A 55,175-nucleotide genomic window follows, 5' to 3' on the forward strand; every position below is an offset into this window, starting at 1 on the left:
TCCACGATACGGCCCGCCCGCTGCACGGGGCCCCTGGGGCTCCGCCCCAGACCCCGCGCCTCAATCGCCGGCGGGGCTGGATTTGGCTCCTGCCGCCCGCCAGGTGCGGCTGGATTGCCCCCTGGGCAAGTCCAGCTCCACCGGCGGGGCACATCCGGCCCCGCCGGCGTTTGAGGCACCGGGGCCGGGGCGGGCCCCGTGCAGGCGGCCCGAGGGCTACTTCTCTGTGACTCCTGCGGAGTCGAACGTGGCGACCTCGTGCATCGCGCGGGCCGCGCTCTGGACCAGCGGGAGGGCCAGCAGGGCGCCGGTGCCCTCGCCGAGGCGGAGGTCCAGGTCGACCAGGGGGCGCAGGCCGAGCTTGTTCAGGGCCGCCACGTGGCCGGGCTCGGCGCTGCGGTGGCCCGCGATGCACGCGGAGAGGGCCTCGGGGGCGATGGCCCGGGCCACCAGGGCGGCCGCGCCCGCGCTCACGCCGTCCAGGATGACGGGGGTGCGCAGGGAGGCTCCGCCGAGGAGGAGGCCGACGATCGCCGCGTGCTCCAGGCCGCCGATGGCCGCCAGGACGCCGATCGGGTCCGCCGGGTCCGGCTGGTGGAGGTCGAGGGCGCGGCGTACGACGTCGACCTTGCGGGCGTGCGTCTCGTCGTTGATGCCCGTGCCGCGGCCGGTCACCTCGGCCGGGTCGACCCCGGTGAAGACCGAGATGAGGGCCGCGGAAACCGTGGTGTTCGCGATGCCCATCTCGCCGGTGAGCAGCGCCTTGTTGCCCGCCGCGACCAGGTCGCGGGCGGTCTCGATGCCGACCTCGATGGCCGCGACGGCTTCCTCGCGGGTCATCGCCGGGCCGGTGGAGAGGTCGGCCGTGCCCGGGCGGACCTTGCGCGGGAGCAGGCCGGGGGTGGAAGGCAGGTCGCCCGCGACACCCACGTCGATCACGCAGACCTCGGCGCCGACCTGGTTTGCGAAGGCGTTGCAGACCGCTCCGCCGCCCAGGAAGTTGGCGACCATCTGGGTGGTGACCTCCTGCGGCCACGGGGTGACGCCCTGGGCGTGCACGCCGTGGTCACCGGCGAAGATCGCGACGGCTGCGGGCTCCGGGATCGGCGGAGGGCAGACCCGGGAGAGGCCGGAGAGCTGGGCCGAGATGATCTCCAGCATGCCCAGGGCCCCGGCGGGCTTGGTCATGCGCTTCTGCCGCTCCCACGCCTCGCCGAGCGCCTTCGCGTCGAGCGGGCGGATGCTGGCGACGGTCTCGGAGAGCAGGTCGTGCGGCTCTTCGCCGGGCAGCGCGCGGCGCCCGTACGTCTCCTCGTGGACGACCCAGGACAGCGGGCGGCGCTGGGACCAGCCGGCCTGCGCGAGCTCGGGCTCCTCGGGGAACTCGTCGACGTAGCCGACGCACAGGTAGGCGACGACCTCCAGGTGCTCCGGCAGGCCGAGCGCGCGGACCATCTCGCGCTCGTCGAAGAAGCTGACCCAGCCGACGCCGAGGCCTTCGGCGCGCGCGGCGAGCCAGAGGTTCTCGACGGCGAGGGCCGAGGAGTACGGGGCCATCTGCGGCTGGGTGTGCCGGCCGAGGGTGTGGCGGCCGCCGCGGGTGGGGTCGGCGGTGACGACGATGTTCACCGGGGTGTCGAGGATGGCCTCGATCTTGAGTTCCTTGAACTGCTTCGCCCGGGCCTTGGGCAGCGAGTTCGCGTAGGCCTCGCGCTGGCGCTGGGCGAGCTCGTGCATCGTCCGGCGGGTTTCGGCGGAGCGGATGACGACGAAGTCCCAGGGCTGGGAGTGGCCGACGCTGGGCGCGGTGTGGGCCGCTTCCAGGACGCGGAGCAGCACCTCGTGCGGGATCGGGTCGGTGCGGAAGCCCTTGCGGATGTCGCGGCGCTCGCGCATGACGCGCAGGACCGCCTCGCGCTCGGCGTCGTCGTAGGCGGGAGCCGGGTCGCCTGCGGCGGGCTCGACGGCCTCGACGGACTCGACGGCTTCGGCGGGCAGGAACTCGGGCTGCGCTTCGGCCTCGGCTTCGGGGGCCGTCGGCTCGGTTTCCGCCGGCAGGGCCTGTGCGTGCACGGGCTCCGGGGCGGGCGCGGGCTCCACCGGGGCGGGGGCCACGGCGACGGGCTCGGCCGGGGCGGGCTCCGCGGCGGCGGGCAGCGGCTCCGCGGCCGCCGGCTCGGGCTGGGCCGGTACGGGGGCGGGCGTCACGAGTACGCCGGGCTCGGCGGCGGCCTGCTCGGCCCGGCCGGCCTCGACGGGCGCCTGCTCGGCGAGGGGCTGGGCGTGCTCGGGGGCCTGAACCACCGTTTCTGCGGGGGCGGCCACCGCTACGAATTCCGGCTCGGGCTGCGGCTCCGGAGCGACGGCCTCGGCCAGGACGGGGGCCGGGGCCGGTACGGGCTCCGGTTCGGGTTCGGCGACGGGCGCGGGCAGCGGCTCCGCGGCCTCCGGCTCCGGCACGGCCGCGAGGACCGGCTCGGGCTCCGGCACGCCCGCCAGGACCGGCTCGGGCTCCGGCACGTGCGCCGCGACGGGCTCGGGCCCGGCGATGACGGGCTCGGGCGCGAGGGCGGGCTCGGGGGCGGCCGCGAGGGCCGGCTCGGGCGCGGCGGCCGCGATCGGCTCGGGCGCCGGTACGACGGCCGGCTCGGGCTGCGGCTGGGGCTCGGGCAGGGCTTCGGGCTCGGCGGCTGCCGCGGGGGCCGCCACGGCCACCGGGGCCGGGGCCGGGGCCGGCTCCGGGGTCCAGGGGGCGCCGGCCTGCGGCGGGATGTCGCTCAGCTGCGGCGCGGGGGCCGCCGGGATGTCGAGGTACTCGGGACCCGTGGCCGGCGGGCCGGACCGGCGCAGCGGGGCGGGCGCCGCGGCGGGACCGCGGTCCGCGAGGGACCGTACGACTCCGCCGGTGGCCTCGGGCACGGGCGGGCCCATGTGCAGCGGGCGCCGGACCGGAGCGGCCGGGGCGACGGCCTGCGGCGGGGCGACGGGCTGGGGGTACTCCCGGACGGAGTCCGGGGAGGGGGCGACGAGCCCGCCGAGGTCGAGCGCACCGGAGTCGCGGCCGCCGGTCTCGTGGGCGCCGGCTCCGTAGGACGGGAACTCGGGGTAGGCGGCCGGCTCGTTGTAGACCGGGGCCTCCTGGTACGAGGGCTCGGCTCCGTACGGCGCGTCCGCGTACAGCGGGGGCTCGACGGGGAAGGCGGGGGCCGGCGGGACCACCTGCGGGTCGCTCCAGGCGCCCTGGCCGCTGGGCATCAGCAGCAGTTCCTCGTCCTCCGGCCCGGCCGGGTCGTCCACGAGGTCCTGGAAGGCGTAGCCGGCGGGAAGCGGCGGCGGGAGCTGGACCGGAGCGGGGATGCCCTGCTGATCCACCATGCCCGCGTTGTCCGGGTGACCCTCGCCCGGGACCTGGCCGGTGTCAGTCATGCGTACCCCTCGCCCATCGGTTTTGCCTCTTCGATCGCCCGGTCGCCCACGAGGCCGCCCCAACGGATGTCCCGTGCGGGGTTGCCCTGCGGCGCCCTTGCCGCACGTGCGCCTGCGCGACAACCACTAAGCATTGTCGCGCCCGTTCGCCACCGCGGCGGCCATAACCGCCGCGGTCCGCTGTGGACTGCGCCACGTCGCGCGTCGTCCGGTGCCGCGATGCCCGAAACGTCCGGGGCAGTACGACGATCGGCCAGCCTACCCCGGCCCTGCCCTCAGCGGGTCCTGGGGCGCTCGGCAGCCAGTAGGAAGACGACGGAGCGCTCCTGTTCGGCCCACGTGCGGGTGTCCAGGCCCACGGACTGGAGCAGCGCGCACTCGACGGCGTACCCGTGTTCGGTGAGGGCCCGGCCGATGGCCTCGGCCTCGTCGCGGGTGGAGGCGTGGCTGACGATCCGTTCGGGGCGGCGGTCGGCGACGGCCGCGACGACCGCGGCTCCCCCGCCGCCGACGCGTACGACGTCGGGCTCGGGCAGGTTCTCCAGTACGTGGGGGGCGCGCCCGGTGACGACCTGGAGCTGCACTCCGCGCGTGCGGGCCGCGGCGGTTACCCGGGCGCAGGCCTCCGGGTCGGCGTCGACGGCGATGACGGCGGCGCCGAGTACCGCGGCGTCCACGGCGACGGCGCCGGTGCCCGCTCCGATGTCCCAGACGAGGTCGCCGGTGCGCGGGCCGAGCCGGGCGAGCTGCGCCGCCCGGAGCTGTGCGGACTCCCCTTCCCCGGTGTCCGGCTGGGGGCGGGCCCAGCCGCGGTCGCCGGAGCGGAGCCGGTCCGGGCTCTGGCCGAGCAGCCAGCCGGGTTCGGCGGCCAGGGCCTGTCCGGTGCCCCCGCCGCCGATGACGATGACGACGTTCGGGTCGCGCCAGGTGTGGTCGGCGGCCTTGTCGGAGGTGAGGACGCTCACCTGCTCCCGCTCGGTGCCCAGTTCCTCGCAGATGACGAAGGTGCGGTGGACTCCGTCGAGGAGCAGGGCGAGTTCGGCGGGGCCGGCGCCGGGCGAGGTGAGGACGGCGACCTTGCCGTGGGCGCGGATGACGTTGACGGCGCGGCGCAGGGTGCGGGGGTGGGCGACGACGACCTGGGCGTCGTCCCAGGGCATCCCGGCTCGGGCGAAGGCGGCGGCGACGGAGGAGACGGCGGGGACGACCTCGACCTCCAGGCCGTGCTCCGGGGCGCGCAGGGTGCGTACGACGCCGAAGAAGCCGGGGTCGCCGTCGGCGAAGACCACGGCGGTGCCTCGGTGGCCGGCGATGCGGCGGGCGGCGAGGCCGAGGCTGCCGAGGCGGACGCGCTCCGCGGTGGGCGGGACCTCGGGGAGCGCGAGGTGGTGGGCTGCGCCGGCCACCAGGGTCGCGGCGGAGAGCGCGGACCGGGCGGCCGAGGTCAGGGGCGAGCCGTCCCAGCCGATCACCGTGACCCGGTCGGCCATCGTCGTCTGTCTCCTGTGTGGGAGGGGCCCCCGGGCGGGTGGCCGGGGTGGGCGAAGCTTCGTCGAGGGGGTCGGGCACGGTGAGACTACCTGGTCATCGGGTCAGTTCCCGGTCGGCGCCGTCGGCTCTGTCGACGGAGTAGGCGTCGTACCCGTCATAGCCGTCGTAGTCGCCGTAGTCGTCCGCGTCGTCGAGGTCCTCGGGGACGAGGCTCCAGACGATGAGGTCGGTGCGGGTGTCGGTCCAGCTGCCGTCGGCCGACTGGGTACGCACTATCCAGGCGTTGCGCAGGACCCCCTCGCTGATGCAGCCGATCTTCTGGGCCACCTGCTGGGAGGCGGTGTTGTCGGCGGGGGTGCGCAGTTCGAGGCGTTCGAAGCCCTGGTCGCGGAAGAGCCAGCGGGTCACGGCCAGTACGGATTCGCTGGCGTAGCCCTCGCCGCGGGCCCAGGGGGCGGTGACGTAGCCGACCTCGGTGGAGCGGGTGCGCCAGTTGGTGTTCTGGAGGTGGACGATGCCGACGAGGCGCTGGGTGAGGAACTCGGTGACGGCGAAGACGATCCCGCGGCCCTCGGTGCGTTCGGCGTGCGAGAGGCGGGTGGCCCAGCCGTGGGCGTCGGCCCGGGTGTAGGGGTGCGGTACCGAGGTCCAGGCGGTGACGCCCTCGTCGTTCATCATCTCGGTGAGCGCGGTGACGTCCTCCTCCTCGAAGGGGCGCAGCACCAGCCGGTCCGTGCTGATGGTGACGTCCGGGAAGGTGGTAGTCATGCGCAGCTCCATGCCTGAGACCGTGGTGCGGGACCGTTTGTGCGGGTCGTAGGCCACAGCATGCAGCATGGGCCCGGGGAAGTGCAGGGCCGGGGTTGCCCGGAAGCGGGCAGAGCTCGGCCCCGCGCGCCGACAGGAGCGTGCGGGGCCGAAATGCCTGACCGTCAGGCTCAGGAGGCGGGGGTGCCGAAGGCCGGGACGACCGAGCCCTGGTACTTCTCCTCGATGAACTTCTTGACGTCGTCGGAGTTCAGGAGCTTGGCGAGCTTCTGGATCCGGGGGTCGTTCTGGTTGCCGTCCTTGACCGCGAGGAAGTTGGCGTAGGGGTTGCCCTCGGCCTTCTCCAGGACCAGCGCGTCCTTGGCGGGCGACAGGTTGGCCTCGATGGCGTAGTTGCCGTTGATGACGGCGGCGTCCACGTCGTTCAGGGCGCGCGGGACCGTGGCGGCCTCCAGCTCCTTGAACTCCAGGCCCTTCTTGTCGGTGATGTCGGACAGCTTGGCGCCTGTGCCGACACCCTCCTTGAGGGTGATCAGGTTGTTCGCGGCGAGCAGCTGGAGCGCGCGGCCCTCGTTGGTGGTGTCGTTGGGGACGGCGATGGTCTGGCCGGCCTTGATGTCCGCGAGGGTCTTGACCTTCTTGGAGTAGAGGCCGAGGGGCTCCAGGTGCACGTTCACGACGGGCACGATGGTCGTGTTGTTCTTCTTGTTGAAGTCGTCGAGGTACGGCTTGTGCTGGAAGTAGTTGCCGTCGACCTGGCCCTGCTGGGTGGCGGTGTTCGGCAGGACGTAGTCCGTGAACTCCTTGACCTCCAGCTTGAGGCCCTCCTTCGCCGCGAGCTTGTCCTTGACGAAGTTCAGGATGTCGGCGTGGGGGCTCGGGGAGGCCGCGATGACCAGCGGCTTGCTCTCGTCGGTCTTGCCGCCGTCGGCCTTGGTGGAGGACGGGTCCGAGGAGCTGCCGCAGGCGGTGAGGCCGAGGGCGAGCGCGGTGGCGGTGGCGGCGAGGGCGGTGAGCTTGATGTTCTTACGCACGAAGAGTGCCTTTCTTGCATTTCGGGGTGGTGGCCCAAGCACGACAAGTGCGGGCTTTCTGGGGTGGGAGGTCTTGTCAGCCCGGGTTGTTCAGGCTGTCCGGCCGCGGCGGGCCAGGAGGCGGACCACGCCGTCGCCGATGAGCTGGATCACCGTGACGATGGCGATCAGGACGACGACGGTGGCGACCATGAATCCGGTCTCGAAGCGCTGGAAGCCGTAGGTGATGGCCTTGGATCCGAGGCCTTCGCCGCCGACGGCGCCGGCCATGGCGGAGTAGCCGACCAGGGTGATCACGGTGGTGGTGACACCGGCGACCAGGGAGGGCAGGGCCTGCGGCAGGAGCACCTTGCCGACGAGGGTCGGAATGCCGCCGCCCATGGACTCGACGGCCTCGATCAGGCCGTGGTCCACCTCGCGGACGGCGGTCTCGACGAGCCGGGCGAAGAAGGGGATGGCGCCGATGGCGAGCGGGACGATCATGGCGGTGGGGCCGATGAAGGTGCCCACGACCGCGGTGGTGACCGGGATCAGGAAGATCAGCAGGATGATGAACGGCAGCGAGCGGCCTATGTTCACGATCACGCCGAGCACCTTGTTGAGCGGCTGGTTCTGCAGCAGGCCGCCCTTGTCGGTGAGGACGAGCAGGATGCCGATGGGCAGGCCGCCCAGGACGGTCACCAGGGTCGACCACAGCACCATGTAGAGGGTGTCGTAGGTGCCCTGGGTGAGCAGGGGCTGCATCTCGGACCAGGTCACTTCGCACCATCCTTGACCAGCGCGGCCAGTTCGTTGTCGATCGCGTCGGCCTTGCCGCCGGTGTCTTCCCCGTCGACGACGTCGACCTGGAGGCCCTGCTCGCGCAGGAAGCCGACGGGTACGACGTTGTCCTCGAAGCGGCCGGGCAGTTCGATGCGCATCCGGCCGATCTGGCGGCCGGCGACGGTGTCCATCGCGGCGCCGAGGATCGAGATGTCGATGTTGTAGGTGCGCGAGAGCTGCGAGATGACCGGCTGGGCGGCGGCTTCGCCGTGGAAGGTGACGTCGACGACCGTGCGGTCGGGGCCGGTGGCGGCGCCGGTGACGGGGAAGAGTTCGCCCGCGAGTTCGGAGCCGGGGGTGGAGAGCAGCTCGGCGACGGTGCCGGACTCGACGATCTTGCCGCGCTTCATCAGGGCGGCCGAGTCGCAGACGGACTTGACCACGTCCATCTCGTGCGTGATGAGCAGCACGGTGAGGCCGAGCTGCTGGTTGAGGTCGCGCAGCAGCTGGAGGATGGAGCGGGTGGTCTCGGGGTCCAGGGCGCTGGTGGCCTCGTCGGACAGCAGCACCTTGGGGTCGCCGGCCAGGGCGCGGGCGATGCCGACGCGCTGCTTCTGGCCGCCGGAGAGCTGGGTGGGGTAGGCCTTGGCCTTGTCGGCGAGGCCGACCAGGTCGAGGAGTTCCAGGGCCTTGCGGGAGCGCTCGCGGCCGGAGACGCCGAGGATCTCCAGGGGCAGCTCGATGTTGCCCTGGACGGTGCGCGAGGACAGCAGGTTGAAGTGCTGGAAGACCATGCCGATGCGGCTGCGGGCCTCGCGCAGTTCCTTGCCGGCGCGGCGGCCGCGGCCGGCGAGCGCGGTGAGGTCGACGCCGCCGACGCTCACGGTGCCGGTCGTGGGGCGCTCGAGCAGGTTCACGCAGCGGATCAGGGAGGACTTGCCGGCGCCGCTCTGGCCGATGACGCCGTAGACCTCGCCCTCGCGGACGTGGAGGTCCACGCCGTCCAGGGCGGTGACCTCGCGGCCACGGGACTGGTAGACCTTCGTGAGGCCCGATGTGGTGATCACAGGATTTCCGTCGCTGTCGAGTGCACGGCGCTGCGGGTGCCGGGCACGGGGCAAACATCTGGGGACGCGATACGGGTCGAACCGTGGGAAAAAGGATGGTGTCGACGCGTGCGCGGGGCAGGAGCGGTCCGGGGATGCACGGACGGGCTCGGCCGGTCTCGCTTCGGGGCGCGAGGCGTGCGGAAGGGGCCCTCAGAAGGCGCGCATTCGACACATACAACGAGCACCGGGCGTCATCGTCGCCTCGGTCGCAAGGGTGCGGCTGCTCGTCGTGGTCATGGGCCCCAGTAAACCAGACATGCCCCTTCACCGATCAACGATGTCCGCATAGCGGACGGAAAGCGGCCGCATACCGGACAAGACCGGTCTCCCTCAGCCATCCGTCCCGATGGTCAGACCCCCGTCGCTGACCTGCACCGACACGGCCGAAAGGTCCCGTACGACCACGTCCGCGTCGAGTTCGGCGGCGGTGTGCGTTGTGGTCAAGGCCACGGTCCGCATGCCGGCCGCGCGACCCGCCGCGAGCCCGGCCGGAGCGTCCTCGAAGACCACGCAGCGGGCCGGGTCCACGCCGAGGCGTCGGGCGGCGAGCAGGAAGGGCTCGGGGTCGGGCTTGCCGCGGGTGATGTCCTCGGCGGCCACCATCTCGGGGAAGTCGATGCCGGCCTCGCGCAGCCGGGCCTCGGCCAGCTGGGGGCACCTCCCAGCGGTAGCTGGGGGAGGGTGGCGGAGGTGACCACGGCCCAGCGGCCGGCGGGCAGCGCGGAGAGCAGCTCCTTGGTGCCGGGGAGCAGCACCACCCCGCCCGCCACGTCCTCGACCTCCAGGGTCTCGATCCGGGCGAGGGCCTCGGCGCGCACCGCGGCGGGCAGCAGCTCGGCGATGATCTCCGCGGCGGGCCGGCCGTGCAGCTCCACGCGGGCGAAGTCCTCCTCGCATATCGCGTACTCGCGGGCCCACCGGGTCCAGCAGCGGTGCACCGATTCCATGGAGGACACGAGCGTGCCGTCGTTGTCGAACAGCAGGGCTTCGGCGTGCAGGTTCATGCTTCCAGCAAAGCGCCCGCCCAGGGGTGAGCGCATCGGGTCTTTCGGCCCGTAATACCCTCGCTGCATGCTCGACGCCCTGACGGTCGCCATCGGTGTGGCCGCACTCGCCCTCGCCGCCTGGTGCGGCCACGCCGCATGGCGGGACCAGCCGACCAAGGACTGGCACTTCATCGGCATGGCCGTGGTGACGGTGCTGGTCCTGGCCCAGCTGGTGATCGGCCTGGTCAAGCTGGCCCAGGGCGAGAAGCCCGACGAGGGCACGGTGATCTTCGTGGCGTACCTGCTGGGCGCCTTCGCGGCGGTACCGGCCGCCGGAATGCTCTCGCTGACCGAGCGGACCAAGTGGGGTTCGGTGACGGTGGCCGCGGGCGCGGTCGTCCTCGCCGTCCTCGAAGTACGGCTCTACGACATCTGGGGAACCACCGGTGCCTGACACGACGACCGCCGCACCAGCCGGGCGCACCCGGCTCGTCTCCGGGCCCGGCCTGCTCCTGGTGTGGCTGTACGGGGTGATGGTGGTCGGCGCGGTGTCCCGGTCCGCCTACCAGATCTCCACCGAGTTCGGCCGGGCGCCGCTGGCGTACTCGCTGTCCGCCGCGGCGGCCCTGGCCTACGCGTTCATCACGTACTCGCTGGTGCGCGGCGGGGAGACGGCCCGCAAGGCGGCGCTGGTCTGCTGCGCCGCCGAGCTGGCCGGCGTACTGGCCGTCGGCACGTGGACCCTGGTGCGGCCCGACGCCTTCCCCGACGCGACCGTGTGGTCGCAGTTCGGGATGGGCTACCTGTTCATCCCGGTGATCCTGCCGGTCACCGGGATGCTCTGGCTCCGCAAGAAGCGCTGATCAGGATGAGGGACGCGGGGCGCGGTCAGGCGCTGACCGCGAAGTCGGTGGCGTCCTTGGCTTCCTTCTCCAGGATCACCAGCTGCACGCCGTCCGAGGCCGTGCGGCCGCCGACCTTCGTGTAGCCCGCCTTGCGATAGAGCCGCAGGTTGGACTCGCTCTTGTGCCCGGTGTGCAGGCGGAAGCGGGTGGTGGCGCCGTGTCCGGCGAGGGCCTCCTCGACGGCGCGCAGCAGGCGGGCGCCCAGGCCGTGGCCCTGCAGCCGCGGGTGGACGCACAGCTTGGCGATCTTGCCGGTGCCGTCCTCGTCGACGCTGCCGCGCACGGTGCCGACGACCTCGTCGCCGAGCCGGGCCACCAGCACGGTGTCCGCCGCCAGCTCCGCCTTGAGGGAGTCCAGGGACTGGGTGAGCGGCTGGATGAGGTAGTTGCCGTACAGCTCGGCCTCGCGCTGGAAGGCCAGGTACTGGAGTTTGAAGATCTGCTCAGCGTCCTCGGCAGCCGCCGCCGAAATGGTCACGCTCATGCCCATGTGCGCATGCCTCCCGCTCACCTGGTAGCCCGTTGGTCTACCGCTCCTTTCCCCGCAGGCCAGGAGCCGCAACCTCTGCAGCCAGCATTCTGCGCAGACATCCCAGGCAACGGGAACGGACGGGCCCCAAACTTCCTTGTGAGATACCCAACTCTCCTGCGATTTCACGGTAAGTGAGGTCTCTGGGCGAAAGAAGTGCCTTCATCAGCTCCGGACAGCGTCCGGGCAATCGGGCGACCGCCGATCGGAGCGCCCGGGTCTCCTCGCCGTCGAGCAGGGCGTCCTCCGGTGCGCCGCCCGCGGCCGCGGAGTGGTGGCGGTAGTCGTACGGGATCTCGCGGCGGGCCCGCCGCCGGGCGAGCCGGGCCTCGGCGCGCACGGCCCGGCGCAGCCAGCGCGCGCGGCCGGTGGGGTCGGGGTCGCGCGGGCCGCTCTCCAGCAGCCTGACCCAGACGGCCTGTTCCAGGTCGGCCGCCTCGACTCCGGTGCCCGGGGCCTCCGCCGCCGCCTCGGCCGAGAGCAGCGGGCCGAGCTTCTCAAAGAGGTCAGCCTTCAGCAGGTCCATGCCGGGCGGGACGAGCGGTGCGCGCCCGGTGGTTTCCCCGCCGGGCGCGTCCCACTCGTACGGGAAGCTCCGGTCAGCGGTTGACGGGGCGCCGGCCCGGGCGGAAGGCCTCCGCGGCGAGGAGTCCGGTGTCCGGGTTGTCGGTGAAGATGCCGTCGATGCCCTGTTCGAAGTACGTACGGAAGGCGGCGAGGGCGTCTCCGTACGCGGTCGGGTCCGTGCCCTTGCGGAAGTCGGCCGGCAGGAAGCTGTTCTCGTTGCGGGCGGTGTAGGGGTGCAGCAGCAGCCCCTGCGCGTGGGCGTCCTTGACCAGGGTGGTCGGGGTGCCGAGCTTGCCGGCCGCGTCGCGCGGGAGGATCAGGTCCATGGTCGGGCCGATGCCCTGGGCGAAGCCGGCGATCCACCGCAGGCCCTCGGGCTTGACCAGGTCCGCGACGGTGCGCGGGTCCTTGGCCAGTTCGAAGTCCCAGGGGCGGGTGCCGGCCGCGGAGAGCAGGACGACGCGGGGCGCCGAGACCAGCCGGGAGAGCCGCTGGATGCTGGAGGGCTCGAAGGACTGGAGGAAGACGGCCGCGTCGCGGCGGTCGCGTCCGTACCGGCGCAGCAGCTTGGCCAGGGGCTCCTCCAGGCCGAGGCCCAGCGCCCGGAAGTAGCTGGGATGCTTGGTCTCCACGTGCAGCCAGACCTGCTTGTCGCGGCGGCGGCTCTCCCGGTTGGCCCAGCGCAGGACCTCCTCGAAGGTGGGCACCGCCCACTGGCCGTCGTAGAGGGTGTTGCGCTGCCGGACGGCGGGGATGCGTTCCTTCGCGCGCAGGGTCTTCAGCTCGGCGAGGGTGAAGTCCTCGGTGAACCAGCCGGTGACGGAGACCCCGTCGACGGACTTGGTGGTCCGGCGCCCCGCGAACTCGGGGTGGTCGGCTACGTCCGTGGTGCCGCCGATCTCGTTCTCGTGGCGGCACACCAGGTGCCCGTCCTTGGTGGGGACGAGGTCCTGCTCGATGACGTCCGCGCCCATGTCGAGCGCGAGCTGGTAGGAGCCGAGCGTGTGCTCGGGGCGGTAGCCGCTGGCTCCGCGGTGGCCGATCACCGTCGGGTACGGGAGGTCCCGGAAGCCGCCCTCGCCGTGCCCGCCGCCCTCGGCGGAGGCGGCGGCCGGTCCCGCCGCGAGTCCGGTGATGCCGGTGCCCGCCGCCAATACGGCCGCGCCGAGGACCGTGCGCCGTGCTGCCCCACCCTGTGTCATGAACGCCACTCCCCATTACGAAAACGCCCGAATCGGCGTGCCGATCGTAGGCGGGGAGGGGTTTCGGGCGAGGGTGTCCCGTCGGAACACGGCGGAAACGTGTGTCAACACTGCGTATCCGACTCGTGAACCCGATGTGCGATCAGAGCTGACCCGCGAGTATCGTCCTCACCTGCACTACCGCCGCGTGGTGGGTGCGAGAACCGCTTTTCGATGCCGGAGGGCCCACGTTGTTCCGTACGCGCCTCATCAAAGCCACTGTCGGACCGGTCATGCGCCTGATGTTCCGCACCCGTGTGGAGGGCATCGAGAACATCCCGGGCACCGGGCCGGTGATTCTGGCGGGGAACCACCTCACGTTCATCGACTCCATGATCCTTCCGCTGGTGTGCGACCGCACGGTCCACTTCATCGGCAAGGACGAGTACGTGACGGGCAAGGGCATCAAGGGCCGGGCCATGGCCTGGTTCTTCACCGGCTCCGGCATGATCCCCGTCGACCGCGACGGGGCGAACGGCGGGGTCGCGGCCCTGATGACCGGCCGCCGGATCCTCGAAGAGGGCAAGATCTTCGGCATCTACCCGGAGGGCACCCGCTCCCCCGACGGCCGGCTCTACCGCGGCCGCACCGGCATCGCCCGCCTGACCCTGATGACGGGCGCCCCCGTGGTCCCGTTCGCGATGATCGGCACCGACAAGCTGCAGCCCGGCGGCGCCGGGATGCCGCGCCCGGGCCGGGTCACCGTGCGCTTCGGCGAGCCGATGGAGTTCTCCCGCTACGAGGGCATGGACCGCGACCGGTACGTGCTGCGCGCGGTCACCGACTCGGTGATGGCCGAGGTCATGCGCCTGTCGGGCCAGGAGTACGTGGACATGTACGCGACCAAGGCGAAGGCCGCCTGACCTACTGCCGCTGGAGGGACCGGCTGACGCCCGCCGCCGTGGTGGTGGCGAGGATCCAGCCGGTCACGATCAGCGTGTACGACAGCCACTGGTACCAGCCGCTCGGGGCGTAGGCGGACTCCTGCCCGAAGCTGATGATCGGGACCAGCAGGTCGATCGTGTAGAAGACCGGGTTGAAGTCCGGTGCCTCGCCCGCCTTCAGGGGCCGCGGCGGCCGGGCCGTGTACGCGACGGTCCCGGTCAGCAGCAGAGCCAGCAGCCAGCCGACGGCCCGCAGCGGCCGGAAGCCGTAGCCGACGGTGACGTCCTGGAGCTTCCCCCACAGCCGCGCGTGCCGGGGCAGGGTGCGGCGGTGCCGGCGCAGCTTGGCGAGCTGGACGGTCCGGGCGGCGGCCTCGTCGCCCGCCGTGCGGTAGGCCGCGGCGAGCTGTTCGTAGGCGTACGGGAGGTAGCCGGGCTCGGCGCGCTCCAGGGCCGGCAGCCGCTGCTCGGCGGGCAGGTGCGGGGCGAGGGTGCGGTAGGTGAGCCCGTCGATGCGGATCCGGTCGGGCCAGGTCTCGCTCGGCATGTGCAGGATGTCGAACTGGGAGCGCCGCAGGTTCACCGCGCCCTGGACGGTCTCGCAGGACCGCAGCCACACCTCGCCGATCACGCAGCTGGAGGCGCGCAGGGCGACGCCGCCGGGGTTGAGGAACCGGGCGTAGCCGAAGTGGAGCTGGCCCGGGATGCGGGAGCCGGTGAGGTTGACCCGGCCGTGGGCCTCCATCCGCAGGGCCCGCAGGTCGGTGCCGACGGACAGGTTCTCGGCGTGCAGGGCGGTGGAGCCGGGGGCGAGCAGGCGGGCGTCGTCGAGGTTGACCTGACCGCCGACGGTGGCGCCGTTGAGGCGGGTCTGGCCGTGCACGGTGAGTCCGAAGGCGATCACGTCGGTGCCGATGTCGGCGTGGTTGACCTGGAGCGGCGCCTCCTCGCCCGCCGCGACCCGGGGCGGCGCCTCCTCGCCCGCCGCGGCCGCCCCGGCGGCTCCCGAGGGTGTCCCGATGACGGCCTGCTGGAGGAAGAGGCCGCCGGCTATCCGGGCGCCGGCGAGCCGCACCGGTCCGCTGATCCGGCAGCAGGGCATGCGCAGCGCCACGTCGATGGTGACGGAGGTGGCGGTGAGGCCGGGCAGGGTCGAGTCGGTCAGTACGAGGGCCCGCAGCTGGGCCCCGTAGATGAGGGGCTTGCGCTCGAACCAGCAGCCGCGCAGCCGGATCGCGTGCTCGACCACGGCGTACTTGAGGTTGAGCTTGCCGGTGATGCGGACGCCCCGGACGTTGAGGCCGGCGACCAGGCCCCGGGCGCTCGACCCGTTCAGCAGCAGGTGGGTGAGCACCTCGGCCCGTACGGTCCGCTCGGGGCCCCAGGCGTGGCCGTCGGCCGCGTCGGACGCGTCCTCGCCGGGGTGCGACCGGAAGTCGACCCGCTCGCCGCGCGGGAAGGCGTCCCAGATGCGGCGCTCGGCCGGGGTCAGGTCGTTGATCTCCATCGCCGGGATGGTGTCCCGCGGCCCGACGGACTGTCAACTCGGCCGGGGACATCACCCTTTGGCGGGACGTCAGTGCTCGATGCCGTCCTGGAGCTTCTGGCCCTTGAGCAGGAACCAGGCGGCCGCGGCGGTGGCCAGAAGGACGGCCGCGCCCACTCCGGAGGCCAGCCGCAGCCCGTCCGTGAAGGCTTCCTGCGCCGATGCCACCAGCTGTCCGGCGGTCTGCGGGTCCAGCGTCTTGGCGGCCTCGACGGCCCCGCCGAGGGACTCGTGCGCGGCGTCGGCGACGGGCCCGGGGACCGAGGCGGGGGCGGTGAAGCCCTGGTACACGCCGGTCACGATGGAGCCGAGCAGGGCGATGCCGAGGGCCGCGCCCAGTTCGTACGCCGTCTCGGAGACGGCCGAGGCCGAACCGGCCTGCTCCTTGGGCACGCTGGAGAGGATGACGTCGGCGGTGACGGTGAAGGAGAATCCGGCGCCGAGGCCGACGATGAGCAGGGCCGCGCCGAGCAGCGGGTAGCCGGACTCCTTGTGGATCACGGTGAGCACGGCGAGGGCCAGGCCGATGGCGGCCAGTCCGCCGGCGACGACGGAGCGCACCGAGTAGCGGCGGGCGTAGCGGCCCGCGACCAGGCCAGTGACCACCGCGCCGATGGCGGCGGGCAGTTCGGCCAGGCCGGCTTCCAGGGGGTCGCGGCCCTGGACGAGCTGGAGGAACTGGGAGAGGAAGAAGACCAGTCCGGAGAGCCCGAAGACGGTGAGCAGGTCGGCGAGGACCGCGCCGGAGAAGCCGCGGTGCTGGAAGAGCCGCATGTCGAGCAGCGGGGACGGCAAGCTGAACTGGCGGCGGACGAAGGCGTACAGGCTGGCGGCGCCGATGACGGCGGCGGCCCAGACGCCCCAGGTCATGCCGTGGGTGGCGACTTCCTTGACGGCGTAGACGACGCCGATGACACCGACGAGGGAGAGGCCGACGCTGAACAGGTCCCAGGGGCCCGCGACCGGGTTCTTGGACTCGGGCAGCAGCTTGATCCCGACGAGGACCAGGACGATCATCACAGGGAGGTTGATGAGGAAGACCGAGCCCCAGTAGAAGTGCTGGAGCAGGGCTCCGCCGACGACCGGGCCGACGGCCGCGCCGGCCGAGGCGGTGGCGCCCCAGATGCCGATGGCGAGGCTGCGCTCCTTGGGGTCGTGGAAGATGTTGCGGATCAGCGCGAGCGTGGACGGCATCAGGGTCGCGCCGGCCACGCCGAGCAGGGCCCGGGCGACGATCATCATCTCGGGGCTGGTCGCGTAGGCGTTGAGCACGGAGACGGCGCCGAAGGCGGTGGCGCCGACCAGCAGCAGCTTCTTGCGGCCTATCCGGTCGCCGAGGGAGCCCATCGAGACGAGCAGTCCGGCGATGACGAAGGAGTAGATGTCGCCGATCCACAGCAGCTGGGTGCCGGACGGCTTGAGGTCTTCGCTGAGGGAGGGGGTGGCGAGGCCGAGCACGGTCGCGTCCACGGCGACCAGCAGCACGGCCAGGACGAGTACGGACAGCGCGAGCCAGCGCCCGGGGCTCTTGGCCTCCGTCCCCTTCGTCAGGCTCAGCTGCTGGGTTCCGGTCATTTCTCCACGCTCCGTCTTGCGCCACCGAGCAGCAGCTCGATGATCATGTACTGAAAGTCCTTGGCGGCGACCCGGCCGTCCATGACGGCCCACGCGCAGGTGCCGATGAGGCCGTAGAGGGCCTCGGTGAGCCAGGCGGTGCTCAGGTCGATCCGGATGTCGCCCTCGGCCTGGCCGCGCCGGAAGAGCGCGGCGACGCGGGCGTCGAGGCGGGACCATCCCTCGTTGACCTGGTCGCCCTCGAAGAGCTGGTTCTCGGTGACGAGGAAGGCCAGCAGCTGGGCGTTGGGCTCGGCCTCGGCGACGAGCCGCTTCAGGGCGTCCACGGCCGTGCCCTCGTCGAGCCGGGCGTTGTCGAAGGCCACCTCGAACTCGCGGATGCCGAGTTCTTCGAGGGCCCGTACGAGGGCGTCGCGCCCGGCGAAGTGCCGGTGGAGGGTCGCGCGCCCGATGCCTGCGGCGCGGGCGACCTCGTCCATCGTGGCGGTCGATTTGCGGGAGAGCAGGGCCGCCGCATCACGGAGCACCTGGTCACGATCCATGGCCATGAGACAAGTGTACCCCGAATGAGACGCACACGTCTCATTCGATCGGAAAACGAGCTGCCGTCCGGCAGTCCGAAAGGAATCCTGTGCGCATGAAGCCACTGCTGCTGATCGATGTCGACGGGCCGCTGAACCCCTACGCGGCCAAGCCGCAGCGCCGCCCCGAGGGCTACACCACCCACCGCATGCGGCCGACGGGCTGGCGGGAGAGCGAGAGCGCGAAGCCCCTGCGGGTCTGGCTGAACCACGGCCACGGCGCGGAGCTGCTCGCACTGGCGGAGGCGTACGAGCTCGTCTGGGCCACCACGTGGAAGGACGAGGCGAACGACTGGATAGGCCCGCACCTGGGCCTGCCGCGGCTGCCCTTCATCGACTGGCCGGCGATGCACGGCCGGGCCCCGCGCGGCACGTTCTGGAAGACCCAGTACGTGCTCGCCTACGCGGGCGCCCGGCCCTTCGCGTGGATCGACGACGACATCACGGCCATGGACCGCGAGTACGTCGGCCAGCACCATCCCGCCCACGCGCTGCTGATGCGCGTCGACGAGCAGATCGGGCTGACCCGGGCGGACTTCGACGCGCTGCGCGACTGGGCGGCGTAGGGGTCAGGTGAGGGCCGAGGCCAGCAGCCGGGCGGTCTTCGCGACGAGTTCGTCGTCCCTGGGGCCGGCCGGCGAGCCCGGCTTGGTCGTCAGGACCGCCATGACGAGCGGAGCGCCGTCCGGCGGCCACACCACGCCCACGTCGTTGGCCACCCCGTACTCGCTCCCGCCGCCGGTCTTGTCCGCCAGGACCCAGTCCGCGGGAAGGCCTGCCTTGAACCGGCCGGTGTTCGTCGTGTTGGCGATCAGCCAGCCGGTCAGCAGCCCGCGGTCCCGGGGCGGCAGCGCGCCGCCGAGCAGCAGGCGCTCGTACGTGGACCCGATGGCCCGGGGGCTGGTGGTGTCGGTGACCCGCCCGGGTTCGGCGGAGTTCAGCTCGGGTTCCCAGCGGTCCAGCCGGGTGGTCCGGTCCCCGAGCGAGCGGCTGAAGCGGGTGACCGCGGTGGGCCCGCCGAGCTCCTCGAGGAGCAGGTTGGCCGCGGCGTTGTCGCTCAGGCTGACGGAGGCGGAGCACAGGGCCTCGACCGTCATGCCGGCGGCCACGTTCTCGGGCTTGCCGGTCTCCGGGCCGTACCCGGACTTGTCCACGTACTCCCGCGTGTACCGGATCCGCCGGGCGAGGAACTCGCCGTCCTCGTCGAGGTCGCGCAGCACGGCCGCGGCGGCCAGCCCCTTGAAGACCGAGCACATCGGGAACAGCCCGTCCGCCCGGTACGCCACGGTCCGGCCCGTGCCCGTGTGGCGGGCGAACACCCCCAGCCGGGCGGAGTGCCGCAGCTCCAGCTCCCGCAGCCGCCGGGTCAGCGCGCCCGCCGGCTCCGAGGCGTGCGCGGGGCCGCCGGCGGCCCCGGCCAGGCCGGTGAACAGCGCGGTCCCCGCACCGAGTGCCAGGACCGCGCGCCGGGACGGGCCGGCTCCTGAGGTTTCCACGATCGTCTCCTCGTCTCCCATGATCAGGACACCGTCCAACACGCTCGGCGCGGGCCGGACGGTTCCCTGCGCGGGGGCCGCGGAGCCGCTACTGCTTGTGCACGGCCCAGGCGTGCTGGATGACCAGGTCCGCCTTCAGCTCGGTCAGCTGGAGGGCGACCGCCGAAGGGGCGGTGCCGCCGCGGCCGTTGCGGGAGGCCAGGGCGCCGGGCACGTTGAGGACGGAGCGGACCTCGGGGGTCAGGTGCTCCGAGATCTTCGCGAACTGCTCGTCCGTGAGCCCGTCCAGCTCGATGCCGAGCGCCTCGCACTCCTTGACGCACTCGCCGGCCACCTCGTGGGCGACGCGGAACGGCACGCCCTGCTTGACCAGCCACTCCGCGATGTCGGTGGCGAGCGAGAAGCCGGCCGGGGCCAGCTCCTCCATCCGCTCCCGGTTGACCGTGAGGGTGGCCATCATGCCGGTGAAGGCCGGCAGCAGGACCTCGAGGGTGTCGCAGGAGTCGAAGACCGGCTCCTTGTCCTCCTGGAGGTCCCGGTTGTAGGCCAGGGGCAGCGCCTTGAGCGTCGCGAGGAGGCCCGTCAGGTTGCCGATGAGGCGGCCCGACTTGCCGCGCGCCAGCTCCGCGATGTCCGGGTTCTTCTTCTGCGGCATGATCGACGACCCGGTGGAGAAGGCGTCGTGCAGGGTCACGAAGGAGAACTCCTTCGTGTTCCAGATGATGATCTCCTCGGCGATCCGGGACAGGTTGATCCCGATCATCGCGGTGACGAAGGCGAACTCGGCGACGAAGTCCCGCGAGGCCGTGCCGTCGATGGAGTTGCCGACCGAGCCCCGTTCGAAGCCGAGGTCGGCGGCGACCGCCTCCGGGTCCAGGCCCAGCGAGGAGCCGGCCAGCGCCCCCGAGCCGTACGGGGAGACCGCGGTCCGGGTGTCCCACTGGCGCAGCCGCTCCGCGTCCCGGGACAGGGACTGCACGTGCGCCAGTACGTGGTGGGCGAAGAGCACCGGCTGGGCGTGCTGGAGGTGGGTGCGGCCGGGCATGGCCACGTCGTGATGCGTCTCGGCGAGGCCGACCAGCGCGTCCTGGAGGTCGGCGATGAGCCCGCCGATGATCCGGGCGTGGTCGCGCAGGTACATCCTGAAGAGGGTGGCCACCTGGTCGTTGCGGGACCGGCCGGCCCGCAGCTTGCCGCCGAGGTCGGCGCCGAGCCGCTCCAGCAGGCCGCGCTCCAGCGCGGTGTGCACGTCCTCGTCGGCGATGGTGCCGACGAAGGTGCCCGCGGCCACGTCGGCCTCGAGCCGGTCGAGTCCGTCGATCATGCGCTCGAGCTCGTCGGCCGTGAGCAGCCCCGCCTTGTGCAGCACCCGGGCGTGGGCGCGGGAGCCCGCGATGTCGTACGGCGCGAGGCGCCAGTCGAAGTGGACCGACGCGGACAGCTTCGCGAGGGCCTCGGCGGGACCGTCGGCGAAGCGTCCGCCCCAGAGCCGGACGTCACCGTTGTTGCTGCTCACAGCTACTGCTCCTCAAGACTGCATGGTGTGGAATGTGCAACCGCCTCTCGGTCGCGGAGGTAACGGGAGGCGGTCCGTTCGGCGGTGCGCGCCTCAGGCGAGGTCGCGGCGCGCGGCGATCTTCGAGGAGAGGCCGAAGATCTCGATGAAGCCCTGGGCCTTGGACTGGTCGAAGGTGTCGCCCGAGTCGTAGGTCGCCAGGTTGAAGTCGTACAGCGACTCCTCCGACTTCCGGCCGGTGACGACGGCGCGGCCGCCGTGCAGGGTCATCCGGATGTCACCGGTGACGTGCTGGTTGGCCTCTTCGACGAAGCCGTCCAGGGCCCGCTTCAGCGGGGAGAACCACAGGCCGTCGTAGACCAGCTCGCCCCAGCGCTGCTCGACCTGCCGCTTGTAGCGGGCCAGTTCGCGCTCGACGGTGACGTTCTCCAGCTCCTGGTGGGCGGTGATCAGCGCGATCGCGCCCGGGGCCTCGTACACCTCCCGGGACTTGATGCCCACGAGGCGGTCCTCGACGATGTCGATCCGGCCGACGCCCTGGGCTCCGGCGCGCTCGTTGAGCTGCTGGATCGCCTGCAGGACGGAGACGGGCCTGCCGTCGATGGCGACCGGGACGCCGGCCTTGAAGGAGATGACGACCTCGTCGGCCTCGCGGGCGAGGGCCGGGTTGGAGGTGTACTCGTAGACGTCCTCGATCGGCGCGTTCCAGATGTCCTCCAGGAAGCCCGTCTCGACGGCGCGCCCGAAGACGTTCTGGTCGATGGAGTACGGGGACTTCTTGGTGGTGGCGATGGGGAGGTCGGCCTTCTCGGCGAAGGCGATCGCCTTGTCCCGGGTCATCGCGTAGTCGCGGACCGGGGCGATGCACGTGAGGTCGGGGCCGAGGGCGGCGATGCCGGCCTCGAAGCGGACCTGGTCGTTGCCCTTGCCGGTGCAGCCGTGGGCGACGGTCGAGGCGCCGTGCTTGCGGGCGGCGGCGACCAGGTGCTTGACGATGGCCGGCCGGGAGAGGGCGGAGACCAGCGGGTAGCGGTCCATGTAGAGGGCGTTCGCCTTGATCGCCGGGAGGCAGTACTCGTCGGCGAACTCGTCCTTGGCGTCCGCGACCTCGGCCTCCACCGCGCCGCAGGCGAGGGCGCGCTTGCGGATGACGTCGAGGTCCTCGCCGCCCTGGCCGACGTCCACCGCGACGGCGATGACCTCCGCGCCCGTCTCCTCGGCGATCCAGCCGATGGCGACGGAGGTGTCCAGTCCGCCTGAGTAGGCGAGTACGACGCGCTCGGTCACGGGCTTCTCCTTACGGTGCGTGCGGTCACCTCTCGGTGCGTCCAACGACTGGCATAACTATGCACTGCTCCGTATGTTTCGTCAATCGACCTGCGGACGCACGTGCCTGACCAGGGCGAATATCAGGGGCGCCCGGACCGGCCGGCGCCTACGATCGGCAGTCCGCACCGTTCGGGCGCCGTTCAGGGAGGACATGTGGGAGCCGAGACTCGGCGGCAGATAGAGGAGGGCCGGGCCGCGGCCGCGGCCCTGATGCGCGGCGGGCGCACCGGTCTCGCCGGGTTCCGCCACCCGGCCCTGCCGCTGTCCTGGATCGCCTTCGACGCGGAGGTCCGGGACACCCACTCCCCCTGGCGTCCGGGGCCTCGCGCCGCCGATCCGATCGAGATCCGCCTCTGCCACCCCGACGGCCGCGTCCGCGAGGCCGCGCTCGCCGTCCCGCGCGCGCCGCTGCCGCTCGTCGTGATCCGGTGCGCCGACTGGGCCCCCGCGGTGCGCGAGCGCGCCCGGCAGGTGCTCGCCGGGGCCCTGGCCGCCGACCCCGCGCACACCCTGATCGACCTCACCCCGCTGGTCCTGAGGCTGGCCCGGCGCGAGCAGGGCACCTGGGCGCGCGACCTGTTCGAGGGAGCGCTCCGCGGGGACCCGGTGCCGGCGCCCTGGTGGCGCCCCGCGCGCCCCGCGCGCCCCGGACAGTGGTGGCGCCCGGCACGGGCCGCGCGCACGATGACCGGCGAGGAGCCCGACACCGTCCTGGCCTGGCTGCGCCGCAGCGGCGACCTGCCGACCCGGCGGTTCGCCACCCGCCTCACCCTGGACTCCGGCCTGTTCGGCGTACGGGAACTCGCCCGCCGGGCCGGCGAGGAGCGGGACCCGGCGACGGCGCTGGTCTGGGCGGACGCGGCCCTGGCCGCGCTCGCCGCCGACGGGCCGGACGACGAGGCGGTCGACAGCCTGCTGCGCGGGCACATCCCGATGGTCCGCGCCGGCGGGGTCACCGCCCTGCGCGGGGCCGGACGCGCCGCCGAGGCCGCGGACCACCTGGCCGACCGCTCGGGACTGGTCCGGGCCTGCGCCCGGTGGCTGGTCCGGCAGGACGGCGGGGACCCGCACGCCCTGTGCCGCGCGCTGGTCGAGGACCCGGACCGGGTGACCCCGTACGCCGTCGCCGGCTTCGCCGAGTGCGCCCGGCATGCGGACGCACCGCTGCTGCGCGCGCTGCTGGAGCGGTCCGGGCAGGGCTCCGGCGCGCTGCGGGCCGCCGCCGTCGCGGGCCTGCGCGCGCTCGACGCCGACGACGCGGAGCTGCTGCGGCCGCTGCTCGACGACCCCTCGCCCGCGGTCGCCCGCGAGGCCTCGCTCAGCCTGGCCCCGCCGGCCGGGCAGCTGCCCGTCGCATGGCTGACGGCCCGGATCGCGCCCGGGCTCCCGCTGCACACCCGCCGGGCCGCGTACCGGGTCCTGCACGCGCGCGGCGGCATCGACGCGCTGCGGGCCTCGGTGGAACTGCTGACGGACCCCGACCCGGGGCTGCGGCGGGTCGCCGCGCAGCGCGTGCAGAGCCTGTGGTCCCCCGGGCGGCCGCCCGCGCTGCCGCTCGGCGATCCCGAGGTCGGCGCCCTGCTGGACCGCTGCACCGGGCTGTTCGGCGAGTACGTCATGGGGCGGATGCGCTCACAGCTCGGAATTCCGCGCGCACCTCACGACGCGATCGGATAATCATCCGCATGGGAAAGATCTACACACGGATAGACGGCCGGCTGCGCAGGTTCATCGAGGAGCAGCCGGTCTTCTTCACGGCCACCGCGCCGCTCGCCGGCGACGGCCACGTCAACCTGTCCCCCAAGGGCCGCGCCGGGACGCTCGTCGTCATCGACGAGCAGACCCTCGCCTACCTCGACTTCGGCGGCAGCGGCGCCGAGACCATCGCGCACGTCCGTGAGAACGGCCGGATCACCCTGATGTGGTGCGCGTTCACCGGACCGCCCAACATCGTGCGCGTGCACGGCGAGGGCGAGGCGGTCTTCCGCGACGACCCCCGCTGGGCCGAGCTGATCGGCGGGTTCGGGAACGCCGACGGGCCGTCCGCGCGGGCGATCATCCTCGTCCACGCCCAGCGGATCTCCGACACGTGCGGGTACGCCGTCCCCTTCATGGAGTACGAGGGCGAGCGCACCCTCCACGCGGAGTACTTCGGCCGCAAGACGGACGAGGAGTTCGCCGCGTACTGCGAGAAGAAGGACCACATCGGAACGAGTCTCGACGGCCTGCCTGCGCTGCCGCTGCCCCTTCCGCCCCGTACCGTCTGACGTGTGCTGCGTACCGCTCTCGTCACGGGCTCACTGATCGTCACCACCCTGCTCCCGCAGGGCTTCCAGAGCCGGGCCCCGCTGCCCGCCCGGCTCGCCGACACCGGCGGCGGAAGCCAGCTGATCACCGCCGTCGCGCCCGCTCCCGGTTCCACGACCGGGCGGCTGACCTGGTGGGACCGGCGGGCGGGGCGGTGGTACGAGGCCGGGAGCGCGGACGCGCGCTTCGGGGCGAAGGGCCTGACCGAGGGCGCGACCCGCACCCAGGGCACGAACACCACCCCGACCGGGCTGTACGACCTCCCGTACGCCTTCGGGATCCGGCGGGCCCCGGCCGGTACCGAGTACGGCTACCGGCGGGTAACCGGCGACTCCTGGTGGTGCCAGGACAACGCCTCGGCCGCCTACAACCGCTGGGTGGAGCCGCTGCCGGCGCACTGCGCGCCCGGCGAGGCGGAGCACCTGGTGACCTACGAGGCCCAGTACGCCCACGCGATGGTCATCGGCTTCAACTACGCCGAGCCGGTGCGCGGCCGGGGCGCCGGGATCTTCCTGCACGTCAACGGCAAGGGCGCGACGGCCGGTTGCGTGTCCGTGCCCCGGGAGGCGATGCGCGAGATCCTGCGCTGGGCCGACCCGGACCGCCGCCCCCACATCGCGATCGGCACCGAGTCCGGGGCCCTGGCGGTCACCCGCTACTAGGCACCGCCCGGCCCGGGCCCCTAGCCCTCCTTCTGGGCGAGGCGCAGCAGGTGGTCGGCCAGCGCCTGGCCGCCCGCCGGGTCGCGGCTGATCAGCATCAGCGTGTCGTCGCCCGCGATCGTGCCGAGGATCTCCCGCAGTTCGGCCTGGTCGATCGCCGAGGCGAGGAACTGCGCGGCGCCCGGCGGGGTGCGCAGGACCACGAGGTTGGCCGAGGCCTCCGCCGAGATCAGCAGTTCCCCGGAGAGGCGCCGCATGCGCTCCTCCTTGGCCGACTCGCCGAGCGGGGCCTGCGGGGTGCGGAAGCCGCCCTCGCTGGGCACCGCGTAGATCAGCTCTCCGCCGGTGTTGCGGATCTTCACCGCGCCCAGCTCGTCGAGGTCCCGGGAGAGCGTCGCCTGGGTGACGCTCAGGCCGTCGTCGGCGAGCAGCTTGGCCAGCTGGCTCTGCGAGCGGACCGGCTGCCGGTTGAGGATGTCCACGATCCGGCGGTGGCGGGCGGTGCGGGTCTGGGGGACGGCCTGTCCTCCCCCGGCATCCGTCTGGGCGGACCGCCAGTGCTCGTTGTCCTGCGCCTGGCTCATCGTCGTCTCATTCTCCGGATCCGTCCCCGTTGGCCGCGTCGAGGATGCCGGGCAGGTCCCGGAGGAACGCGTCCGCCTCGCCCTGGGACAGGACGTACGGCGGCATCAGCCGTACGACGTCGGGGGCGGGCGCGTTGACCAGGTAGCCGGCATCCTGAGCCGCCTGTTGCACCTGCGGTGCGAGGGGCTCGGTCAGCACGATACCCAGCAGGAGGCCGGCACCACGGACGTGGGAGACCAGCGGATGCCCGGAGGCCTCGATTCCGGAGCGCAGCCGCTCGCCCCGCGCCTTGACCTGCTCGAGCAGGCCCTCGGCGGCGATGGTGTCGATGACGGCGAGGCCGGCGGCGCAGGCGACCGGGTTCCCGCCGAAGGTGGTGCCGTGCTGGCCCGGCTTGAGCAGGTCGGCCGCGGCGCCGAAGGCGGCCACGGCGCCGATGGGCAGACCGCCGCCCAGCCCCTTCGCGAGCGCGACCAGGTCCGGCTCGACGCCCTCGTGCGCCTGGTGCTCGAACCATTGGCCGCAGCGGCCGATGCCGGTCTGCACCTCGTCGAGGACCAGCAGGGTGCCGGTGGCGCGGGTGATCTCACGGGCGGCCGTCAGGTACCCGGCGGGCGGGACGACGACGCCGTTCTCGCCCTGGATCGGTTCGATGACCACGAGCGCGGTCCGCTCGGTCACGGCGGCCCGCAGCGCCTCGACGTCGCCGTACGGGACGTGCGTGACATCGCCGGGCAGGGGCAGGAACGGGTCCTGCTTCTTCGGCTGCCCGGTCAGCGCGAGGGCGCCCATGGTGCGGCCGTGGAAGCCGCCGGTGGTGGCGACCATGTGGGTCCGCCCGGTCAGCCGGCCGATCTTGAAGGCGGCTTCCAGGGCCTCGGCGCCGGAGTTGCAGAAGAACACCTTGCCGGGCCGGCCGAAGAGCTGGAGCAGCCGCTCGCCGAGCGCGATGACCGGCTCGGAGGCGTAGAGGTTGGAGACGTGGCCCAGGGTCCGGATCTGGCCGCTGACGGCCTCGACGACCGCCGGGTGGGCGTGGCCGAGCGCGTTGACCGCGATGCCGCCGACGAAGTCGGTGTACTGCCGCCCGTCCGCGTCCCAGACCTGCGCGCCCTCACCGCGTACGAGGGCCAGCGCGGGGGTGCCGTAGTTGTCGGTCAGCGCACCCTTCCAGCGGGTGCGGTACTCCTCGTTGCCGGTGCTCACCGGGGCTCCCCTCCCTGTGCGTCGGGCACGACCATCGTGCCGATTCCCTCGTCCGTGAAGATCTCCAGCAGGATCGAGTGCTGGACCCGCCCGTCGATCACGCGGGCGGTGGTGACGCCGTTGCGGACGGCGTGCAGGCAGCCCTCCATCTTGGGAACCATGCCGCTGGACAGCTCGGGCAGCAGCTTCTCCAGCTGGCTGACGGTGAGCCGGCTGATCACCTCGTCGCTGTGGGGCCAGTCCGCGTAGAGGCCCTCGACGTCGGTGAGGACCATCAGGGTCTCGGCGCCGAGCGCGGCGGCCAGCGCCGCCGCCGCCGTGTCCGCGTTCACGTTGTAGACGTGGTGGTCGTCGGCACTGCGGGCGATGGAGGAGATCACCGGGATCCGGCCATCGGCCAGCAGCGCCTCGATCGCGCCGGTGTCGATCGCGGTGATCTCGCCGACCCGTCCGATGTCCACGAGCTCGCCCTCGATCTCGGGCGTGTGCTTGGTGGCGGTGATGGTGTGGGCGTCCTCGCCGGTCATGCCGACGGCGAGCGGGCCGTGCTCGTTGAGCAGCCCGACCAGCTCGCGCTGGACCTGGCCCGCCAGGACCATCCGTACGACGTCCATCGCCTCCGGGGTGGTGACGCGCAGGCCCGCCTTGAACTCGCTGACCAGGCCCTGCTTGTCGAGCTGGGCGTTGATCTGCGGACCGCCGCCGTGCACCACGACCGGCTTGAGGCCGGCCTGCCGCAGGAAGACCACGTCCTGGGCGAAGGCCGCCTTGAGGTCCTCGTCGATCATGGCGTTGCCGCCGAACTTGATGACGACGACCTTGCCGTTGTGGCGGGTCAGCCAGGGCAGCGCCTCGATGAGGATCTGCGCCTTGGGCAGCGCGGTGTGCTTGCGCGCCGTTCCGGTGCCGGGCTGCCCGGCCTTCTCGTCGCTCATGAGCTGTAGGCGCTGTTCTCGTGGACGTACTCGGCGGTGAGGTCGTTGGCCCAGATCACGGCCGACTCGCCGCCGGTGGACAGGTCGGCGGTGATGCGGACCTCGCGGTCCTTCATGCTCACCAGGTCGCGGTCCTCGCCGACCGAACCGTTCTTGCAGACCCAGACCCCGTTGATGGCCACGTTCAGCCGGTCCGGGTCGAAGGCCGCCTTGGTGGTGCCGATCGCGGAGAGCACCCGGCCCCAGTTCGGGTCCTCGCCGTGGATGGCGCATTTGAGCAGGTTGTTGCGGGCGATGGACCGGCCGACCTCGACCGCGTCGTCCTCGCTGGCCGCGCCGATGACCTCGATGCGGATGTCCTTGCTGGCGCCCTCGGCGTCGCCGATCAGCTGGCGGGCCAGGTCGTCGCAGACGGTCCGTACGGCCTCGGCGAACACCTCGTAGGCGGGCGCCCGGCCGGAGGCGCCGGAGGCCAGCAGCAGCACGGTGTCGTTGGTGGACATGCAGCCGTCGGAGTCGACCCGGTCGAAGGTGGTGCGGGTCGCGGCGCGCAGGGCCCGGTCGAGGGTGGCGCTGTCGAGGTCGGCGTCGGTGGTGAGGACGACGAGCATCGTGGCCAGGCCGGGGGCGAGCATGCCCGCGCCCTTGGCCATGCCGCCGACGGTCCAGCCGTCCTGCGAGACCGTGGCCGTCTTGTGCACGGTGTCGGTGGTCTTGATGGCGACGGCCGCGTCCTCGCCGCCGTGCTCGGACAGGGCCGCGGCCGCGGCCTCGATGCCCGGCAGCAGCTTGTCCATGGGCAGCAGGACGCCGATCAGGCCGGTGGAGGCGACCGCGACCTCGCCGGCGTTCACCTCGCCGCCGAGGACCTCGGCGACCTTCTCCGCGGTGGCGTGGGTGTCCTGGAAGCCCTTGGGGCCGGTGCAGGCGTTGGCGCCGCCGGAGTTCAGGACGACCGCGCTGACGGCGGCGCCGCGCAGGACCTGCTCGGACCAGTGCACGGGAGCGGCCTTGACGCGGTTGGAGGTGAAGACGCCCGCGGCGGCCAGACGCGGCCCGTTGTTGACCACCAGGGCCAGGTCCGGGTTCCCGTTGGCCTTGATCCCGGCGGCGATGCCCGCCGCCGTGAACCCCTGTGCTGCCGTGACACTCACGGTGCGACTCCGATCGTGGAAAGTCCCAGGCTCTCGGGCAGGCCGAGGGCGATGTTCATGCTCTGCACCGCGCCGCCGGCGGTGCCCTTGGTGAGGTTGTCGATGGCGCTGACGGCGATGATCCGCCGGGCGGACTCGTCGTAGGCGACCTGGACCTGGACGGCGTTGGAGCCGTGCACGGCCTTGGTGGCCGGCCACTGGCCCTCGGGCAGCAGCCGGACGAACGGCTCGTCGGCGTACGCCTTCTCGTAGGCGGCGCGGAGCGAGTCGGCCGTGGTGCCGGGCAGGGCCTTGGCCGAGCAGGTGGCGAGGATGCCCCGGGGCATGGGCACGAGGTTCGGGGTGAAGGAGACGGAGACCCGGGTGCCCGCGAGCGGGGACAGGTTCTGCACCATCTCGGGCGTGTGCCGGTGGGCTCCGCCCACTCCGTACGGGGTGACGCTGCCCATCACCTCGGCGCCGAGCAGGTGCGTCTTGAGCGCCTTGCCCGCGCCGGAGGTGCCGGTGGCGGCGACGATCACGGCCTCCGGCTCGGCCAGCTGCGCCTGGTAGGCCGGGAACAGGGCGAGGGAGACGGCCGTGGGGAAGCAGCCAGGGACGGCGATGCGCTTGGTCCCTTCGAGCGCGGCCCGCCCGCCGGGCAGCTCGGGGAGCCCGTACGGCCAGGTGCCGGCGTGCGGGGCTCCGTAGAACTTGTCCCAGTCGGCCGCGTCCTTGAGCCGGTGGTCGGCGCCCATGTCGACGACGAGCACGTCCTCGCCGAGCCGGGCGGCGACGGCGGCGGACTGGCCGTGCGGGAGCGCGAGGAAGACGACGTCGTGGCCGGCGAGGACCTCGGGGGTGGTCGCCTCCAGGATCCGGTCCGCGAGCGGCACGAGGTGCGGTTGCAGGGTGCCGAGGAGCTCTCCGGCGTTGGAGTGGCCGGTCAGGGCGCCGATCTCGACCTCGGGGTGCGAGAGCAGCAGGCGCAGGACTTCACCGCCCGCGTACCCGCTCGCACCGGCCACCGCTACACGTACCGCCATCGGACCCTCCTCGTCGATGGCATGACTATACGTAGCTACGCAGGTTTATGCAATGCGCTTCAGGGGGGCCGGGCACTCCGTACGAAGGGTCCCACGCCGGCGGCGGTCACGGGGGCCGAACCGGCCGGTAGTACGAGGGCGGGCGGGGCCACGGGGCTTGCGGGTCCGGCCGATTCAGCCGGTCAGGGCGTGGCGGACCCAGACGTTGGGTTCGACGTAGACCGCGTAGCCCTCCTCCGGGGCGCAGTGCACCGGGGCGAGGGCGCCGGGGACGCGGACCGGGCCCGGGGTGTCGAAGGGGAGGCCGGTCCACTCGCGCCACTGGGGCAGCGAGCCGGTGATCGTCATGGAGAGGGGGGCCACGGAGTCGATGACGCCGCCGGCGCGGACGTGGACGCGCAGCCACGGGTCGTACGGGAGGCCGTCCTCGCGGGTGCGGTACGCGTACGCGTGGATCGGGGTGTCCGGCTCGGCCGGCTTGCCGCTCGGGCGGACCGGGGCCACGACCTCGGCGAAGCCGCGGGCGCGGGCGTTGTCCCGCATCGCGGCCAGCATCCGGCCGGACAGGCCCTCGCCCTGCCGGTCCGTGGCGACGGTGATCTCGATCGCGCTCACCGTGTCCGGAGCGGCCCCGCGCCGCAGGTCGGAGAAGGCCCACATCAGGATCCGGTCCCAGCCCTGCGCGGGCAGCGCCCCGCCGCGGCCCGGCGCGTGCTGGGCGAAGGGGACGCTGAACCCCCGGGCGACCACCGCGTCGCCGTCCGTGGCGACCAGCACGTACTGCGGGAGCTCGGCCACCATCCGCGGGTACAGCAGCCAGGCCAGCGCGTCGTGCTGGGCGAACTCGGGCCACGAGTCCGCCATGCCCCAGAGCCGGTCCGCGAGTTCGGGCCGCTCCGCCGGTGTGGTGATCCGTATGCCGTTCATCCCGGCAGGCTAGGACCGGGCGCGGAAGGGACTCAACCGCTTTACCCGGGGGCCTGGAGGGAGAGGTGCCAGCGGCCCGCCCAGCCCGTGAGGGTCATCGTGGAGAGCGGCCGCACGTCCACGTTCCAGTAGGTCAGCGGGGGTGCCTTCAGGGCGTAGACCAGGGCCGCCCGAACCACCGACGGCTCCGCCACGGCCACGATCGCGCCCCCGTCGTCGGCGGGCCTGGTGTCGAGCCAGCCACCGATCCGCGCGATGAAGGCGAGCAGCGACTCGCCGCCGTGCGGGGCGGCGCACGGGTCGGTGAGCCAGAGGTCGACGGCCCCCGGCTCGCGGGCGGTCACCTCGGCGAGGGTCAGCCCCCGCCAGCGGCCCATGTCGCACTCGCGGAGCGCGGGCTGGGCCAGCGGCGCGTACCCGAGGGCCTCGCCGGTGGCCCTGCTGCGCGGGGTGGGCGAGCAGTAGCGCAGCTCGGCGGCGCCCAGCGGGACCAGCCCGGGGGCGGCGGACTCCACGGCGTGCCGGCCCGCCCCGTCGAGCGGGCGGTCTTCGTCGAAGCGCTCGGTGAGCAGCGGGGAACTACGGGCTGCGGCAACGAGCGAAACCCGAACATGCATGCGGCGATGGTGGGCCGCGCGCCGCACGGGGTCAAGCGTCTGCGCCGAGCGCCGTGACCGGCCCGGCCGGCCCGGGCCCCGGCGGCCCCCCGGTCACGGCGCGAGCCCCGCCCGCAGCCGCTGGACCGCCTCGACCAGCTCCCCGGGCCCGGACACCCCGGCGAAGCTCAGCCGGACGTGCGGACCGGGCGGCTCCGCGCAGAAGTACGGGCGGCCGGACGCGACCGCGACCCCGGCGCGCAGGGCGGCCGCCGCGAACCCGGCGTCGTCTCCGCCGCCGCCCGGCCGCACCCACAACTGGTAGCCGCCGGAGGGCAGATGGGGCAGCTCCAGCTCCGGCAGCTCCCTGCGCAGCGCCCCGGCGAGGACGTCCCGGCGGTGGCGCAGCTCGGCGGAGACGGTCCGCAGGTGGCGGGGCCAGGCGGGCGCGCCGACCAGTTCCAGGGCGGCCTCCTGGAGCGGCCGGGGGACGAAGAAGCTGTCGACGACCTGGATGGCGCGCAGCCGGTCCACGACCGGGCCCCGGGCGGCGAGGGCGCCCACCCGCAGGCTGGGCGAGGTGGCCTTGGTCAGGGACCGGACGTGGACCACCACCCCGTCGGCGTCCTCGGCGGCCAGGGTGGCGGGCAGCGGCCCGCTGTCCTCGTGGGCCAAGGCGCGGGCGTAGTCGTCCTCGACGACGAAGGCGCCGGCGGCGCGGGCGATCCGCAGCACCTCGGCCCGCCGCCCGGGCGCCAGCACGGCCCCGGTCGGGTTCTGGAACAGCGGCTGGCATACGAAGACCCGCGCCCCGGTGGCTTCGAAGGCGGCGGCGAGCAGCTCCGGCCGGACCCCCTCCGCGTCCACCGGGACCGGCACGGGCCGGCAGCCGGAGGCGCGTGCGATGGCCAGCAGTCCGGGGTAGGTGGGCGACTCCACCAGGATCGGCGCCCCGGGCGGGGCGAGTGCCCGCAGGGCGGTGGCCAGGGCGCTCTGTCCGCCCGCGGTGACCAGGACGTCGGCGGCCACGACCGGGCCGCCGATCTCGCGGGCGAACCAGTCCCGCAGTTCGGGCAGCCCCTCGACGGGCGGCCGCCCCCAGGCCCCGGGCCGCCGCCCGGCCCGGGCCAGCGCGGCCGCCATGGCCCGCTCGGGCTGGAGGGAGGGGTGCAGGTAGCCGCCGTTGAGTTCGATGACCCCGGGCGGCGGGGTGGTCAGCGAGCCCAGCACCCCGGTGGCGTCGACGGAGCGCGGGACGATGTCCCCGGCGCCCTCGGCGCTGAGGGCGACCTCCTGCCAGGAGGTGTCCCCGGACGCGGGGGCCGACGTACGCGGCCGGGCGCGGAAGACCCCGGCGCCGGGCCGGGTGACGACGAGGCCCTCGGCGGCGAGCTGCGCGAGGGCCCGCGAGACGGTGACGGGGCTGACCCGGTAGTGCTCGACCAGGGCCCGGCTCGACGGGAGCTTTCCACCCACCGAGTAGCGGTTGAGCTCTACTCGGAGGGATTCTGCCAGCTCCGCCACACTGCTACGCTCGTACATGACAGCACAGAATAGCGCTACTCTGCCGACCACGATAGCGGTGACGGGATCCGCCCGCGGCGCCGCGACCGGCACCCTCCTCGCCTCCCTCGGCGTGATCGCCTTCTCGCTCACCTTCCCCGCGACCGCCTGGGGCCTGGAGAGCTTCGGCCCGTGGTCGCTGGTCGCCCTGCGCAGCGTCCTGGCGGCCGCCATCGCCGGCGCCTTCCTGCTGGCCCTGCGGGTCCCGCTGCCGGCCCGCGAGCACTGGGCGGGGCTGGCCGTGGTCGCCGCCGGGGTGGTCGTCGGGTTCCCGCTGCTGACCACCCTCGCGCTGACCACCTCGACGACCTCGCACGCGGCCGTGGTCGTCGGGCTGCTGCCGCTGACGACGGCCGCGCTCTCCGCGCTGCGCACCGGGGTCCGGCCCTCGCGCCGGTTCTGGGCCGCGGCGCTGGCCGGGGCCGCGGTGGTCCTCGCCTTCACCGTGGCCCAGAGCGGCGGTTCGCTCTCGGCCGGGGACGCCTACCTGTTCGGCGCCCTGCTGGTGTGCGCCGCGGGCTACACCGAGGGCGGCCGGCTCGCCCGGGCGCTGCCCGGCTGGCAGGTGGTCGGCTGGGCGCTGGTGCTGTGCCTGCCGCTCAGCCTGGCCGGTTCCGTACTGGGGCTCGCGTACGAGCCGGTCCACCTCACCGGGCACGGCCTGGCCGGCCTGGCCTGGGCGGCGGCCGGCTCCACCTTCCTCGGCCTGTACGTCTGGTACCGCGGGATGGCCGAGATCGGCGCTCCCCGGGCGAGCCAGCTCCAGCTCGCCCAGCCCCTGCTGACCCTGGTGTGGTCGGTGGCCCTGCTCGGCGAGCGGCTGTCGCCCGCCGCCCCGGTGGCGGCCTGCGCGGTGCTCGTCTGCATTGCCGTCACCCAACGGGTCAAATAGCCCCGGAACGACCTAAACTGCTAGCACCGGATCGGCCCGCCACCGAGGAGGTCAGTTATGCGCGCGACCGAGGGCGACCAGCTGGTGCAGCACGGCAGGATCGTAGGACAGAACGACAAGGTGGGCGAGATCACCCAGGTACTGGGTGAGAACGGAACCCCCCCGTACCGGGTCCGCTTCCAGGACGGGCACGAGGCCCTGATGGCCCCCGGGCCCGACTGCGTGATCCGCCACCCCGCGGAGTCCGACCACTGACTCAGCGCGGTACCGCCGCCGGTCCGTAGTGGTCGGCGACCACTCGGGCCATCGCTCCGTTGGGGTCCGCCGCCACGTGCTTCGCGGAGAACCACACGTGGCCGCGGACCCGCGGGTATCCGCGGGCGAACCGCACGTGCTCCGACAGCTCGGCGGGATCGCGCCAGGCCTCGGTGGGGCTGTCCGCGTCGCAGCGGTACAGCGCCTCTCCGACGTACAGGTCCACGCCGGTGCCCTCGACGGTCCGCGCCCACCAGGGGACGAGGGCCGCGTAGTCGGCCGTCGGGTGCCCGATGTGCCAGTAGGCCTGGGGTACGACGTAGTCGATCCAGCCCTCCCTGATCCACTTGCGGGTGTCCGCGTACAGGTCGTCGTAGGTCGCGAGCCCGCGGGTCTGCGACCCGGCCGGGTCCCGGTCGGAGTTGCGCCAGATCCCGAACGGGCTGACACCGAACCGGACCGCGGGCCGGAGCGCGCGCAGCCGCTCGGACATCTCGCGCACCAGGGTGTCGGTGTTGTGCCGGCGCCACGCCGCCCGCGAGGAGAATCCCGCGCCGTGCTCCTCGTAGGCCGCGTCGTCGTCGAAGTGCTCCCCCTGCACCGGGTAGGGGTAGAAGTAGTCGTCCCAGTGGACCGCGTCCAGCGGGTACCGGGTGACCGCGTCGAGCATGGCCTCCTGCACGAACCGCCGCACCTCCGGCACCCCGGGGTTGTAGTACAGCTTCCCGCCGTACTCCACCGTCCAGCCGTCCTGCCGCGCCGGATGCTCGGGCACCAGCCGGTCGAGGTCGGCGTGGTTGGCCACGCGGTACGGGTTGAACCAGGCGTGCAGCTCCAGCCCGCGGGCGTGCGCTTCGGCGACGGCCGTCCCCAGCGGGTCCCAGCCCGGATCCACCCCCTGCTCCCCCGTCAGCCACTGCGACCACGGTTCCAGCAGCGAGGGCCACAGCGCGTCGGCCGCCGGCCGGACCTGGAGGATCACCGCGTTCAGGCGCCGGCGCACCGCGGTGTCGAGGAGGCCGATCAGCTGCTTGCGCTGCTCCGCGGCCGACAGCCCGCTGCGGGAGGGCCAGTCCACGTTCGACACGGTGGCGATCCACATGCCCCGGAACTCCGCGGTCGCCGCGCGGCCGGAGGGCGGCGCGGCCGCCGCCCGGGCCGCAGGCGCCCCGCCCGTGGCCGCCGCCACCACCCACGCGGCTCCCGCCAGCAGTCCCCGACGCCCGATGTACGCCATGTGACGACTCCGTCCCGTTCCGTGACATTCCGTTGTGTGCGCCCAGCATGCCCGCCCCGGCCCGCCACCGGGGTCAACGTCGGGGGTAACGTCGGGGGGCGTGGCGGGCGCCGGAACGCAGTTACCACTGCCGGCCCGGGGGACCCGCGATGGATGAGCAGCGAAAGGCACGAAGTGACGGACCTCTCTACCCTCCCGGCCGACATCACCCGCGTCGGCGTAGTGGGCTGCGGCCAGATGGGCGCGGGCATCGCCGAGGTGTGTGCCCGCAGCGGTCTTGAGGTGAAGGTCGCCGAGACCACGGGCGAGGCCCTGGAGATCGGACGCACCCGGCTGCACAACTCCCTGACCAAGGCCGCCGAACGCGGCAAGATCAGCGAGGAGGAGCGGGACGCCACCCTGGCCCGCCTCAGCTTCACCACCGACCTCGGCGAGTTCGCCGACCGCGACTTGGTGATCGAGGCCGTCGTGGAGAACGAGCAGGTCAAGACGGAGATCTTCCAGGTCCTCGACCAGGTGATCACTCGCCCGGACGCGATCCTGGCCTCCAACACCTCCTCCATTCCGCTGGTCAAGCTGGCCGTCGCCACCTCGCGCCCCGACCAGGTCATCGGCATCCACTTCTTCAACCCGGCCCCGGTGCAGCAGCTCGTCGAGCTGATCCCGGCGCTGACCACGGGCGAGGAGACCGTCAAGCGCGCCGAGGCCCTGGTGCGGGACGTGCTGGGCAAGCACGCGATCCGCGCCCAGGACCGGTCCGGCTTCGTGGTCAACGCGCTCCTCATCCCGTACCTGCTGTCCGCGATCCGGATGTTCGAGTCGGGCATCGCGAGCCGCGAGGACATCGACAACGGCATGGAGCTGGGCTGCGCCCACCCGATGGGCCCGCTGAAGCTGGCGGACCTGATCGGCCTGGACACCGTGGCCTCGGTGGCCGACAGCATGTACGCCGAGTACAAGGAGCCGCTGTACGCCGCTCCCCCGCTGCTCCAGCGGATGGTCGACGCGGGCCGCCTGGGCCGCAAGACGGGCTCGGGCTTCTACCCGTACGGATGATCCCTACGGCTGCCCGAGCCTGAGGTGGTGCAGCAGGAGCAGCCCGGCCGCCATGTTGGCGGCCGGGATCTCCCCGCGCGCGATCATGTCGGGCACCAGCTTGAGCGGGACCCACTCCCGGCGCGAGGACTCGAATCCGTCCTCCGGGTGGCCGATGTAGGTGGCCCCGTCCGCCCAGTAGAGGTGGTGGCGGGCATCGGTCAGGCCGTTGGACGGCTCCACGGTCATCAGGTGCCGGAGCGGTCCGGGCCGCCAGCCCGACTCCTCCTCCATCTCCCGCGCCGCCGCGCCCTCGACGGACTCCCCGTCCTCGACCACCCCGGCGGGCAGCTCCCAGCCCCAGCTGTCGGTGATGAAGCGGTGCCGCCACAGCAGGAGCACCTCGTTGGCCTCGTTGACGGCCGTGGCGACGGCGACCGGGCGCAGCCGGATCACGAAGTGGTCCAGGTGCCGGCCGTCGGGGAGTTCCACATCGGCGAGATTCACATCGAACCAGCGGTTCTTGTACACGGTCTGCTCACTCAGGTTCGTCCACTGCACGGTTGTGCCGCCTTCCGTTCGGATTGGTGGCAACATGGCAGCAGTTCCAGCCGTCACAGGGGAACGCGCAGCGCCCCGTCGATGAGCTGGGCCGTCTGCTCCGCGTCCGAACATCCGCTGGTCAGCAGCCGTTCGCGGACCGCGCGCAACCGGTCGCGCAGCCTCAGCGACTCCATCCCCTTGGCCCGCTCGGCCATTTCGGCCGCGGCCGCCACCGCCCGGTCCACCTCGCCCTGCCGCAGCTGGATCTCGCACAGCATCGCCAGCCGGTGCACCCGGCCGCGGTCGTGCGCGGGCGTGCCGACGGCCGCGGTCGCCTGCTCGTGCGCGGCGGCGAGGTCCCCGAGCCCGAGCAGCGCCTCGGCGACCTGGACGTTGACCAGCCCCGGCTGCACGTAGCCGGTCTCGTCCGGTTCGGCGCCCGGGCTGATCCGCTCGGCCGCCGCCTCGGCGTTGCGGATGCAGGCCAACGCGGCCCGGGTGTCGCCGAGTCGGGCATAGGCCTTGGCCTGCATCGCGTACAGGTCGGACGCCAGCGCCGGGGTGGTGTGCGGGCCCGCGGCGCGCAGCGCGGCCTCGGCGAAGGCCACCGCCTGGCGGTACTCGCGCAGGTGCAGGGACTGGTTGACGAGCAGCGCGATGACATACGCCCCGAGCCCGCGGTCCCCGCTCGCCTTGGCCAGGCGCAGGGCCTGGTGGAAGTAGCGCTGGGCCAGCCCGTGGGCGTCCGAGTCGTACGCGCAGATTCCCGCCACCGCCACCAGCGACCCGGTGGCCCGGTGCAGCCGCCGGCCGAGGGCGTCGGGGTAGCTGCCGCGCAGCATGGGCGCCGTCTCCGTGCCAAGGAAGCGGACGATCCGGTCCCGGGTGGCCACCCCGCCGGCCCGGCGGTACATCAGCTCGTAGTGGGCGCGGGCGGCCCGCAGGATCTCGATGTGCTCGGGCCCGATCCTGTCCGGTCCCACCCGGGAGACGTCGGCGTCCTCGGGCGGGTTCTCCCACTCCCAGACCGGGATGACGGCGGGGGTGCCGGTGACGGCCTGCGCCGTGAGCAGCTGGGGCCGGGCCTGGCCGTCGGCACGCCACAGAGCGGCGGCGCGGTCCACGAACCCGCTGAGCGGAGAGGCGTGCGGGGAGGCGGGCAGGCCCGGTACCCCGAGGCCGATGTCGTCCAGCCCGAGGGGCCGGCGCAGCCGGCCGGCGAGTACCTCGCAGATCAGGTCGGGCACGTGGCCGCGGGGCCGCTGGCCCTTCAGCCACCGGGCCACGGCGGTGTGTTCGTAGCGCAGGGCGAGTCCGCGGGTGCGGCCCGCCTGGTTCACGTACGCGGCGAGTCCGGCGTGTGACATGCCCGCCTCGGCGAGGAGGGCGTCGAGCAGGACATTGGGCTGCATGGGCCGCTCCCAGGGCTCGTCGGTCTCAGGCTAGTGGGTACTCGGTTCACACGGGGTGTGAACCAAGTACGCGCATAAATGCGATACGCACTCTGCCGCCGGGGGCCCGCAGGGCGCTTCACTTAAGGGCCTCGCCAAGAGGCAGCCCGGGTCGTCGGCTCCCCCTCGTACAGTGCGACGACCCGTCACCGCGCCGCCCGTTCTGCTGTCTGCCCGACACTCCACGGCAGGCGGGCGGCGTGCCGGTTCCGCCGGAGCCCGGTTGGTCGCCGGGCCCGGCGGGGCCGGCCTGGCGGGGCCGGTCCGGGGCCGGCCTGTTCAGGGCCGGCCGGTCAGGTCCGGTCGTCGCGGAGCACCAGCAGGGCGACGTCGTCGGCGAGTCGCCCGCCGGTGTGCCGGAGCAGGGCCGCGTGCACGCCCGCGACCAGCCGCGCGGGCGTCAGCGGTGCCGTCGCCTCCGCGAGGACGCTGCGCAGGGGGAAGAACGCGCCGGCGGCGTCACGGGCCTCTTCGGCGCCGTCGGTGTGCAGGAACAGGGTTTCGCCGGGGCGGAGTTCACCGCACGCGTACGGCCGGGGGTCCGCCGGTACGGGGACCACCCCGAGCGGGGGCATGGTCTCGCCGCCGTCGAGCAGGTGCACGCGGGTCGGGCGCAGCGCCGGCACGTGGGGCGCGGGGTCCGGGGCGGAGCCCCGGCTGCGCAGCAGGTAGGGCCACGGGTGCCCGCAGTTCAGGGCCAGCAGGGTGCCGTCCGGGGCGATCTGGAGGAGCAGGACCGTCACGAACTCCTCGGCCGACGGAGACTCCGGCTCGGCCGGACAGGCCGCGGGGTGCTCGGACCGGGCCCGGTCGCGCACGTGCCGGCCCAGCGCCCGCTCCATCCGCACCAGCACCCCGCCCAGCGACCGTTCGTCGTACGCCGCTTCGCGGAAGGCTCCGAGGACCGCCGCGGCCGCCCCCAGCGCCGGCAGTCCGTGCCCCCGTACGTCCCCGATGACCACCCGCACCCCGTGCACCGTCGGCACGGCCTCGTACAGGTCCCCGCCCACCGCCGCGCCCCGGCTCGCCGACAGCTGGGCGGCGGCCAGCGTCAGCCCCTCCATCCGTCTCGGCATCGGCCGCAGCAGCGCCCGCTGCGCGGCCCCGGCGATCTCCTGCGAACGCCGCAGCTCGGCGACCAGCCCGCGCCGGATGTGCAGGGCGCAGCCCGTCGCCAGCAGCAGGAACGCCGCACAGGTGGCCAGGCTGGGCACGAGCCGCCCGGGGGTGGACAGCTCCCAGGACACCGCGGCGCCGCCCCACGCGAAGACGCACACCCGGCGTACCTGGGTCATCTCCCCGATCATCGCGGCCTCCCCTCGGCCGCATCGATTGTGCCGATCACCCGGTGCCCCGGACACGGGTCACCGGCCTTCTCACCCGAATGAGTGAGGGCCCCTCCGGCGTTCCGGAGGGGCCCTCACCAGGCGTGAAGCAGGCCCTCGACGGGCCTGCCGCGTGCGGCTACGCGCCGCGCAGCACCGCCCCGGTCCGCTCGCCCGCGAGCGCCACCGCCGCGTCGCGCGCGGCCGTGGACTCCTCGGCGGTCAGCGTGCGGTCGGCCGCGCGGAAGCGCAGCGCGTACGCCAGGGACTTCTTGCCCTCGCCGACCTGCTCGCCGGTGAACACGTCGAACAGCCGGAGCGATTCGAGGAGTTCGCCCGCGCCCTTGCGCAGCGCGGCCTCCACGTCCGAGGCCGGAACCGACGCGTCCACGATCAGCGCGACGTCCTGGGTCGCCACCGGGAAGGAGGAGATCCGGGGCGCCTGGAGGGCCTCGCCGCCGGCCGCGGCGAGGCGGTCGAGGTCGAGTTCCATCGCGCTGGTGCGGGCCGGCAGGCCCAGCGCCTTGACCACGCGCGGGTGCAGCTCACCGGCGTGGCCGATGACCTGCTCGACGCCGTCGAGGGTGACGACCAGCTCGGCGCAGCGGCCCGGGTGCCAGGGGCCGTACTGGCCCTGGCGGACGACGAGCTCCGCGCCGGCCTCGACGGCCAGCGCACGCGCGGCCTGGACGGCGTCCGCCCAGTCGGCCGGACGGCCCTTGCCCCACCAGCCGGCCTGCTCGCGGGCACCGGCCAGCACGACCGCGGCGTACCGCGGCTGCGCGGGCAGGGCCGCGTCCAGGGTGGCGATCTCCTCGTCCGTGGGACGGCGGTCGACGGGCAGCCGTACGGCAACGCCCGGCTGCGCGCCGGCCAGGAAGACCGAACCGGTCTCGAAGAGGGCGAGGTCGTGGCTGCCCCGGCTGTCGTTGCGGCGCAGTGCGCCGAGCAGACCCGGCAGCAGCGTGGTGCGCAGCGCCGGCTCCTCGTCGGAGATCGGGTTGACGAGCTTGACGACCTGGCGGGCGGCGTCGTGCGCGGGGAGCTGGAGCTGGTCGAAGACCTGCTCGCCGATGAACGGGTAGCTCAGCGCCTCCACGTAGCCCGCGCCGGCCAGCGCGCGGCCGGCCCGGCGGTGGAGCTGCTGCCGGGGGGTGAGGCCGCGGCCGGAGGGCACCTGCGGAAGGGTCGACGGGAGGTTCCCGTAGCCCTCGAGCCGGATGACCTCTTCGGCGAGGTCGTTGGGCGCGGCGAGGTCGGGCCGCCACGAGGGGACGGTGATGACGAGCTCGTCCTGGCCGTAGACGTCGCAGCCGACCTCCTGGAGGCGGCGTACGACGGTCTCGCGGCCGTAGTCCATGCCCGCGACCCGGTCCGGGTGGTCCGCGCGCATCGCGATGGTGCGCGGGGCGCCCGGGGCGAGGAACTCGGTGACGCCGGCCTCGGCGGTGCCGCCCGCGAGGAGCACGAGCAGGTCGACGGTCCGCTGGGCGGCCGCGGCGGCGGCCAGCGGGTCGACGCCCCGCTCGAAGCGCTTGGAGGCCTCGGAGGAGAGCTTCAGGCGGCGGGCGGTGCGCGAGATCGACACGGAGTCGAAGTGCGCGGCCTCGATCACCACGGCCGTGGTGCCGGTGACGGCGCCCGTCTCCGGGTCGGTGACGGAGTCGGCGATCTCGGTGTTGGCGCCGCCCATGACACCGGCCAGGCCGATCGGCCCGCTGTTGTCGGTGATCACCAGGTCCTCGGAGTCGAGCGTGCGCTTGACCCCGTCGAGGGTGGTGAACTTCTCGCCCTGCTCGGCGCGGCGGACGCCGATGGCGCCGTCGATCCGGGAGCGGTCGTAGGCGTGCAGCGGCTGGCCGAGCTCGAGCATCACGTAGTTGGTGATGTCGACGGCGAGCGAGATCGGGCGCATGCCCGCCTTCTGCAGGCGGCGGGTGAGCCAGATCGGGGAGCGCGCATCGGGGTCGAGGCCGGTCACCGTGCGGGCGGTGAAGCGGTCGCAGCCGGCCGGGTCGTCGACCTTGACCGGGTAGCCGTACGAGTTCGGCTGGGGCACGTCGAGCAGCGCCGGGTCGCGCAGCGGCAGGCCGTACGCGGTGGCCGCCTCGCGGGCGACGCCGCGCAGGGACATGCAGTAGCCGCGGTCCGGGGTGATGTCGATGTCGAGGACCTCGTCGACGAGCTCGAGGAGCTCGATCGCGTCGGTGCCGACCTCGTGCTCGGGCGGCAGCACGATGATGCCGTGCGTGCCGTCGTCGCCCATGCCCAGCTCGTCGCCGGAGCAGATCATGCCGTGCGAGGTGCGGCCGTACGTCTCGCGCGCGGCGATCGCGAAGTCGCCGGGCAGCACCGCGCCGGGCAGGACCACGACGACCTTGTCGCCCACGGAGAAGTTCCGGGCGCCGCAGACGATCTCCTGCGGCTCGCCGGTGCCGTTGGCCTGGCCGACGTCGACCGTGCAGAACCGGATCGGCTTGCGGAAGCCCTCGAGCTCCTCGATGGTCAGCACCTGGCCGACGACGAGCGGGCCCTTGAGCCCGCCGCCGAGCTGCTCGACCGTCTCGACCTCGAGGCCGGCGTCGACGAGCTTGGCGGCCACGTCACGGCCGGTCGCACCCGCGGGGAGGTCGACGTACTCCCGCAGCCAAGAAAGCGGGACCCGCATCAGATCTCCATCCCGAACGGCCGGGTGAAACGGACGTCACCCTCGACCATGTCTCGCATGTCTTCTACGTTGTGGCGGAACATCAGCATCCGCTCGATGCCGAAGCCGAAGGCGAACCCGCTGTACTTCTCGGGGTCGACGCCGCAGGCGACGAGCACCTTGGGGTTGACCATGCCGCAGCCGCCGAGCTCGATCCAGCCCTCGCTGGAGCAGGTGCGGCACGGGCGGTCGGGGTTGCCCACCGACTCGCCGCGGCACACGTAGCACTGCATGTCCATCTCGGCGGACGGCTCGGTGAACGGGAAGAAGTGCGGGCGCAGGCGCGTGGTCGTGCCCTCGCCGAACAGCTCCTGGACCATGTGGTCCATGGTGCCCTTGAGGTCGGCCATGGTCAGGCCCTCGTCCACGGCGAGCAGCTCGACCTGGTGGAAGACGGGGGTGTGCGTCGCGTCGAGCTCGTCGGTGCGGTACACGCGGCCCGGGCAGACGATGTAGACGGGGGGCTTGCGCTCCAGGAGCGAGCGCGCCTGCACCGGGGAGGTGTGGGTGCGCAGCACGACGCCGGACTCGTCACCCTCGGTGCCTTCCGGCCCGCGGACGAAGAAGGTGTCCTGCATCTGGCGCGCCGGGTGGTCGGGCGTGAAGTTGAGCGCGTCGAAGTTGAACCACTCCGCCTCGACCTCGGGACCCTCGGCGACCTCGTACCCCATGGCCGTGAAGATGTCCGCGATGCGGTCCATCAGCGTGGTCAGGGGGTGCCGGGCGCCGGCGGGGACGCGGTCGTAGGGCAGCGTGACGTCCACCGCCTCCTCGACCAGCACCCGCTCGTCCCGCTCGGCCTCCAGGGCGACCGTGCGGGCCCCGAAGGCCTTGTTCACGGCGCCGCGGGCCTGGCCCACACGCTTGCCCGCCTCGGCCTTGGCCTGGGGGGGCAGGGCGCCGATCTCGCGGTTGGCGAGCGCCAGGGGCGAGCGGTCGCCCATGTGCGCGGTCTTCGCCTCGCGCAGCTCGTCGAGGTCGCCGGCGGACGCGAAGGCGGCGAGCGCCTCGTCCCGCATGCGCTCGATCTCTTCCGGTTTCAGTGCCTCGACCTCGACAGGGTCGTACGACTTGTTCGGTGCCGACATCTCTTCCCGTACTTCCGATGGCTGGCTGGTGGTCCCCGTACGGCGCGATCAGACCGATCGACACAGAGACACAAAGGTGCCAAAGGACGAGTCTAAAGGTCGTTGGGGGTGAAGGAGCCCGTGGGCCGCCTGGCAAGACGCTCCGCAGTGCTACTGCGTGAGGTAGGCCGGGGCGCTCACGGGCAGGATAAATCGGAATTCGGCGCCGCCGCCGGGGCCGCGGCCGACCGTGATGGTGCCGCCGTGGGCCTCCACGATGCCCTTGACGATGTACAGGCCCAGGCCGGTGCCGCCGCGCTTGCTCCCCCGCCAGAAGCGGGTGAAGACACGGCCCATCGACTCCTCGGGGATCCCGGGGCCTTCGTCGGTCACGGTGACGGCGGTTCCCTTCTCATGCGGCGATACGTCGATGGTGACCGTTCCGTCTCCGTGGCGCACCGCATTTTCGAGGAGGTTGCCGAGGATCTGGTCGATCTTGTCCGGATCGGCCCACAGATCGGGGAGGGGCCGGCTCACCCGTACGAGGAACCGCTCGGGGGCCTGGCCGTTCGCGGTGAGCGCCTGGACGTGGCGGCCGACGGCGGTGGCGATGTCGACCGGCTGGCGGCGCACCTCCAGCCGCCCCGAGTCGATGCGGGAGATGTCGAGGAGCTCGGCGATGAGCCGGGTGACGCGGTTGGCGTCGGCGTCGACGGTCTCCAGCATCAGCCGCTTCTGGTCGTCGGTGAACCGCTCCCACTTGGCGAGCAGGGTCGCGGTGAACCCCTTGACGGAGGTCAGCGGGGAGCGCAGCTCGTGGGCCACGGTGGCGATCAGCTCGGCGTGGCTGCGCTCGGTGCGGCGGCGGGCCTCGGTGCCGCGCAGGGTGACGACGAGGCGGCGCAGGGGGCCGGTGGGGTGCGTGCGGATGTAGCTGGCGGAGACGAGCACCTCGCGGCCGCCGGGGAGCAGCAGGTTCCGCTCGGGCTGGCCGCGGCGGGTGGCGAGGCCCCCGTACGGGTCGGTCAGCGCCCACCAGCGGCGGCCTTCGAGGTCCTCGAGGGGCAGTGCGCTGTCGATGCGGGTGCCGAGCGCCTGACCGGCGGCGAGTGCGGTGATCCGCGCCGCGGCGGCGTTGAAGCAGATCACCGTGCCGGAGCCGTCGGCGACGACGAGCCCGTCGGGCAGCTCGTCGGGGTCCACCCCGAACCCGAACCCCTCGCCGGGGCCGGGTGCCGAACCGGAGCCCGGGGCAGGCTGCGCCGGGGCGCGGCCGGCGGCCGGGCCCGCCTGTGGCGGTACTCCGTGCAGCCCTGCCGTGGCGGCCGGGGGTTCGGGGGCGCCCCGGAACCGCTCCTCGGCCGCGTGCGCGGCCCCCGCGGCCCCCGGTGAGCTGTTCGTACCGACGGTCATGTCCCCGTACCCCACATCTCCGAGTAGCGCAGTGGGCCCCCGGGCCGCCACATTACTAGCTGGGGGTCACGGAGCGGCACCCTCCGGGCGCCCGCTGTGCTCGCGCGGAGGCGTACAGGCACACGGCGGCGGCCGTGGCCAGGTTCAGGCTCTCCGCCTTGCCGTGGATCGGGACGCGTACGACGGCGTCCGCGAGGGCCCGGGTCTCCTCGGGCAGGCCCCAGGCCTCGTTGCCGAAGACCCAGGCGGACGGGCCGCCCATGGTGCCCGCGTCCAGCTCGGCGTCGAGGTCGTCCTGGCCGGCCCCGTCGGCGGCCAGGATCCGTACGCCCGCCGCGCGCAGCCCCTCGACGGCCTGCTCGACCGGGACGCCGACGGCGACCGGGAGGTGGAAGAGGGAGCCGACGGAGGCCCGTACGGACTTGGGGTTGTACAGGTCCACGGAGGCGTCGGTCAGCACGACCGCGTCTGCTCCGGCGGCGTCCGCGCAGCGCAGCACCGTACCGGCGTTGCCGGGGTCGCGGACGTGCGCGAGGACGGCGACGAGCTGGGGGCGGGCCGCCAGGATGTCCTCGAAGGGCGAGTCGAGGAAGTGGCAGACCCCGACGAGGCCCTGCGGGGTGACGGTCTGCGAGACCTCGGCGAGCACCTCGTCGGAGGCGTAGTGCACCCGGGCGCCGGCGGCCAGCGCGGCGTCGATGATCTCGGTGTAGCGCTCGGCGGCCTCGACGGTGGCGAACAGCTCGATCAGGGTCGGCGCCCCCTCGGCCCCGCGGTGCTCGACGGCCTCGCGGACCGCCTGGGGGCCTTCGGCGATGAACCGGCGCTCCTTGGTGCGGAAGTTGCGCCGCGCCAGTCGCCTGGCGGCGGCCACCCGCGGGGATCGGGGGGAGATCAGCTCGTGGTGACCCAGGTCAGCCATGGTCTCTGCGGTTCTCTCTCGGGGTGCGGGGCGCGCGGGGCGCGGGCGGTGCGGGGCGCGGACGAAGCGGGGGTGCCCTGCTGTGCGGGGAAAGCACTCGGACCCGCAGGCGAATCGCCTGCGGGTCCGAGCATGCCGACTGCGGTTACGCGGCCGGCCAGGCCTTACGCAGCAGCCTTGGGGGCGTTGACGTCGGCCGGGAGGGCCTTCTGGGCGACCTCGACCAGCGCGGCGAACGCGTTGGCGTCGTTGACGGCCAGCTCGGCGAGGATCTTGCGGTCCACCTCGATGTTGGCGGCCTTCAGACCCTGGATGAGGCGGTTGTACGTCATGCCGTTCTGGCGGGCAGCGGCGTTGATGCGCTGGATCCACAGCTGACGGAAGTCGCCCTTGCGCTTCTTGCGGTCGTTGAAGTTGTAGACCAGCGAGTGGGTGACCTGCTCCTTGGCCTTGCGGTACAGGCGCGAACGCTGACCGCGGTAGCCGGAGGCCGCCTCGAGGATTGCCCGGCGCTTCTTGTGGGCGTTTACTGCCCGCTTGACGCGTGCCACTTTTTAACTCCTTGTAGCGGGGCCGTGGTTGTCTTCACACGGCCCGAATTCGATGGGGTCCCGGTCTTGACGCTCATCCGCTCCCGGCGCGGGAGCGGAGAACATCACTTGCCGAGAAGCTTCTTGATCTTCGCGGCGTCGCCGGGGGCCATCTCCGCGTTGCCGGTGAGGCGACGGGTGATGCGGGACGACTTGTGCTCGAGCAGGTGGCGCTTGCCGGCGCGCTCGCGGAGCACCTTGCCGGAGCCGGTGATCTTGAAGCGCTTCTTGGTCCCGCTGTGCGTCTTGTTCTTCGGCATAGCGCCGTTATCTCCTCGTCGGTGGCGCTCCCACCGGTCCGGTTCCGGACCGGTGACGGGAGCGTCATGTTGTGTCGGTGATCCGAGACAGGCTGCCTCGGAATCAGGCCTCGGCGTTCGCCTCGTCGGCGGCGGCCTCGGTGACGTCGGCATCCTCGGTGGTCGCCTCGGCCGCGGCGGTCTCCTCGGAAGGAGCCTCCTCGTCGGTGGCGGCTACACCCTGGCGCTCCGCCTTGCGGGCGGCCTGCGCCTCGCGGGCTTCGGCCATCGCCTCGGTCTTCTTCTTGTGCGGACCGAGGACCATGATCATGTTTCGGCCGTCCTGCTTCGGGTTCGACTCGATGAACCCGAGGTCCTCGACGTCCGAAGCCAGCCGCTGCAGCAGTCGGTAGCCGAGTTCCGGCCGGGACTGCTCGCGACCACGGAACATGATCGTGATCTTGACCTTGTCGCCCTGCTTGAGGAACCGAACGACGTGACCCTTCTTGGTGTCATAGTCGTGCGGGTCGATCTTCGGCCGGAGCTTCATTTCCTTGATGACCGTGTGCGCCTGGTTCTTGCGCGCCTCACGGGCCTTCATGGCCGACTCGTACTTGAACTTGCCGTAGTCCATGAGCTTGCAGACCGGCGGGCGTGCGGACGCCGCGACCTCGACCAGGTCGAGGTCGTACTCCTGCGCGAGCTCAAGCGCCTTGGCAAGCGGCACGATGCCGACCTGCTCGCCGCTGGGACCGACGAGTCGTACCTCGGGAACGCGAATCCGGTCGTTGATGCGGGGCTCGGTGCTGATGGATCCTCCTCGGTAGCACCACACGGCTGCCTGGCAGACAGCCGCTGACGTGTATTTCCGTCAGACCGACCGCGGCGGGAGAATCAAAAAAGCCCCGCCGGGCACAGGCAGGGGCTCCAAACGACCGGAGCACCGCCGCGTGCGAACCGCGGGGCGCAGACTCGGGCAGCTTTCCATCGTCCGTACGGAACGATGGATGCCGCCTGACCGGTGACCCGCCGCCCCGGAGGGTGGTCGGGTGGGAGATCGGAGCCTCCACTTGTGGGCCGGGGACGTACGTCTCCGGCCGGTCGTAGCCCAATATAGCATTCCGCGCCAGAGCCGCTCACCTGGTGCTCCGGTCGGGGGTCCGGTGCGCCCGGCTTATCGTGTGGAGCATGACTGACGCGAGCCTCCCCGCCGACACCTCTGCCGACACCGCACCCGAATCGCCCGACTACGACGCCATGACCCGCGACATCGCGGACGTCCCCGCCGTCGAGGTCATCACCACGGTGGCCGTGCACCTGCTGAGCGCCGCGGCGGTCAACCTGGGCCTGGACAAGCCGGACTCCGAGCACAAGGACCTCGACGAGGCCCGCAAGCTGATCACGGCCCTGGCCGGCCTGGTCACCGCGAGCGCCACCGAGATCAGCTCCTTCCACGCCGCCCCGCTGCGGGACGGCCTGAAGTCGCTCCAGCTCGCCTTCCGCGAGGCCTCGATCGTCCCGGACGAGCCGGGCCAGGGGCCGGGCGAGAAGTTCACGGGCCCCGTCTTCGGCTGAGCCGGCGCCGTACGCCGAAGGGGCGGGGGTTCCGGGACGCGTTCCCGGGACCCCCGCCCCTTCGCCGTTCGCGGGCGGCCTCAGCGGGTGAACAGCGCCTCGCCGGGCGGGGCCGGGGCGTCCGGCGGCAGCAGCGCCAGGTCCAGTCCGCGCACCAGCCGGGCCCGCAGGGTCGCGTCCGCCGCCAGGGCCTCGGCGACCCGGCGGGCCGCCGGCTGGGCCTGGGCGGCCTCGGCCGGGACGATCGCGAGGGTGCCGTCGGAGTCCGCGCCGCCGGGGCCGAGGTAGGCGCGCAGTACGGCCCCCTCCGCCGCGACTGCGGCCCGTACGGCCTCCCGTACGGCGGGATCGGCCAGCGGGCCCGCCTGCGTACGGCCCTCGGCCAGCGCGAGGAGGGCGGAGCCGGTGAGCTGGTAGGTGACCGGACCGGCCAGGTCCAGGACCACGGTGTCGGCCTTCTCGTGGGCGGCGGCGGCCAGCGCCTGGTGCAGCGGGACCGCCACCGGCCGGGCCGCCGGGTCCCACAGGGCGAGCGAGGCGGTGGAGGTGAAGGCCGGCAGGGCCCGCCGGTCGCCCGCGCGCAGGGTCGGGACGGCCATGTCGCTGGTCTTCTCGCGCTTGAGGCCCGTCTCCGGGTCGGTCTCCACCTCGCCGAGGACGGCGACGACGGGGACCAGCAGGCGGGCGTCCTTCAGGGCCGCCAGCACCTCCGGCTCGTGCGACCGGTCCTCGGACCACGCGGCCAGGGCCGCGCTCAGCCGGGGGTCGGCCGAGCCGTCGTCGTCGGAGAAGCCCGGGTCGGGAATGTTCTTGTTCGCCATGTTCGCCACAGTTACCCGACCCTACTGTGCCGGGCGCGACGGCGGCGTGAGGGGTGGCCGGCCTCGCCTCGCCCGGGTGCCGCGCCGCGGCCTGCGGGCCAGTACGGCGGCCAGTACGAGCAGCACGGCGCCGGCGGCCGCGGCCTCCGGGGCGCCGAGGCGGGCCTCGCGCTCGGGCGGGCGGACCGGTTCGGGGCCGGGGCCGAAGTACGGCTTCTCGGGTGCGGCGGGCGCGGGGACGGGCGGCTCCGGCCGCACGGCCTCGGCGACCTGGAGGGCGGCGACGGGGTCGACCATGCCGTGGCCGCGGGCGTCGTCGCGGCCGCCGGCCGGGCTGTCGGAGGCGGTGTCCTCCAGCAGCTTCTTGATCTGGGCCGGGGACAGGTCCGGGTGGGCGGCCTTGACGAGGGCGACGGCGCCGGAGACGAAGGCCGCCGCGGCGCTGGTGCCCCAGCCCTCATAGTACGAGCGGTCGGGGTCGGCGATGACCACGTCGACACCGGGGGCGCTGACGGTGGCGTACCAGTTGCGGGTGGAGAACTTGGCCTTCCGGCCGCGCCGGTCGACGGCGGCGACGGCGATGACCCCGGGGTAGGCGGCCGGGTAGGAGACGCGGTCGCCGCTCTCGCCGCCGTTGCCCGCGGAGGCGACGACGACCACGCCCTTGGCGAGGGCGTACTGGACGGCCTCGTCCTCCCCCGCCTCGTGGTGGGCGGAGTCGCTGTCGTCGCCGAGGGACAGGTTGATCACGTCGGCGCCGTGGTCGGCGGCCCAGCGGATGCCTTCGGCGAGGGCGCCGCCCTTGCTGTCGCGGGCCTGGGCGCGGCCCGGGTCGCCCTCCTCGAGGATCACCCGGATCGGCAGGATCTTGGCCTGCGGGGCGATGCCGAGGACGCCCCGGCCGGAGCCGTGGCCGTGCCCGGCGATGATGCCGGCCATGGCGGTGCCGTGGCGGGCCCAGGAGCGGTCGCCGCGGCCGGCTCCCATGCCGATGAGGTCGGTGCCCTCCAGGACCTGTCCGGAGAGGTCGGGGTGGGAGCCGTCCACCCCGGTGTCCAGTACGGCGACGGTGACCCCGTCGCCGCGGGTGGTTCCCCAGGCCTCCTCGGCGCGCAGGGCCAGGAGCCCCCACTGGCGGTCGCGGATCGAGTCGGCCGCGGCCGGGGAGGCGGTGGCGGCGGTCAGGACGGCGGCGACGGCCAGGGCCGCGGCGCCCCGGACGAACGCCGGGCGGGACGTCATCGGGAGGCCTCCGGGGCGGGCGGCGCGGGCGGGTCGGCGAGCAGGGCCACGCCGTTGCCGATGCGGTCGGCGACGGCCTTGGCCTCGTGGCCGAGGCCCGCCTGGGCCACGGCTCCGGTGGCGTCCTTCTTCATGGCGTCCTCCGCGGGGCGGGGCGCGTCCAGGTGGCGGCCGTCGGCGAAGGAGGAGACGGCGTAGACGACCACGGGGGCCTTGTCGATGACGGACGCGGTCCAGGCGGCGCGCTGGGAATCGGCGAACCCGTACGCGGGCGGGGCGGTGAACCGGCCGGTGAGGGCGGTCATCGCGGGGGCGTCGGCGGGGGTGAAGACCATGCCGGCGGTGATCAGGAAGCTGCGGGTGGCGTCGGTGTAGGTGGCGCGCAGCACGCGCGTGCAGCCGGTCGGGGTGAGCAGGCCCTGCCAGTCGGGGGCGAGGGCGGCCGCGCAGTCGGCGTCGGGGGCGACCGCGATCCGGGTCCAGATCCGGTTCGAGCCGCCGGGGCCGGCCGCGGGGCCGGGGAGGACCGGCGGGAAGAGGGTGTCCACGGGGGCGGACCGCCACAGCGACCCGGCCTCGCGGTAGACGGCGGCGGCGGACAACGGACGCTGCGCCGCGCGGTGTTCGAGCCAGGCGTCGGCTCCGGCGCCGCCGAGGAGCCCGAGGCCGAGGAGGGTGCACAGCACGGCGGCGAGGACCCGTCCGGGGCGGCGGCGCGGCGGTGCGGGGAGGGGCGGCGGGGTGTGGCCGGGTTCCGGGGGCGGGTCGGGCTCGCCCAGGACCGCGGTCCGCGGTGTCGTCGTGGTCATCCGGCGGCTCCGCCCCCCGTTCCGTACGGCTGCCTGCCCGTACTCTACGGTCCTCCGGGCCCGGCGGAGCCCCGAGGGGGCGGCGGAGCCCCGAGGGGGCGGCGGCCGGGCGGTCGCGGACCCCTACCCATCGGTAGACGCGTCTGGCAAGCTCCCGCCATGAACTCCCCCGCCGCCGACCGCACCCGCTACGACCGGGCGACCGCGCACCTGGACGCGCCGCTGGCCATCGTGGACCTCGAGGCGTTCGACGCCAACGCCGACGACCTCGTACGCCGGGCCGGCGGCAAGCCCGTCCGCGTGGCCAGCAAGTCCGTCCGCTGCCGCGCGCTGCTCGAACGGGTCCTGGGGCGGCCCGGGTTCGCCGGGATCATGTCGTACACCCTCGCCGAGTCGCTGTGGCTGGCCCGGTCCGGGTTCGAGGACGTGCTGCTCGCCTATCCGTCCGCCGACCGCGGCGCCTTCGCCGAGCTGGCGGGCGATCCGAAGCTGGCCGGCGCGGTCACCGTCATGGTGGACGACGTGGCGCAGCTGGAGCTCATCGACCGGTCGCGGGACGGCGGTGCGCAGGAGGTCCGGGTCTGTCTGGAGCTGGACACCTCGCTGCGGCTGCTGGGCGGGCGGGTGCGGGTCGGGGCGCGCCGGTCGCCGTTGCGGGAGCCGGCGCAGCTCGCGGAGCTGGCCCGTGCGGTCGCGGCCCGGCCCGGGTTCCGGGTGGTCGGGCTGATGGCGTACGAGGGGCACGTCGCCGGGGTCGGGGACGCGCTGGCCGGGCGGCCGGTGCGGTCGCGGGCGATCCGGCTCATGCAGGGCGCGGCCCGCAAGGAGCTGGCGGCGCGGCGGGCCGAGGTGGTGCGGGCCGTGCGGGCGGTGGTGCCGGACCTGGAGTTCGTCAACGGCGGCGGGACGGGCAGTGTCGCGCAGACGGCCGCCGAGGAGGCGGTGACCGAGATCGCCGCCGGGTCGGGGCTGTACCTGCCGCGGCTGTTCGACAACTACACCTCGTTCAGCGGGCGGCCGGCGGCGCTGTTCGCGCAGCCGGTGGTGCGCAGGCCCGGGGTGGGCGTGGTGACCGTGCTCGGCGGCGGGTACCCGGCCTCGGGCGCGCCCGGCGCGGACCGGCTGCCGGTCCCGTACCTGCCGCAGGGGCTGCGCTACGACGCGCAGGAGGGGGCCGGCGAGGTGCAGACCCCGCTGCTCGGCAGCCCGGCCGACGATCTGCTGATCGGCGACCGGGTCTGGTTCCGCCACGCGAAGGCGGGCGAGCTGTGCGAGCGGTTCGAGACCCTGCACCTGGTGGAGGGCGACCGGGTGACGGCATCCGCCCCGACCTACCGGGGCGAGGGCCGCACCTTCCTGTAGGCGGCGGATCCGCTAGAAGACCGAGTCCGCCTGGTCGGGGACGACGCTCGCGTCGTCCCGCAGGACCGGGCCGGCGGTGCCGTCGCGGCCGACGTAGCCGGTCGTGGCGCACGGGTACGGGGCGGCCTTCTGCTTCTTCGGCTCGATGAACATGGGGTTGACGATCCAGCGGCCGTCGCTGTTGTCGTAGGCGCGGCACATCAGCTCGTTCTTGTTGCGGTTGACGACGAGCCGCAGGGCGGTGGCGTCGCGCAGGAACGAGATGTCCGTGTCGGAGTCGCCCGCGGCGAACACCTGCCGGCGGGCGGCGGGCTGGACCTTCTCGGCGGCCGCGCCGCGCACGCCGAAGACCTCCTTGTTGATCCAGCAGCGCTTGCCGTCGATGTACGTGATCATCGTGTCGGCGCCGTCCGGGACGGATCCGCAGCCCTGGAGGCGGGCGGTGAACTTCCCGTCCCGCGCGGTGGTGTTGCGTACGCCGATCACGTGGTCGGCGTCGATGCCGACGCCCTCGGCCCACACCTCCACGACCGGCTGGGGCGAGGCCGAGTTGATCCAGACGTCGAAGCCGGCCTTGCGGAGGCCGCGCACCAGGTCCTTCTGCTGGTCGTAGTAGCGGACCCAGCCGGTGGCGGTGCCGCTGCCGACCCGCTGCACGGCGCCGACGGGCGCGGCGAGGTTCTCGGTGCGGGCGGCGGCGGCGAAGCCGCGGATCTCGCGGGCGGTCCAGCCCTGCATCAGCTGCGGCAGCCAGGCGTACGAGGGCTCGGTCGTGCGGCGGTCCCAGCCGGCGAACGCGGCCGCCCCGGTCCGGGTGGCGGCCGTGCCGTACACGCTGTTGATCTCGTCGGCGCAGGCCGCGCCGCCGGGGGTGCCCGTGGGCAGCGGTGTGCCGGGGCGGGCGAGCGGTCCGCAGGCGGCGGCCAGCGCCGCGGTCGCGGCCGGGGTGAGGAAGCGGCTGGTGGTGGTCCAGTCCCCGCGGGCGGGCTGGCGGATCCTGCCGTTGCGCAGCAGCCAGAACATGGTGGCGTCGCCGACGTCGTTCTTGACGACGGTGTTGTCCCAGTCGAAGACGGCGACGGGCTTGGTGTGGCCTCCGGTGCGGTGGGGCGAACAGCGGCCGTACCGGTCGACGAGCTGCTGGAGGCGGGCCTGGTTGTCCCCGTACCAGCCGGCGCCGATCGTCACCCGGGGGCACGCGGCCTGGCCGGCCTGGGCGGGGGGTGCCAGGAGGAGTCCGGAGCCGGTGACCGCCACGAGGGCGAGGGGGGCCGCCCATCTTCTGTGCATGCTGCTCCTCGGTGTGTTCCGGGGTCGGGAAGGGCGACGGCCGGGCGCCTCGCGGTGCCCGGCCGGGCTGGGCGGGCCGGGGCCGGGGCGGCCCGGGCGGGCTACAGCGGGGTGACGTACGCGCCGGAGATGCCGCCGTCGACCAGGAAGTCGGTCGCGTTGATGAAGGAGGAGTCGTCGCTGGCGAGGAAGGCGACGGCGGCGGCGATCTCGGTGGGCTCGGCGAACCGGCCCAGCGGGATGTGCACGAGCCGGCGGGCGGCGCGCTCCGGGTCCTTGGCGAACAGTTCCTGGAGGAGCGGGGTGTTGACCGGTCCCGGGCAGAGGGCGTTGACGCGGATGCCCTCGCGGGCGAACTGCACGCCGAGCTCGCGGGACATGGCCAGCACGCCGCCCTTGGAGGCGGTGTAGGAGATCTGCGAGGTGGCGGCGCCCATGATGGCGACGAAGGAGGCGGTGTTGATGATGGAGCCGCGGCCCTGGCGCTGCATGTAGGGGAGGGCGGCCTTGCAGCACAGGTAGACGGAGGTCAGGTTGACGTCCTGTACGCGCTTCCAGGCTTCCAGCCCGGTGGTGAGGATCGAGTCGTCGTCCGGCGGCGAGATGCCGGCGTTGTTGAAGGCGATGTCGACGGAGCCGTAGGTGTCGAAGGCCGTCTTGAAGAGGGCCTCGACCTCCTCGGGACTGGTCACGTCGACCTTCACGAAGGTGCCGCCGACCTCCTCGGCCGCGGCCTTGCCGGCCGTCTCGTCGATGTCGCCGCAGACGACGTTGGCGCCCTCGGAGGCCAGGCGGCGGGCGGTGGCGAGGCCGATGCCGCTGCCGGCTCCGGTGATGACGGCGGTACGGCCGACCAGGCGGCGGCAGACGGTCTCTTCAGTGCTCTGGCTGGTCATGGTTCAGGCCTCCGTGCTGATGAAGACGTTCTTGGTCTCGGTGAAAGCGGTGAGGGCGTCGGGTCCGAGCTCCCGGCCGAGGCCGGACTGCTTGTAGCCGCCGAAGGGGGTCCAGTAGCGGACGCTGCTGTGGGAGTTGACGGACAGGTTGCCGGCGGCGACGGCGCGCGAGACGCGCAGCGCGCGGCCGATGTCGCGGGTCCAGAGGGAGCCGGAGAGGCCGTATTCGGTCGCGTTGGCGAGGCGCACGGCGTCCTCCTCGTCCTCGAAGGGCAGGACGACGGCGACCGGGCCGAAGACCTCCTCGGCGGCGACGGGCGCGGTCGGCGCGACGTCGGTGACCAGGGTCGGCGGGTACCAGAAGCCGGGGCCTTCGGGGGCCTTGCCGCGGATCGCGGTCAGGTCGGCGGTGACGTAGGACCGTACGCGCTCCAGCTGGGTGCGGGAGATGAGCGGGCCCATCTGGGTCTTCTCGTCGAGGGGGTCGCCGACGGCCACGGACTCGATGCCGGGGGCGACGAGCTCCAGGAAGCGGTCGTAGACGGAGCGCTGGACGAGGATCCGGGTGCGGGCGCAGCAGTCCTGGCCGGTGTTGTCGAGGAAGGCCATCGGCGCTGCCGCGGCGGCCGCCTCGATGTCCGCGTCGGCGAAGACGATGTTCGGGCTCTTGCCGCCGAGTTCGAGGGTGACGCGCTTCACCCGGTCGGCGCATTTGGCCATGATCTGCTTGCCGACGCGGGTGGAGCCGGTGAAGACGATCTTGGCTACGCCGGGGTGCTCGACGAGTGCGTCGCCCGCG

Annotated in this window: 52 protein-coding genes and 1 pseudogene (1 of these 53 running past the window's edge); 12 read left to right on the plus strand and 41 right to left on the minus strand. The window is 73.4% G+C overall.

Going from position 1 to position 55,175, the window contains the following annotated elements:
* Nucleotides 1–216: 216 nt before the first annotated feature.
* The 7 genes and pseudogenes from cobT to ACFWP3_RS23800 form a co-directional block, all read right to left on the minus strand.
* On the minus strand, nt 217–3,426 hold the full coding sequence (gene cobT, locus ACFWP3_RS23770; RefSeq protein WP_384224462.1) for a nicotinate-nucleotide--dimethylbenzimidazole phosphoribosyltransferase: 3,210 nt from the start codon (nt 3,424–3,426) through the stop codon (nt 217–219).
* Between the two features lie 275 nt (nt 3,427–3,701).
* Nucleotides 3,702–4,916 carry a precorrin-6y C5,15-methyltransferase (decarboxylating) subunit CbiE gene (gene cbiE / locus ACFWP3_RS23775; protein ID WP_384224465.1) on the minus strand — a complete coding sequence of 405 codons (1,215 nt, stop codon included), beginning with the start codon at nt 4,914–4,916 and terminating at the stop codon, nt 3,702–3,704.
* 94 nt (nt 4,917–5,010) lie between these two features.
* Nucleotides 5,011–5,685 (minus strand): GNAT family N-acetyltransferase, encoded by a 675-nt coding sequence (locus ACFWP3_RS23780; RefSeq protein WP_384224467.1) that lies wholly within the window; start codon nt 5,683–5,685, stop codon nt 5,011–5,013.
* A 170-nt stretch (nt 5,686–5,855) separates the two neighbouring features.
* Entirely contained in the window at nt 5,856–6,719 is an 864-nt protein-coding gene (locus ACFWP3_RS23785; RefSeq protein ID WP_384224470.1) for a MetQ/NlpA family ABC transporter substrate-binding protein, read from the minus strand.
* A 90-nt stretch (nt 6,720–6,809) separates the two neighbouring features.
* Complete coding sequence (locus ACFWP3_RS23790) at nt 6,810–7,478, minus strand: methionine ABC transporter permease (RefSeq protein WP_384224472.1); 669 nt, start codon at nt 7,476–7,478, stop codon at nt 6,810–6,812.
* Nucleotides 7,475–8,548 (minus strand): methionine ABC transporter ATP-binding protein, encoded by a 1,074-nt coding sequence (locus tag ACFWP3_RS23795; RefSeq protein ID WP_384224475.1) that lies wholly within the window; start codon nt 8,546–8,548, stop codon nt 7,475–7,477. Before ACFWP3_RS23795 ends, ACFWP3_RS23790 begins: the two co-directional genes overlap by 4 nt.
* A 372-nt stretch (nt 8,549–8,920) precedes the next feature.
* Nucleotides 8,921–9,594: pseudogene (locus tag ACFWP3_RS23800) on the minus strand (HAD-IA family hydrolase).
* Between the two features lie 67 nt (nt 9,595–9,661).
* On the opposite strand from ACFWP3_RS23800, the gene ACFWP3_RS23805 reads away from it, so the two are divergent.
* Both ACFWP3_RS23805 and ACFWP3_RS23810 read left to right on the plus strand, forming a co-directional pair.
* Nucleotides 9,662–10,030 carry a hypothetical protein gene (locus ACFWP3_RS23805; protein WP_384224477.1) on the plus strand — a complete coding sequence of 123 codons (369 nt, stop codon included), beginning with the start codon at nt 9,662–9,664 and terminating at the stop codon, nt 10,028–10,030.
* Entirely contained in the window at nt 10,023–10,439 is a 417-nt protein-coding gene (locus ACFWP3_RS23810) for a hypothetical protein (protein ID WP_384224479.1), read from the plus strand. The genes ACFWP3_RS23805 and ACFWP3_RS23810 overlap by 8 nt, the downstream gene beginning before the upstream one ends.
* A 25-nt stretch (nt 10,440–10,464) precedes the next feature.
* Here the strand turns inward: ACFWP3_RS23810 and ACFWP3_RS23815 are convergent, their stop codons facing one another.
* The 3 genes from ACFWP3_RS23815 to ACFWP3_RS23825 all read right to left on the minus strand — a co-directional run bounded on the left by ACFWP3_RS23815 (nt 10,465) and on the right by ACFWP3_RS23825 (nt 12,779).
* Nucleotides 10,465–10,971 (minus strand): GNAT family N-acetyltransferase, encoded by a 507-nt coding sequence (locus ACFWP3_RS23815; RefSeq protein ID WP_384224482.1) that lies wholly within the window; start codon nt 10,969–10,971, stop codon nt 10,465–10,467.
* A 37-nt stretch (nt 10,972–11,008) separates the two neighbouring features.
* On the minus strand, nt 11,009–11,536 hold the full coding sequence (locus tag ACFWP3_RS23820) for an RNA polymerase sigma factor (protein WP_384224485.1): 528 nt from the start codon (nt 11,534–11,536) through the stop codon (nt 11,009–11,011).
* Between the two features lie 73 nt (nt 11,537–11,609).
* Nucleotides 11,610–12,779 (minus strand): glycerophosphodiester phosphodiesterase, encoded by a 1,170-nt coding sequence (locus tag ACFWP3_RS23825; protein ID WP_384224487.1) that lies wholly within the window; start codon nt 12,777–12,779, stop codon nt 11,610–11,612.
* 272 nt (nt 12,780–13,051) lie between these two features.
* On the opposite strand from ACFWP3_RS23825, the gene ACFWP3_RS23830 reads away from it, so the two are divergent.
* Nucleotides 13,052–13,681, plus strand: a complete 630-nt coding sequence (locus ACFWP3_RS23830) for a lysophospholipid acyltransferase family protein (RefSeq protein ID WP_362297797.1) — start codon at nt 13,052–13,054, stop codon at nt 13,679–13,681.
* 1 nt (nt 13,682) lies between these two features.
* Here ACFWP3_RS23830 and ACFWP3_RS23835 read toward each other — a convergent pair whose 3' ends face one another.
* From ACFWP3_RS23835 to ACFWP3_RS23845, 3 genes are all read right to left on the minus strand, one after another.
* A complete protein-coding gene (locus ACFWP3_RS23835; RefSeq protein WP_384224490.1) occupies nt 13,683–15,209 on the minus strand; it encodes a membrane-associated oxidoreductase in 1,527 nt (508 codons plus the stop codon).
* 69 nt (nt 15,210–15,278) lie between these two features.
* On the minus strand, nt 15,279–16,823 hold the full coding sequence (locus ACFWP3_RS23840; protein WP_384224493.1) for an MFS transporter: 1,545 nt from the start codon (nt 16,821–16,823) through the stop codon (nt 15,279–15,281).
* Nucleotides 16,820–17,371, minus strand: coding sequence for a TetR/AcrR family transcriptional regulator (locus ACFWP3_RS23845; RefSeq protein ID WP_384224496.1), 552 nt, complete (start codon nt 17,369–17,371; stop codon nt 16,820–16,822). Before ACFWP3_RS23845 ends, ACFWP3_RS23840 begins: the two co-directional genes overlap by 4 nt.
* 89 nt (nt 17,372–17,460) lie before the next feature.
* On the opposite strand from ACFWP3_RS23845, the gene ACFWP3_RS23850 reads away from it, so the two are divergent.
* Nucleotides 17,461–17,970 (plus strand): HAD domain-containing protein, encoded by a 510-nt coding sequence (locus ACFWP3_RS23850; RefSeq protein WP_384224498.1) that lies wholly within the window; start codon nt 17,461–17,463, stop codon nt 17,968–17,970.
* Between the two features lie 3 nt (nt 17,971–17,973).
* Here ACFWP3_RS23850 and bla read toward each other — a convergent pair whose 3' ends face one another.
* The 3 genes from bla to ACFWP3_RS23865 form a co-directional block, all read right to left on the minus strand.
* Nucleotides 17,974–18,921, minus strand: coding sequence for a class A beta-lactamase (bla, locus tag ACFWP3_RS23855; RefSeq protein ID WP_384224501.1), 948 nt, complete (start codon nt 18,919–18,921; stop codon nt 17,974–17,976).
* A 67-nt stretch (nt 18,922–18,988) separates the two neighbouring features.
* A complete protein-coding gene (argH, locus tag ACFWP3_RS23860) occupies nt 18,989–20,416 on the minus strand; it encodes an argininosuccinate lyase (protein WP_384224503.1) in 1,428 nt (475 codons plus the stop codon).
* 93 nt (nt 20,417–20,509) lie between these two features.
* Nucleotides 20,510–21,703 (minus strand): argininosuccinate synthase, encoded by a 1,194-nt coding sequence (locus ACFWP3_RS23865; protein ID WP_384224506.1) that lies wholly within the window; start codon nt 21,701–21,703, stop codon nt 20,510–20,512.
* 195 nt (nt 21,704–21,898) lie between these two features.
* Between ACFWP3_RS23865 and ACFWP3_RS23870 the strand changes: the two genes are divergently transcribed.
* Genes ACFWP3_RS23870 through ACFWP3_RS23880 form a run of 3 tightly spaced genes read left to right on the plus strand, consistent with a single transcriptional unit; the run spans nt 21,899 to nt 24,714 of the window.
* Nucleotides 21,899–23,422 (plus strand): hypothetical protein, encoded by a 1,524-nt coding sequence (locus ACFWP3_RS23870; protein WP_384224508.1) that lies wholly within the window; start codon nt 21,899–21,901, stop codon nt 23,420–23,422.
* Between the two features lie 8 nt (nt 23,423–23,430).
* Entirely contained in the window at nt 23,431–24,012 is a 582-nt protein-coding gene (locus tag ACFWP3_RS23875; RefSeq protein ID WP_384224511.1) for a pyridoxamine 5'-phosphate oxidase family protein, read from the plus strand.
* 6 nt (nt 24,013–24,018) lie between these two features.
* Entirely contained in the window at nt 24,019–24,714 is a 696-nt protein-coding gene (locus tag ACFWP3_RS23880; RefSeq protein WP_384224596.1) for a L,D-transpeptidase, read from the plus strand.
* A 20-nt stretch (nt 24,715–24,734) separates the two neighbouring features.
* Here the strand turns inward: ACFWP3_RS23880 and ACFWP3_RS23885 are convergent, their stop codons facing one another.
* The 8 genes from ACFWP3_RS23885 to ACFWP3_RS23920 all read right to left on the minus strand — a co-directional run bounded on the left by ACFWP3_RS23885 (nt 24,735) and on the right by ACFWP3_RS23920 (nt 32,684).
* Entirely contained in the window at nt 24,735–25,298 is a 564-nt protein-coding gene (locus ACFWP3_RS23885; RefSeq protein WP_384224514.1) for an arginine repressor, read from the minus strand.
* A gap of 7 nt (nt 25,299–25,305) precedes the next feature.
* Nucleotides 25,306–26,505 (minus strand): acetylornithine transaminase, encoded by a 1,200-nt coding sequence (locus ACFWP3_RS23890; protein ID WP_384224516.1) that lies wholly within the window; start codon nt 26,503–26,505, stop codon nt 25,306–25,308.
* Entirely contained in the window at nt 26,502–27,440 is a 939-nt protein-coding gene (argB, locus tag ACFWP3_RS23895; protein ID WP_384224519.1) for an acetylglutamate kinase, read from the minus strand. The genes ACFWP3_RS23890 and argB overlap by 4 nt, the downstream gene beginning before the upstream one ends.
* Entirely contained in the window at nt 27,437–28,594 is a 1,158-nt protein-coding gene (gene argJ, locus ACFWP3_RS23900; protein WP_384224521.1) for a bifunctional glutamate N-acetyltransferase/amino-acid acetyltransferase ArgJ, read from the minus strand. The genes argB and argJ overlap by 4 nt, the downstream gene beginning before the upstream one ends.
* The gene (gene argC / locus ACFWP3_RS23905; RefSeq protein WP_384224523.1) at nt 28,591–29,619 is read right to left on the minus strand and encodes an N-acetyl-gamma-glutamyl-phosphate reductase; all 1,029 of its coding nucleotides are present in this window, start codon (nt 29,617–29,619) and stop codon (nt 28,591–28,593) included. Before argC ends, argJ begins: the two co-directional genes overlap by 4 nt.
* 174 nt (nt 29,620–29,793) lie before the next feature.
* Nucleotides 29,794–30,546 carry an N-acetyltransferase gene (locus tag ACFWP3_RS23910; RefSeq protein ID WP_384224526.1) on the minus strand — a complete coding sequence of 251 codons (753 nt, stop codon included), beginning with the start codon at nt 30,544–30,546 and terminating at the stop codon, nt 29,794–29,796.
* A gap of 41 nt (nt 30,547–30,587) precedes the next feature.
* A complete protein-coding gene (locus tag ACFWP3_RS23915) occupies nt 30,588–31,163 on the minus strand; it encodes a histidine phosphatase family protein (protein WP_384224529.1) in 576 nt (191 codons plus the stop codon).
* A 93-nt stretch (nt 31,164–31,256) separates the two neighbouring features.
* Nucleotides 31,257–32,684 carry a PLP-dependent aminotransferase family protein gene (locus tag ACFWP3_RS23920; RefSeq protein WP_384224532.1) on the minus strand — a complete coding sequence of 476 codons (1,428 nt, stop codon included), beginning with the start codon at nt 32,682–32,684 and terminating at the stop codon, nt 31,257–31,259.
* Between ACFWP3_RS23920 and ACFWP3_RS23925 the strand changes: the two genes are divergently transcribed.
* Complete coding sequence (locus tag ACFWP3_RS23925) at nt 32,683–33,597, plus strand: DMT family transporter (protein ID WP_384224535.1); 915 nt, start codon at nt 32,683–32,685, stop codon at nt 33,595–33,597. The genes ACFWP3_RS23920 and ACFWP3_RS23925 overlap by 2 nt on opposite strands.
* A gap of 57 nt (nt 33,598–33,654) precedes the next feature.
* Nucleotides 33,655–33,852, plus strand: a complete 198-nt coding sequence (locus ACFWP3_RS23930) for a DUF1918 domain-containing protein (protein WP_384224537.1) — start codon at nt 33,655–33,657, stop codon at nt 33,850–33,852.
* Nucleotide 33,853: 1 nt separating this feature from the next.
* Here ACFWP3_RS23930 and ACFWP3_RS23935 read toward each other — a convergent pair whose 3' ends face one another.
* Nucleotides 33,854–35,089, minus strand: coding sequence for a glycoside hydrolase family 10 protein (locus tag ACFWP3_RS23935; protein ID WP_384224539.1), 1,236 nt, complete (start codon nt 35,087–35,089; stop codon nt 33,854–33,856).
* Nucleotides 35,090–35,242: 153 nt separating this feature from the next.
* Between ACFWP3_RS23935 and ACFWP3_RS23940 the strand changes: the two genes are divergently transcribed.
* Nucleotides 35,243–36,145, plus strand: coding sequence for a 3-hydroxybutyryl-CoA dehydrogenase (locus ACFWP3_RS23940; RefSeq protein ID WP_384224542.1), 903 nt, complete (start codon nt 35,243–35,245; stop codon nt 36,143–36,145).
* A gap of 3 nt (nt 36,146–36,148) precedes the next feature.
* On the opposite strand, the gene ACFWP3_RS23945 is transcribed toward ACFWP3_RS23940, so the two are convergent.
* From ACFWP3_RS23945 to infC, 10 genes are all read right to left on the minus strand, one after another.
* The gene (locus ACFWP3_RS23945; RefSeq protein ID WP_362297741.1) at nt 36,149–36,685 is read right to left on the minus strand and encodes an NUDIX hydrolase; all 537 of its coding nucleotides are present in this window, start codon (nt 36,683–36,685) and stop codon (nt 36,149–36,151) included.
* A gap of 53 nt (nt 36,686–36,738) precedes the next feature.
* A complete protein-coding gene (locus ACFWP3_RS23950) occupies nt 36,739–38,079 on the minus strand; it encodes a transcriptional regulator (protein WP_384224545.1) in 1,341 nt (446 codons plus the stop codon).
* Nucleotides 38,080–38,411: 332 nt separating this feature from the next.
* The gene (locus ACFWP3_RS23955; protein WP_384224548.1) at nt 38,412–39,413 is read right to left on the minus strand and encodes a PP2C family protein-serine/threonine phosphatase; all 1,002 of its coding nucleotides are present in this window, start codon (nt 39,411–39,413) and stop codon (nt 38,412–38,414) included.
* 169 nt (nt 39,414–39,582) lie between these two features.
* A complete protein-coding gene (pheT, locus tag ACFWP3_RS23960; RefSeq protein ID WP_384224551.1) occupies nt 39,583–42,111 on the minus strand; it encodes a phenylalanine--tRNA ligase subunit beta in 2,529 nt (842 codons plus the stop codon).
* Nucleotides 42,111–43,238, minus strand: coding sequence for a phenylalanine--tRNA ligase subunit alpha (gene pheS / locus ACFWP3_RS23965; protein ID WP_384224554.1), 1,128 nt, complete (start codon nt 43,236–43,238; stop codon nt 42,111–42,113). Before pheS ends, pheT begins: the two co-directional genes overlap by 1 nt.
* Before the next feature lie 150 nt (nt 43,239–43,388).
* Complete coding sequence (locus ACFWP3_RS23970; protein ID WP_384224557.1) at nt 43,389–44,630, minus strand: sensor histidine kinase; 1,242 nt, start codon at nt 44,628–44,630, stop codon at nt 43,389–43,391.
* 55 nt (nt 44,631–44,685) lie between these two features.
* A complete protein-coding gene (locus ACFWP3_RS23975; protein ID WP_384224599.1) occupies nt 44,686–45,543 on the minus strand; it encodes a TrmH family RNA methyltransferase in 858 nt (285 codons plus the stop codon).
* A gap of 173 nt (nt 45,544–45,716) precedes the next feature.
* Nucleotides 45,717–46,103, minus strand: coding sequence for a 50S ribosomal protein L20 (gene rplT, locus ACFWP3_RS23980; protein WP_007263143.1), 387 nt, complete (start codon nt 46,101–46,103; stop codon nt 45,717–45,719).
* Nucleotides 46,104–46,207: 104 nt separating this feature from the next.
* Nucleotides 46,208–46,402, minus strand: a complete 195-nt coding sequence (rpmI, locus tag ACFWP3_RS23985; protein WP_069919538.1) for a 50S ribosomal protein L35 — start codon at nt 46,400–46,402, stop codon at nt 46,208–46,210.
* A gap of 103 nt (nt 46,403–46,505) precedes the next feature.
* Nucleotides 46,506–47,216 carry a translation initiation factor IF-3 gene (infC, locus tag ACFWP3_RS23990; protein WP_384224561.1) on the minus strand — a complete coding sequence of 237 codons (711 nt, stop codon included), beginning with the start codon at nt 47,214–47,216 and terminating at the stop codon, nt 46,506–46,508.
* 353 nt (nt 47,217–47,569) lie between these two features.
* Between infC and ACFWP3_RS23995 the strand changes: the two genes are divergently transcribed.
* Complete coding sequence (locus ACFWP3_RS23995; protein ID WP_384224564.1) at nt 47,570–47,956, plus strand: DUF1844 domain-containing protein; 387 nt, start codon at nt 47,570–47,572, stop codon at nt 47,954–47,956.
* Nucleotides 47,957–48,036: 80 nt separating this feature from the next.
* On the opposite strand, the gene ACFWP3_RS24000 is transcribed toward ACFWP3_RS23995, so the two are convergent.
* Genes ACFWP3_RS24000 through ACFWP3_RS24010 form a run of 3 tightly spaced genes read right to left on the minus strand, consistent with a single transcriptional unit; the run spans nt 48,037 to nt 50,828 of the window.
* Nucleotides 48,037–48,777 carry an SseB family protein gene (locus ACFWP3_RS24000; RefSeq protein ID WP_384224567.1) on the minus strand — a complete coding sequence of 247 codons (741 nt, stop codon included), beginning with the start codon at nt 48,775–48,777 and terminating at the stop codon, nt 48,037–48,039.
* A 21-nt stretch (nt 48,778–48,798) separates the two neighbouring features.
* The gene (gene mycP, locus ACFWP3_RS24005; RefSeq protein WP_384224570.1) at nt 48,799–50,019 is read right to left on the minus strand and encodes a type VII secretion-associated serine protease mycosin; all 1,221 of its coding nucleotides are present in this window, start codon (nt 50,017–50,019) and stop codon (nt 48,799–48,801) included.
* A complete protein-coding gene (locus tag ACFWP3_RS24010; RefSeq protein ID WP_384224573.1) occupies nt 50,016–50,828 on the minus strand; it encodes a hypothetical protein in 813 nt (270 codons plus the stop codon). Before ACFWP3_RS24010 ends, mycP begins: the two co-directional genes overlap by 4 nt.
* A 159-nt stretch (nt 50,829–50,987) precedes the next feature.
* Here ACFWP3_RS24010 and ACFWP3_RS24015 point away from each other — a divergent pair, with 159 nt between their 5' ends.
* The gene (locus ACFWP3_RS24015) at nt 50,988–52,190 is read left to right on the plus strand and encodes an amino acid deaminase/aldolase (RefSeq protein WP_384224576.1); all 1,203 of its coding nucleotides are present in this window, start codon (nt 50,988–50,990) and stop codon (nt 52,188–52,190) included.
* A 12-nt stretch (nt 52,191–52,202) separates the two neighbouring features.
* Here the strand turns inward: ACFWP3_RS24015 and ACFWP3_RS24020 are convergent, their stop codons facing one another.
* The 3 genes from ACFWP3_RS24020 to ACFWP3_RS24030 all read right to left on the minus strand — a co-directional run.
* The gene (locus tag ACFWP3_RS24020) at nt 52,203–53,480 is read right to left on the minus strand and encodes a haloacid dehalogenase-like hydrolase (RefSeq protein WP_384224578.1); all 1,278 of its coding nucleotides are present in this window, start codon (nt 53,478–53,480) and stop codon (nt 52,203–52,205) included.
* A gap of 101 nt (nt 53,481–53,581) precedes the next feature.
* Complete coding sequence (locus ACFWP3_RS24025; protein WP_384224580.1) at nt 53,582–54,376, minus strand: 3-oxoacyl-ACP reductase; 795 nt, start codon at nt 54,374–54,376, stop codon at nt 53,582–53,584.
* A gap of 3 nt (nt 54,377–54,379) precedes the next feature.
* Nucleotides 54,380–55,175, minus strand: partial view of an aldehyde dehydrogenase family protein gene (locus ACFWP3_RS24030; RefSeq protein WP_384224582.1) — the 3' portion only. Its footprint extends 584 nt past the window's final position; only the last 796 of its 1,380 coding nucleotides appear in the window; the start codon falls outside the window, past its right edge; the stop codon is at nt 54,380–54,382.

The sequence above is a fragment of the Streptomyces sp. NPDC058525 genome (assembly GCF_042719495.1).
GTDB lineage: Bacteria > Actinomycetota > Actinomycetes > Streptomycetales > Streptomycetaceae > Streptomyces.

Excerpts from the sequence above, each read along its gene's own strand:
- cobT (WP_384224462.1), bottom strand. The coding sequence starts at position 3,426 with ATGACTGACACCGGCCAGGTCCCGGGCGAGGGTCACCCGGACAACGCG.
- cbiE (WP_384224465.1), bottom strand. The coding sequence starts at position 4,916 with ATGGCCGACCGGGTCACGGTGATCGGCTGGGACGGCTCGCCCCTGACC.
- ACFWP3_RS23780 (WP_384224467.1), bottom strand. The coding sequence starts at position 5,685 with ATGACTACCACCTTCCCGGACGTCACCATCAGCACGGACCGGCTGGTG.
- ACFWP3_RS23805 (WP_384224477.1), top strand. The coding sequence starts at position 9,662 with ATGCTCGACGCCCTGACGGTCGCCATCGGTGTGGCCGCACTCGCCCTC.
- ACFWP3_RS23815 (WP_384224482.1), bottom strand. The coding sequence starts at position 10,971 with ATGGGCATGAGCGTGACCATTTCGGCGGCGGCTGCCGAGGACGCTGAG.
- ACFWP3_RS23820 (WP_384224485.1), bottom strand. The coding sequence starts at position 11,536 with ATGGACCTGCTGAAGGCTGACCTCTTTGAGAAGCTCGGCCCGCTGCTC.
- ACFWP3_RS23825 (WP_384224487.1), bottom strand. The coding sequence starts at position 12,779 with ATGACACAGGGTGGGGCAGCACGGCGCACGGTCCTCGGCGCGGCCGTA.
- ACFWP3_RS23830 (WP_362297797.1), top strand. The coding sequence starts at position 13,052 with ATGCGCCTGATGTTCCGCACCCGTGTGGAGGGCATCGAGAACATCCCG.
- ACFWP3_RS23835 (WP_384224490.1), bottom strand. The coding sequence starts at position 15,209 with ATGGAGATCAACGACCTGACCCCGGCCGAGCGCCGCATCTGGGACGCC.
- ACFWP3_RS23840 (WP_384224493.1), bottom strand. The coding sequence starts at position 16,823 with ATGACCGGAACCCAGCAGCTGAGCCTGACGAAGGGGACGGAGGCCAAG.
- ACFWP3_RS23845 (WP_384224496.1), bottom strand. The coding sequence starts at position 17,371 with ATGGCCATGGATCGTGACCAGGTGCTCCGTGATGCGGCGGCCCTGCTC.
- ACFWP3_RS23850 (WP_384224498.1), top strand. The coding sequence starts at position 17,461 with ATGAAGCCACTGCTGCTGATCGATGTCGACGGGCCGCTGAACCCCTAC.
- bla (WP_384224501.1), bottom strand. The coding sequence starts at position 18,921 with ATGGGAGACGAGGAGACGATCGTGGAAACCTCAGGAGCCGGCCCGTCC.
- ACFWP3_RS23875 (WP_384224511.1), top strand. The coding sequence starts at position 23,431 with ATGGGAAAGATCTACACACGGATAGACGGCCGGCTGCGCAGGTTCATC.
- ACFWP3_RS23885 (WP_384224514.1), bottom strand. The coding sequence starts at position 25,298 with ATGAGCCAGGCGCAGGACAACGAGCACTGGCGGTCCGCCCAGACGGAT.
- argB (WP_384224519.1), bottom strand. The coding sequence starts at position 27,440 with ATGAGCGACGAGAAGGCCGGGCAGCCCGGCACCGGAACGGCGCGCAAG.
- argC (WP_384224523.1), bottom strand. The coding sequence starts at position 29,619 with ATGGCGGTACGTGTAGCGGTGGCCGGTGCGAGCGGGTACGCGGGCGGT.
- ACFWP3_RS23910 (WP_384224526.1), bottom strand. The coding sequence starts at position 30,546 with ATGAACGGCATACGGATCACCACACCGGCGGAGCGGCCCGAACTCGCG.
- ACFWP3_RS23915 (WP_384224529.1), bottom strand. The coding sequence starts at position 31,163 with ATGCATGTTCGGGTTTCGCTCGTTGCCGCAGCCCGTAGTTCCCCGCTG.
- ACFWP3_RS23925 (WP_384224535.1), top strand. The coding sequence starts at position 32,683 with ATGACAGCACAGAATAGCGCTACTCTGCCGACCACGATAGCGGTGACG.
- ACFWP3_RS23920 (WP_384224532.1), bottom strand. The coding sequence starts at position 32,684 with ATGTACGAGCGTAGCAGTGTGGCGGAGCTGGCAGAATCCCTCCGAGTA.
- ACFWP3_RS23930 (WP_384224537.1), top strand. The coding sequence starts at position 33,655 with ATGCGCGCGACCGAGGGCGACCAGCTGGTGCAGCACGGCAGGATCGTA.
- ACFWP3_RS23935 (WP_384224539.1), bottom strand. The coding sequence starts at position 35,089 with ATGGCGTACATCGGGCGTCGGGGACTGCTGGCGGGAGCCGCGTGGGTG.
- ACFWP3_RS23940 (WP_384224542.1), top strand. The coding sequence starts at position 35,243 with ATGAGCAGCGAAAGGCACGAAGTGACGGACCTCTCTACCCTCCCGGCC.
- ACFWP3_RS23950 (WP_384224545.1), bottom strand. The coding sequence starts at position 38,079 with ATGCAGCCCAATGTCCTGCTCGACGCCCTCCTCGCCGAGGCGGGCATG.
- ACFWP3_RS23955 (WP_384224548.1), bottom strand. The coding sequence starts at position 39,413 with ATGACCCAGGTACGCCGGGTGTGCGTCTTCGCGTGGGGCGGCGCCGCG.
- pheT (WP_384224551.1), bottom strand. The coding sequence starts at position 42,111 with ATGCGGGTCCCGCTTTCTTGGCTGCGGGAGTACGTCGACCTCCCCGCG.
- pheS (WP_384224554.1), bottom strand. The coding sequence starts at position 43,238 with ATGTCGGCACCGAACAAGTCGTACGACCCTGTCGAGGTCGAGGCACTG.
- ACFWP3_RS23970 (WP_384224557.1), bottom strand. The coding sequence starts at position 44,630 with ATGACCGTCGGTACGAACAGCTCACCGGGGGCCGCGGGGGCCGCGCAC.
- rpmI (WP_069919538.1), bottom strand. The coding sequence starts at position 46,402 with ATGCCGAAGAACAAGACGCACAGCGGGACCAAGAAGCGCTTCAAGATC.
- ACFWP3_RS23995 (WP_384224564.1), top strand. The coding sequence starts at position 47,570 with ATGACTGACGCGAGCCTCCCCGCCGACACCTCTGCCGACACCGCACCC.
- ACFWP3_RS24000 (WP_384224567.1), bottom strand. The coding sequence starts at position 48,777 with ATGGCGAACAAGAACATTCCCGACCCGGGCTTCTCCGACGACGACGGC.
- mycP (WP_384224570.1), bottom strand. The coding sequence starts at position 50,019 with ATGACGTCCCGCCCGGCGTTCGTCCGGGGCGCCGCGGCCCTGGCCGTC.
- ACFWP3_RS24010 (WP_384224573.1), bottom strand. The coding sequence starts at position 50,828 with ATGACCACGACGACACCGCGGACCGCGGTCCTGGGCGAGCCCGACCCG.
- ACFWP3_RS24015 (WP_384224576.1), top strand. The coding sequence starts at position 50,988 with ATGAACTCCCCCGCCGCCGACCGCACCCGCTACGACCGGGCGACCGCG.
- ACFWP3_RS24020 (WP_384224578.1), bottom strand. The coding sequence starts at position 53,480 with ATGCACAGAAGATGGGCGGCCCCCCTCGCCCTCGTGGCGGTCACCGGC.
- ACFWP3_RS24025 (WP_384224580.1), bottom strand. The coding sequence starts at position 54,376 with ATGACCAGCCAGAGCACTGAAGAGACCGTCTGCCGCCGCCTGGTCGGC.